Here is a 57,085-nt window from a genome sequence, read left to right as displayed (position 1 = left end):
TCGGTTGTTTCCACAGCCGCGTCTTCAAAAGCGACGTCCTCCAAGACGTCTACGGCTGCCGGAACCTCCAAGATCGGTTCCAACCCGGATTATCCGAATCTGCCCCAGGCGATCACAATCGTCCAGGAAATGCATTTCGGCGATTCCACGGAAAACCTGGAGCAAAAGAAGCTTTGGGAAGAAACTCTGAGCGCCAGATACGGCGTCAAGATCCATGAGGACTGCATCACCAAGACCGAGGTCGGAACCGTTTATTCGGCTCGTCTGGCCGCAGGCGAACTGACCGGCGTTGTTTACAACTACGGTTGGTCCTATATGTTCGCATGGTACAACGAAAACGCTGTCTATCCGCTGGACGAATACCTCAAGAACAATAAAACCTGGAACATGCTGCCGAAAGCGGCCCGCGAAGTTTATAAGATCGGCAACCAGATCTGGGCAGTCCCGAACGGCTGGAACGCAGGTCTGACAGGCACATCGATGGGCATGTGGACCCAGGCCATCCGCGCTGACTGGGTGAAGAAACTCGGTCTTGCGGATATCGGCTATACCCTTGACGTCAGCACCTTCAAAGACATTATCACCGCATTCGGCAAGAGAAGCTCCGAACTGGGCGTCACCGGCATCATTCCGATCCTCTTCGGCGGCGACTTATATTCCACCTGGAATGTATTCACTGCGTTTGACGCATTCATCTTCGATCCGAACTCCTCGGCGGGCTATACCTATAACCCCGACACGAACTGCATGGAAGACGCTCTTCTGAGAGCCGGCGCCAGACAGGCAATCGAATATGTCCGTTACTTCTATGCAAACGGATATACCCCGAAATCCACATTTGACAGCGGCTTCTCGGATATGCGCAACCAGCTCGCGTCAGCCAAGGTCGGCTCCTTCTGCCTGTATCAGGGCAGATTCGCACAGGGCGGTTACACAATCAACACTCTTGCTACTGCCAAATACGGCACAACAAACTTTGATTTGATCGGCGACGGTTACACCGAGTGGCTTAACCTTTGGGAAAGCACATGGATTGATACCCAGCTGGTCGGCAACAAGACCAAAGGTCTGTATGCCAACACCGCAGGCGCAGGCGGCTACTGCCTGATGGTCGGCACTCCGCAGCCGGCTGAAACCATCAACTTCTTCGTCGACCTGATGTATTCCTCCGAGAATGCCTGGCTCGAAGCGAGATTCAACCTGCTTGACAAAGCGATCGTCAGAGAAGCTGACGGCACTTTCACCCGTAAATACTTTGACGAAGCCAAAAAGGTGTTCTACCTCGACTCCAACCTCGTCGGCGTTGTCGAGACCGAACTCTATCCGGCTTCCAAGTATCTCGTCTATAACCAGGGCGCAAACAAAGAAGTCGCTCTGAAGAGAACAAAGGCCATCATCGCTTACAACTCCGCAATGACCCAGGCCGCCATCGCAGCGGGCCGTGTCATCATTCTGCCCGAAGGCTACAAGGCCGCTCAGAACTACTCTCCGACCTATGCCAAGCACTCCGGCGAAATTATTTCCTACCAGAACTCCTTCGTCTATGACGGATTCATGAAGACCAGCATCACGGTTGACAAGCTCTTCGCAACCTATAAGAAGAACATGGCAGCCGTCGGCGGCGACAAAGTCCTGAAAGAAGCCAACCAGGCTTGGGGCTGGGTCAACGATTATCAGTCCTACACCTGATAGCCGAAAACCAACCGCTTAATCCAGATGTCTTTGAGAGAGCCCGGTGTTTTACCGGGCTCTCTTTTTTATTTATATAATGAATTTATAAAAGGCACAGAAAGGGGAAAATATTCAAAAATAAGGCACAAAGTGTAACTTAATCCGTCATACGGAATCATAAAAGGAGAAAGATGGATTAATAAATTTGAAATCATATTGTCCAATATGCACAAATATAGTATAGATAACATGTTGTTTTAACTAATTGATATTGGATATTAAAAAGATAAAATAGGACTTTGCTAAGTTATTAAAGGCATCTCTTTCATTAATTAACAAATTATGTTACAATCGTGTCAATCTGGGGCGTATCGCCTCAAATTTTGAAAGGAGATTTTACGCATGAAGAAAAAGGTACTCGTCGTCCTGCTTGCGCTCGTCATGACAATCACGATGTTCGCGGCTTGCACGACAACCAGCAGCGAGACCTCGTCGGTGGCAGCATCATCTGTCGCAGCGTCGGTCGAATCTTCCGTCGCCGCACAGTCTTCCGTCGCGTCATCGGTCGTTTCCTCCGTCCCGTCGGCCGCATCCTCCGTGCCGGCAAGTTCCGTCGCGACATCCGTGACCTCGACTACGTCGACAGCCACCACATCGTCGAAAGCGACCTCCTCCAAGGCTTCCACCGGAGCGACCAAGATCGGTTCCAACCCGAACTACGGTCTCCCCCAGGCTCTTACAATCGTTGAAGAGATGCACTTCGGTGATTCAACGGAAAACCTGGAGCAGAAAAAACTTTGGGATGAAACTCTGAGCGCCAGATACGGCGTCAAGATTCATGAGGACTGCATCACCAAGACCGAAGTCGGAACCGTTTATCAGGCTCGTCTGGCTGCAGGCGAACTGACCGGCGTTGTTCAGCACTACGGTTGGTCCTACTTATTCGCTTGGTACAATGAAGGCGCTATTTATCCGTTGGATGAATACCTCAAGGGCAACGCGACCTGGAACAAACTGCCGCAGGCGATGCGCGATCTTTATAAGATCGGCAATCAGCTTTGGGCGGTTCCGTCCGGATGGAACGCGGGTCTGAGCGGCACGTCAATGGGCATGTGGACACAGGGCATCCGCAACGACTGGCTGCACAAGCTGGGCTTTGCAGATGTCGGATATACCCTTGACGTCAGCACTTTCAAAGACATCATCACCGCATTCGGCAAGAGAAGCTCCGAACTGGGCGTGACCGGCGTCGTTCCGATCATCTTCGGCGGCGACTTCTATTCCACCTGGAATATCTTCACTGCGTTTGATGCATTCATCTTCGACCCGAACTCCTCAATGGGCTATACCTATAACCCCGATACAAACTGCTTCGAAGACGCTCTTCTGAGAGAAGGCGCCAGACAGGCAATCGAATTTGTCCGTTACTTCTATGCGAACGGCTATTGCCCGAAATCCACGTTTGACAGCGGTTTCTCGGATATGCGCAACCAGCTTGCGACCGCCAAAATCGGTTCCTTCTGCCTGTATCAGGCGAGATTCCGTGATCAGGGCCAGTATACGGTCAACAAACTGTTGATTGACAAATACGGCACAAGCAACGCTGATTTGATCGGTGACGGCTTCACCGAATGGATCAAGATGAACGAAGATACCTGGGTTGATACTCAGCTCGTCGGCAAAAAGACCAAAGGCCTGTATGCCAACACCGCAGGTGCGAACGGCTACTGCCTGATGGTCGGAACTCCGCAGCCGGCGGAAACCATCAACTTCTTCGTCGATCTTTGCTTCTCTTCCGAAGACGCCTGGTTTGAGCAGTGGCAGAACCTGCTCGGCAAAGCATTCGTAAAAGAATCCGACGGCTCCTACACCCGCAAATACTTTGATGAAGCCAAGAAAACTTATTATCTGAACGCCAACATCACGACCTTTGTTGAGACAGACCTCTACCCGGCCAAGAACTATATCATCTTCAACGAAGGCGCAAACAAGACAGCTGCTCTTGCAAGACAAAAAGCTGTTATTGCTTATAACTCCTCGATGACGCAAGCCGCCATCGCTGCGGGCCGTACCATCCTCCTGCAGGAAGGCTACAAAGCCGCTCAGAACTACTCTCCGACCTATGTCAAGCATTCCGGCGAGATTATTTCCTACCAGACCTCCTTCATCTTTGACGGATTTATGAAGACCACCATTACGGTTGACAAACTCTTCGCGACCTATAAGAAGAGCATGTCTGCCGTCGGCGGCGACAAAGTCCTGAAAGAAGTCAACCAGGTTTGGGGCTGGGTCAACGATTATCAGTCCTACACCTGATAACCCTGCAGCCCATCACTGAATTAAATGGCATCAAGAGAGCCCGGTTTTTTCCGGGCTCTCTTATTTTTGAATGAATTAAAATCATAAAAAGATCGAAAAGGAAAAAAGTTCAGCGTGGTCTGTATACCCGACATAAAAACATCATATGCCGGCGGTATAAATAAAAGGAATGCCGCGAAGGATACGGCATCCGGTACGGTTTGCATTTTTATGAAAGATCAAGTATAATCATAGAGGAAAAATGACATTACAGAACGGGGAGATCGCATGTATTTGCTCGGAATTGACATAGGGACTTCCGCCACGAAAACCGTTTTATTTACCCATGACGGAAAACCCGCTGCATCGGCAAGCGCCGAATACCCGCTTTATCAGCCGAAAAACGGATGGGCGGAGCAGGATCCCGCCGACTGGTGGAATGCTGTCGGTGAAACCGTAAAAAAAGCGACAGCCGGCATAGATACGAAAGAAATCGACGGAGTCGGTCTTTCGGGACAGATGCACGGTTTGGTGCTGCTTGACAAAGAGGACAGGGTTATGCGCCGCAGCATCATCTGGTGCGACCAGAGAACCGGCGCGCAGGCCGAAGAGCTGAATGAGCTGCTCGGTGAAAAAGCGTTGATTGAAATCACCGCAAATCCGGCGTTGACCGGTTTTACTGCGGCGAAAATCCTTTGGGTCAAAGAAAACGAGCCACAGGTTTGGGCGAAAGTTTCTAAAATCATGCTGCCCAAAGATTATATCCGATATATGCTGACCGGCGAATTCGCAACAGAAGTCAGTGACGCGGGCGGGATGCAGCTGCTCGATGTTCCGAAGCGCAGATGGAGCGAAAGACTGCTGAAAGCGCTTGAGATAGACGAAAAAATGCTCCCGAAAGTATTCGAATCAATCGTGATCAGCGGAAAAGTCAACAAGAAAGCTGCCGAACGGACCGGACTTGAGATCGGAACGCCGGTAGCGGGGGGAGGAGGCGATCAAGCCGCCGGAGCGATCGGAAGCGGCATTGTAAAAAGCGGTGCGGCCAGCTGTGCGTTGGGGTCTTCGGGCGTGGTTTTCGCGGTTGCGGATAAGCCGCTCGTCGATCCGAAAGGGCGCATTCATACGCTCTGCCATGCGATTCCCGACACCTGGCACGTGATGGGCGTTGCGCAGGCCTCAGGGCTTTCGTTGAAATGGCTGCGCGATAATTTTTTCACAGACGTTATTTCAACCGCGGGCTCGATGAAGGTTGACCCGTATTATTTAATGGACAAAATGGCGGAAAAAGTGCCGGCAGGGGCGGATGGATTGATTTATCTGCCTTATCTGATGGGGGAGCGCACTCCGCACCGCAACCCCGATTGCCGGGGTGTTTTCTTTGGGCTTTCGGCTGCGCACGGAAGAGCGGAGATGATTCGCTCGGTACTTGAAGGCGTTGCGTTTTCACTGTGCGATTCGCTGTCGATTATCCGTGACCTCGGTATCAAGACGGACTTTGTACGGGTGGCGGGCGGAGGGGCAAAAAGCGCGCTCTGGAAACAGATTATCGCAGATTGTTTTGACTGCGAGCTTCGGACATTAGTCACGGATGAAGGCCCCGCGTTGGGCGTTGCTCTGCTTGCGGGCGTCGGAAGCGGGATTTACAAATCGATTCCGGAGGCTTGTGAGGCAGCGGTGCATGATTGCGCCTCGATTTTGCCGAATCCGGGAAACACCGCGAAGTACAGTTCGTTTTACGGATTATACCAACGTATTTATCGGTCTCTTGAAAAAAATTATAAAGAACTGGCTGAGATAGAAAAACGCTGAAGAGGCGCATGCAATAAAGGCAGAAAAGGGAAAAAGAACAGTGTTCGGAGCAATCCGGACACGGTGTTTCGCAGATGAAAAGGACCGCGGAGCAACATAAAGAAGGGGTGATCAACTATGAAAAAAACACTGATAATTCTGCTTGCATTGCTGATACCGGCCGCTGCGGCGGGCTGCGGCAAAAAAGCGAGCACGTCCGTGACGTCGGCAGTGTCTTCCTCATCGCAGTTATCGCTGTCGTCGCAGCCCGCTTCTGCAATCGGAGACGATTTTGCGGCAATAACATTTGAACTGAATGCAAAATCAACCGCAGACTGGGTAAAATTCAAATCATTAAGCGATCCGATCGCAGTCCGGTATTCGCTTTGGATGCCGCCGGAGTGGACCGCAGCGGAAGACAGCGTTACTTTTACGGATAATTCCGGGCGCATCGTCTGCGAGGTATTGGCGCCGGTCATGCTCTCGGACACACAGGAACTGCCGGATGTCCCGGGTGATAAAGATACGTCCAACGGGAAAATTTCTTCGACCGCGGATATCGGCCTTTCCAATATGCGCGGCAAATGCGTCGTTCGTCAATTATCGGAGAACAGTTCGACAGTGTATCTGTATCAATACTATATGCTCGACGATGACATTGTCTATCGTGTGACCTTCCGTTCCTATACCGGAGACGAAGGCGACAAAGAACTGTTCAACACGGTTATGGACCGCCTTGTTAACGGAAAATAAAATCGTAAAAGAAATGTAGTGAACTTATGAAAAAAACCGTCTCCCTTTCACTGAGCATTCTGCTTTTGTGCGCGGGGCTCGTGCTCTCCGGCTGCGCCGTAAAGGGTCCCGAACCCGATCGGCTGAAAAAAGACCTTAAAACTGCCGGATATTACGAAAACATGATGCCCGATTCGATCAAAGCCATCGAAAAGGACATGTATGCGCAAATGCTCTCCTTGACTGCCGTCAAGACCGAAAAAGCGGCGAAAGACAAGCAGGGCCAAACCGTGTATACCTGCAGACTGACCTTTGAAAACGAGATTCTCCACATCGAGGAGAATTATGCGATCACTTATCAAGACGAGAAAATTACCGCGCTCAACCGGTTGAACGACGGTCGGTTTGTACGGTTGACCGTACCTTCAATGATCGAGGAAGTCGAAACTTATGCTTATCAAAACAACACCGACATCAACGAGCTCGTAGTCGAGGACGGCGTGACGGGGATCGGCGAATATGCCTTCACCGGCTGCACCGCATTGAAAAAAGTCACGGTCGGCGGCGATGTGGTTGCGATGTCTACCGGGTCTTTCAAGGATTGCACAGCACTGGAGAGCGTGACTTTTTCAGGAGGTTACCCGCTTGCAATTCTGAAGGATTGTTTTTCCGGCTGTACGTCGTTGAAAAGCATTACATTCTCTTCGGAGCTTGAGTTTATCGGATCTTATGCCTTCGCAGGCTGTGCAGCCGAGAATCTTGAATTTCCGGAAAATGTCTATCAATACAGCGCCGGAAGCTTCTCTGACTGTAAACACCTGAAGAGTATCAATGTGACTAAATCAATCAATTCGATCGATCCGACCGCGTTCGAAGGCTGTGAGAAACTCTCAAAAATCACCGTAAGCCCCGATAATACTTATTATAAAATGGACGGCAAAAATCTCGTCGAAATTGCAAGCGGCAAGGTGATTTGCACGCTGCACTGATTTTCATCAAGTCATAAACCTCCCGTGTTTCGGAAATAATACCGAAAACACGGGAGGTTTGTTTATTTATGAAAGCGGTTATCATGGCGGGCGGCGAGGGCAGGCGGCTGAGGCCGCTGACAGCGGATATGCCCAAACCGATGCTCAAGCTCTGCGGAAAGCCGGTACTGGAATATATCCTCAAACTGCTCGAAAAACACGGGGTAAATGAGGCCTGGCTGACGCTCGGGTATCAGTCCGAGAAGATCATCGAACACTTTAAAAACGGAACCTTTGCAGGAATAAAATTGAACTTTATTGTCGAGAAGACCCCGCTCGGCACGGCCGGTGGGGTCAGGAGCGCGGTCGGCGATATCGATGAAGAATTCATCGTCATCAGCGGCGACGCGCTTTGCGATATCGATTTGACAACAGCAATTGCTTATCACCGGGAAAAAGGAGCGGATGCCACAATCATCACGCGCAGAGTCAGCGACCCGCGCGAATACGGTCTTGCCGATATCGGCACGGACGGGCAGGTGCGCGGATTTTTGGAGAAACCGGGGTGGAGCGATGCCTTCACCGATATGGCCAACACCGGTATTTATATTTTGTCCGGATTATGCTGTAAAAGCATTAAAGCGGGCATTTTTTCTGATTTTTCCCGGGATGTATTTCCTTCGTTAGTCACGAAAAACTCGTTGTATGCGTATCGGAGTGACGGTTATTGGCGCGATATCGGAGATATTACGTCTTTCGTCGAAGCGCAGCGTGATTTGATAAACGGTAAAGTTGAGTGCGAAGTCGAGGGGGAGCGTATCGCCGGATGTATTTATTCGGAGGGTAAACCGAAGGGTAATTTTTCAATTGACGCGCCTTGCTATATCGGCAGAGGGGCCCGAATCGGTGACGGCGCTGTGATCGGCGAAAACTCGATCATCGGTGATAACGTGATCATCGGCGCACATGCGCGCACGTCCGGCTGTGTGATGATGGATGGAGCCGTAATCGGAGAAAATTCACTGTCGCGCGGCTGCGTAGTCTGTGACGGAGGCGGTATCGGAAGGAATGCGACGGCAGCGAACGGTTCGGTAATCGGGCCGCGGTCGCTGCTCGGGGACGATGCGGTCCTCGGAGAAGGCGTAGTTTTGCAGGAATTTGAAGTTGTGCCGGACGAGACTATCATGGTCGAAACGCCCGAGAAAACCGCACCGCAATTACCGGAGATCGGGGATAACGTGATTGCAGGTCGTCTCGGAACCGTAATTACGCCTCAATTTTGCCTGCGGCTCGGGCAGGCGCTTGTCACTGCCTGCGGCGACCGCCCCGTCTGTGTCGCAGATGATGGCTTAAACGCCTCTTATATCCACAAGCAAGCGCTGACCGCCGGAATTTTGGCTGAGGGCGGGCAGGTCTACGACACCGGTGTGATGTTCGCCGGGCAATTGTCCTTTGCGGTCACCGAAAGCGGGGCTGCAATGGGCATTTTGGTCGGCGGGTATGGCCAGGGGATCAAATTCGTCGGTGCAACGATTCCGAATTCGCTTCAAAAACAAATCGAGCCGCTGATATCACGAAATGCGGCGCCGACCAAAGGCGGTATCGTGCGGCTTCCGGAGATCATGTCCGGGGTTTCGGCTTTGTGGGAGAATCGGTTGATCTCGTCTCTGCCGAATCGGGTGATTGATTTTTCGGGCAGCTTTTTTTGCAAAAATTCCGTCGTTGCCGAAACGGCAGCCAAGATTTTTATGCAGCTGGGCGGCAAAAGCGGCGGAGACACATCTTTCAATTTCACTGCGGATGGTACCGAATCCAATATCAGCCGCGCGGTGAAATTATTTTGAAAAATGAACAGATTGTTGCCGTCTGCGCCGCATATGATTTTCAAAACGGCGCAGACGTCGTGGTAACGCATTCGGCGCCGAGGGTGCTTGAAAAAATCGGCGAGCGGTTCGGAAAGCGGGTCTACCGCCAGATCGCCTGCAGAGAGACCTGCATATGGTCATGCGACGGCATCAGCGCATTGATTTATGCGCTTTCCTGCACCGGAAACAGCGGTGAACTGATGCGGGCTGCTGAATCTCTGCCCGAGGTCGCCGTCTATTCGGAGGACACCGTCATCGAGGGCGGAAGCGCCCATATCCTCGGAAAATTGCTCGCCAGAGACGGCGGTGTGCGTACAGAGCGCGGCGTTGCGATGCCGACCGGCGCGGGCTGGATCACCGTACGCCCTTCAGCCGACGGCAAAACCATTAAAATCATCACGGAGGCTGCAAGCACCGAAGTGGCAAGAGAACTGTGCGGGGATTTCCAGAAATGGCTGGACCTTTGACCTCTGACGGACAGCGCGAACCGCGCAGTATCCCTCATAATTCAAGAATATCTAAAGATAAAATATCAAAAACAGAGAAAAAAGAAGATAAAGTCAGAAACGGGACCGTTGTTCTGCGCGGATACGAGCCATCGTGTTCGCGCAGAACACACTGACCTTATTTGACCTTGAAAATTAAAGGTCAGGGAAGGTATAATAGCACCATAAAGGTCAAGGTAAGTCAAAGGCAAACCTTGATATGAGAGGATGACGAAACGATGACACTGTCCGACAGGATCGCCAAACAAATATTCGATCTTCTCGAGAAATCCGACGGTGAGACCGAAATCCAACGCAATAATTTGGCGGCTTTGATCGGCTGCGTGCCGAGTCAGATCAACTATGTCATCGCCTCCCGGTTTACACCCGAAAACGGATATGTGGTGCTCAGCAGACGAGGCGGCGGCGGTTATATTCGGATCACGCGGGTGAGTTCCGAAAAAAACCTGATGCTGATGCATATCGTCAATTCGCTGGCGGATGCCGTAGATATGCAGAGCTTATGCGCCATTTTACAATCGCTCGGTTTCAACGGACTGTTGACGGTACAGGAAGCCGAATTGATATTGGCAGCCTGCAGCGACAACGCGTTAAAACCCGCGGATCCGCAGATGCGTGATGTCCTGCGGGCATCCATCGCAAAACAATTATTCATCAAGATCGGCAGTAAGGAGTGATCATTTCTATGCTTTGCGAGAACTGCAAGAAAAACGAGGCCAATACGACCCTCACAAGAAACATCAACGGCCACGTGACTGTACAGCATTTATGCGCCGAATGCGCAGCTAAAAAGGGACTCGGCACGATGGGCAGCGTCTTCGGCAGCATGCTCGGCGGCATCTTTTCCGATTTTGTCGGAACAAATCCCGCAGCCAAATGCAAGGTTTGCGGCAGTACATTCGCCGATTTTACTCGCACCGGAAAAGCCGGCTGCCCGAATTGCTACGAGGAGTTTTACCCGCAGCTGCTCCCGACGCTTCAAAAAATCCACGGCAAAACCGGACACGTCGGAAAAGCCGGTACGGTCAGAGAGAATGCGGCGAAGACCGATGAACCCTCCGAGACGGAGAAAAAAGCGGATGAAAAACCTTCGTCTGCGCGTGTTCCGACCAAAGAAGATAAAATCGAAGATCTCAAGGCGCGTCTTGCCAAGGCGGTCGTTGCGCAGGAATATGAACAGGCGGCGGCTTTACGCGACGAGATCAAAGCGTTGGAAAAAAATGAATCTGTTTGACAGAATTTGATTCCCTTCGAAAGGAATGATTTGATATGAAAGAGAAATGGTATAACGAGGCCGGCGCAAACGAGCCCGTCGTAATTTCGACCCGCATCCGGCTTGCGCGAAATCTGTGCGATATTCCGTTCCCGCAGCTGCTCGACGTCAAACATAAAACCGAGGCGGCCGAAAAAGTCATCGCCGGGTTCAAAGGGGCATTCGGTGAACGAGCCGAGGAATTTGATATCATCGATATGGGAAAACTCAACGGTGAGGCGGCTTTTTCTTTGGCGGAAAGGCGCCTTGTCAGCCCCGAATTCGCGGAAGCGGGCGCAGGCGGATTTTTGATTTTATCCAAAGATCATTCGATCTCGATTATGATCAACGAGGAAGACCACGTCCGCATTCAGGCGCTTGCGTCCGGTTTACAGCTTGAAAACGCGTATGCAATTGCCGACGAGATCGACGATATGCTCGATAAACAGCTTGGATTCGCCTATGACAAGCGGCTCGGCTATTTGACCGAATGTCCGACAAATTTGGGTACCGGCCTGCGTGCTTCGGTGATGCTCCATTTACCTGCGATGCTGGCGTTCGGCACGGTCGGGCGGTTGGCGGAGACGGTTTCGCGCCTCGGCTTCACGGTACGCGGGGCCTACGGCGAAGGCTCGGACATCAAAGGCGGATTCTTCCAAATTTCGAACCAAATCACATTGGGCATTTCCGAAAAGAATGCAATCGATAACCTCTCGACGGTGGTCAGACAGATCATCGCCACCGAGGAGGAAGAACGCAAACGCCTGATCGTTCAACCGGAGGTACTGGATAAAATTTGGCGCTCGCTGGGCATTTTGCGCACGGCGCGCATGCTTTCAGGCGACGAGGCGATCGAAATGGCTTCGTATCTTCGGCTCGGTGTTGCCTGCAGCGTCTATAAAGGAGAGAAAATCGATCTCGGCGCGCCCGGCAAGCTGATTGCGCTGACCGGTCCCGCGACCCTGGCAGCGAAGAGCGGAAAAAAACTCACAGTTGCCGAAAGGGATTCACTGCGGGCTGAGACGGTTCGAAACATAATGAATGAAAAACAAACGTAAAAGTAACTGTAAGGAGATTTAAAATGTACGTCTTCGGCGGATTTAACAATAAAGCGAACGAGGTTATGAGCGCCGCGATCGACCTGGCTATGCAGATGGGGCACACTTATGTGGGCAGCGAGCATCTGCTGGCGGCGCTGGCGAGCCCCGAGAGCGGATATGCGGGGCAGCTGCTCGGCGAAAACGGCATCACGGCCGAAAAAGTGGGTGAGATCATCGGATCCGCCGTCGGAAGAGGCATGCCGACCAATCTCAGCCCGGCTGATCTGACCCCGCGCAGCAAATATATCGTCGAGGCCGCGATGACCATCGCCCGAAACTCGGGCGGAAATTATGTAGTGCCCGAATATCTGCTGTTGGCTTTATGTGCGGAGCGCGACAACATGGCAATTTCGATTTTGAAAAAACTCGGCATCGACCCGCAGACCATTGTCGGCGCACTCGCGCAGAACGGCGGCACTCCCGAACAGGAGCCCTACTCCGGCGAGGAACCTCCCGCCGGAAGCAACGAACATCCCTCGGGGAAACCCACCGGCAACACCCCGATGCTGGCACAGTTCGGACGCGATCTGACCGCGGCGGCAAAAGAGGGGAAACTCGACCCGGTCATCGGGCGTGAGCAGGAAGTCCAGCGGATTATTCAGATTTTATCCCGCCGCACCAAAAACAATCCCTGCCTCGTAGGTGAACCGGGTGTCGGCAAAACCGCGGTAATTGAGGGGCTTGCCCAAAAAATCATTGAGGGTGTTTTGCCCGATCAATTGAAAAACAAGCGGATTTTTTCGCTGGATATGGGCGCAATGGTCGCAGGGACTCGGTATCGCGGCGACTTTGAGGAACGCCTGAAGAAGGCGATGGAAGAGATCAAAAAAGAGGGCAACATCATTCTCTTTATTGACGAATTGCATACCATTATCGGCGCGGGCGCGGCGGAGGGCTCGGTGGACGCCGCCAACATCCTGAAACCCGCTCTGTCAAGAGGCGAAATGCAGGTGATCGGCGCGACGACTCTGTCCGAATACCGAAAGCACATTGAAAAGGACGCGGCGCTCGAACGCCGCTTCCAGCCCGTAACTGTCGGCGAGCCCTCGCAGGAAGATTCGATTGAAATATTAAAGGGCCTTCGCAACCGCTATGAAGCCCATCATAAAGTCAAAATCACCGATGGGGCGCTGGAAGCCGCGGTTAAACTCTCGACGCGCTATGTCGCCGACCGGTTTTTACCCGACAAGGCCATCGACCTGATCGACGAAGCCGCCTCAAAAGTGCGGCTTGCGGGACTTTCCGAACCGCCCGAACTCAAGCAGATTCAACAACAGCTCGAGATGATCGAAGAGGAAAAAAAGAACGCGGTCAAACAGCAAAACTTCGAAAGTGCTGCCGCTCTGCGCGATGACGAGAAGAGACTGCATGCCGAGATGGATAAAAAGCGCGGCGACTGGGAACGCGAACGCGCCGAGACCAGACTCTCGGTCGACCGGGAAGATATCGCGGCGATCGTTTCCAGCTGGACCGGTGTGCCGGTTTCCGAACTGACCAAAGAAGAAGGGCAGCGGCTCATCAATCTCGAAGGCCGTCTGCATGAGCGCATCATCGGGCAGGAAGCCGCGGTTACCGCGGTTGCCAAGGCCATTCGAAGAGGCAGAAGCGGACTCAAAGACCCCAACCGTCCCATTGGCTCCTTCATCTTCCTCGGTCCGACCGGCGTTGGCAAAACCGAACTCTGCAAAGCGCTTGCGCAGTCGTTATTCGGCGACGAGCGTGCGATGATCCGGCTGGATATGTCCGAATATATGGAGAAGCATACGGTCTCCAAGATGATCGGTTCGCCGCCCGGCTATGTCGGATATGAAGAAGGCGGGCAGCTGACCGAAAAAATTCGCCGGAAACCCTACAGCGTGGTTTTGTTCGATGAAATTGAAAAAGCCCATCCTGATGTTTTCAATATACTGCTTCAAGTACTCGAAGACGGTTTCCTGACCGACTCGCAGGGGCGCAAAGTCGACTTTCGAAACACAGTTATCATCATGACTTCCAATGTCGGCGCGTCGCGATTGGTTGAAAAACAGCGCTCACTCGGATTCACCCAAGTTGACGAACGGGTCGATCTCAAACAGGCGGTCATGGAGGAGCTGAAACGCGCGTTCCGGCCTGAGTTCTTGAACCGTGTCGACGATATTATCGTCTTTGACCGGCTGACCGAACCGCAAATCTGCGATATTGCCCGTCTGATGCTCAAAAACCTTTGCTCCAGAACCGAGCAGAACGGTATTTCACTCGACTTTTCCGACGGAGCGATTGAAAATATTGCGAAAGCCGGATTTGATCCGATTTACGGCGCAAGACCCATTCGGCGGGTGATTCAAAACGAAGTCGAAGACCGGGTAGCGGAGGGCATTTTGTCCGGCGAATTTAAACCCGGTGACATTGTAAAATGCAGTTCGGAAGATGGGAAGCTGGTGTTCGGAGCGGAAGTAAAAAGTATCTTGTGATACGGGTAAACACGGTTCACTCCTGCATTGAAATACTTGACAATCGCAAACAGCAGTGGTAAATTAAATGGGACTTAGCACTCCCGAGAAATAAGTGCTAACAAAGGGCGGTGAAGACAGATGGACAGAAAACTTGCGATCCTGATGACGGTGGTCGAGGAATATATCAATACCGGCGAGCCGGTCGGCTCAAAGGCAATTGCGGAGGCATTCGGCAACACCATCTCCTCCGCCACAATCCGAAATGAAATGGCTGCATTGTGCGATATGGGTTTTCTCGAACAGCCGCATACCTCTGCGGGCCGCGTCCCGACCGTCAAAGCTTACCGGATTTACGTCGACGGCATTACGGGGAAACGCTCTGCGCCGGTACGCAAAAAGCTGATCGACGAAGCCGTCAAAGAGCTCGCCGCCGACAGTAATCCCGGCAAGAATGCAGGGAAAGCGTTATCGGAACTGGTCGGATTTCCGACCTTATCAGCCAGAGAACGAGCTGCCGACAAGATCGCCTGTGTGCGTGTGATTCCGATCTCGGATCAAATCTTTACGGTGATTACGGTCACCGAGAGCGGCAGAGTCGCCAACTGCCCGGTGCGGTGCAGAAGACGTCCGTCCGAAGCCGCGCTAGAGCGTTTTTCACAAGCTGCATCGGTGACTTTTGCGGGAATTGCCGCCGGAGACCTGAACGCCGCTTTGATCCAGACACTCGGAATGCGCGAGGGCGAATACCTGTTTGAACTGACCGAATTCACCGATGCATTGGCCGAGACCATCTCGGTGCTCGGTGCGCCCGAGATCAATCTCGCAGGTGAGCAAAATCTGTTCGCACTGCCCGATTACGACACGGTTCAACTGCGCGAGCTGCTGCATATGTTGGCCAATCACCGGATTTTAGCCGATTTACTCAAAAACCGAAACCCGGGCATCGGGGTAGCGATCGGCCCCGAAATTCCCCTGCCGCAGCTGTTCGGCTCAGCGTTACTTACTTCCCAATACGGCGACCCGGAGTCGCCCGCAAAACTCGGTATCATCGCTCCGATAAGGATCGATTACAAAAATATGATTGCGGAGCTGGAATATTTCACGCGCAGCGTTGAGAAGCTCCTGCGAGACCAAGAGAACGGAGGAGACACAACCGATGGATGAAGAAAAAGTCACACCTGAGGAAAAAGCGGAGGAGGACACTCATAAACATTTAAAAAAATCCTCGAAACAAGCCGAGATTGACAAACTCACCGCAGAACTGGCCGAAGCCAAAGATATGCTCTTAAGAACGGCGGCGGAATTTGATAATTACAAGAAACGCACAACCCGCGAAAAAGAAGCGATTTATTCCGAAGTGACCGCGATGACGGTCGGAAAGATGATCCCGGTGCTCGATAATCTTGAGCGGGCATCATCTGCGGGCGGTGACGCCGCACAGATTCAAAAGGGCGTCGAGATGACGCTGAAACAATTCTGCGATGCATTGAATTCTCTCGGCGTCGGCGAGATCGAGACCAAAATCGGCGATCCGCTCGACCCGAACTTCCACAACGCCGTGATGCAGACGCAAAATCCCGAGCTGCCCGAGGGCTGCGTGGGCTGCGTACTGGCAAAGGGCTATAAAATCGGCGACCGTGTGATCCGTCACGCCCAAGTCGCTGTCACCAATCAATAATTTATAAACAACTCAAAATTACATGGGAGGCAACATTTATGTCAAAAGTTATCGGTATTGACCTTGGTACAACCAATTCCTGCGTGGCGGTCATGGAAGGCGGAGAGCCCGTCGTCATCGCCAACGCCGAAGGTGCGCGCACGACACCGTCGGTCGTCGCTTTCTCCAAAACCGGCGAGCGCATGGTCGGCCAAGTCGCAAAGCGGCAGGCTATTTCGAACCCTGACCGCACAATCAGCTCGATCAAACGTAAAATGGGCAGCGATTATACCGTCGACATCGACGGCAAAAAATATACCCCGCAAGAGATCTCCGCAATGATTCTGACAAAGCTCAAAACCGATGCGGAAGCCTATCTCGGCGGCAAGGTGACCGAAGCGGTCATCACCGTTCCGGCCTACTTCACCGACGCACAGCGCCAGGCCACCAAAGATGCGGGCAGAATCGCCGGCCTTGAGGTCAAGCGCATCATCAACGAACCGACAGCCGCGGCACTTGCCTACGGCATCGATAAAGAAAACGACCAAAAAGTCATGGTCTATGACCTCGGCGGCGGCACCTTCGATGTCTCAATCATCGAGATGGGCGACGGTGTTCAGGAAGTTTTGGCCACTGCGGGCAACAACCGTCTCGGCGGCGACGACTTCGACGAACGCGTGATGAACTGGATGGTAGCAGAATTCAAACGTGAGAGCGGAATTGATCTGTCGGGTGATAAGATGGCAATGCAGCGGCTCAAAGAAGCCGCCGAAAAGGCCAAGATCGAACTTTCAGGCCTGACCACATCCAACATCAATCTGCCGTTTATCACGGCGGATGCGACCGGCCCGAAACACCTCGATCTGACTTTGACCAGAGCCAAGTTCAACGAACTGAACAGCGATCTGTTTGACAAGACCATGGGTCCGATGAAGCAAGCGCTGTCCGATGCGAGCTTAAAACCCTCCGATATCCATAAGGTACTGATGGTCGGCGGTTCCACCCGTATCCCGGCAGTCATCGATCTGGTCAAATCCTTTATGGGCACCGAGCCATTCAAAGGCATCAACCCCGACGAGTGCGTCGCGGTCGGCGCATCCATTCAAGCCGGCGTTCTGACCGGCGACGTCAAGGGTATGGTTTTGCTCGACGTCACTCCGCTGACCCTCGGCATTGAGACCATGGGCGGCGTCTGCACTCCGCTCATCGAACGCAACACGACGATTCCGGTCAAGCGCAGCCAGATCTTCTCGACGGCGGCAGACGGCCAGACTTCGGTTGAAGTCAACGTCCTGCAGGGTGAGCGCCCGATGGCGGCCGACAACAAGAGCATGGGCAGATTCCATCTCGACGGCATCGCACCGGCTCCGAGAGGTGTACCGCAGATCGAGGTCACGTTCGACATCGACGCAAACGGTATTGTCAACGTCTCGGCAAAAGATTTAGGCACCGGCAAACAGCAGCAGGTGACGATTACGTCCTCGACCAATATGTCTAAGTCCGACATCGAAAAAGCCGTTAAAGAGGCCGAGATGTTCGCCGAACAGGACAAGAAGCGCCGCGAGGCAATCGATATCAAAAACGCCGGCGAACAAGCTGTTTATCAGACCGAAAATACCATCAAGGAACTCGGCGACAAGCTGACCGAAGATGAAAAGAAAGCACTGAACGAAAAACTTGATGCGTTGAAAGAAACACTGAAAGGCGAGGACAACGACAAGATCAAGGCAGCGACCGAGGAACTGCAGAAAAAGTTCTATGAGGTCTCAACCCGCATCTATCAGGAAGCCGCAAAGACACAGCAGAACCAACAGGGCACTGCCGATCAGGGACCGCAGGGCGGTAACCCATACGGCGATGCCTCGCACGCCGGAAATCCGCACGGCGGGGACGGGACTGTCGACGATGCCAATTATAAAGATGTCACCGACGACAGTAAAAAATAAGCATTCATCATAAAATAAATTATGCCGCAGACCGGAAGGTCTGCGGCATATATGAGTAACGGAGCGTAACATGGCTGACAAACGGGATTTCTATGAAGTTCTCGGCGTGCAGAAAGGCGCGTCCGATGAGGACATAAAAAAGGCTTATCGGCAGGCCGCCAAAAAATATCACCCCGACCTGAACCCCGGAGACAAGACCGCTGAGTCGAAGTTCAAGGAGATCAACGAGGCTTATGAGATCTTGTCCGACAAGGACAAACGCGCGCGTTATGACCAATACGGGCATGCGGGCGTTGATCCGAACTACGGCGCCGGACAGGGTGGGTATAACCCGTTTGCCGGCGGCGCGGGCAGTTTTAACGGCGACCTCGGCGACATCTTCGAGAGCTTTTTCGGCGGATTCGGCGGGTTCGGCGGAGGCGGAAACCGGAGGACGCAGAGCGGCCCGATGCGCGGGAACGACATCGAGGCCCATGTGATGCTCTCCTTTGAGGAGGCGGCTTCCGGCAGCAATAAAACTGTTGAGTTCAGCAAAGTCGAGGCCTGCGACCAGTGCGCAGGTACCGGCGCTGCGCCGGGGACATCTCCGAAAACTTGTGCACAGTGCGGCGGAAGAGGCCAGGTGCGCATCACCCAGCAGACTCCGTTCGGGGTGGTACAAACCGCAAAAGCCTGCCCTTCGTGTAACGGCACCGGAAAGACCATCGAAAAACCCTGTTCCAAGTGTAACGGTCAGGGCAGAATCCGGCGCACTCATAAAATCTCGGTGGATATCCCCGCCGGAGTTGACAACGGCTCTGTTGTAACGGTTCGGGGGCAGGGAAATTCAGGCGCAAACGGCGGTCCGGCGGGCGATCTTTTGATTGTCGTGTCTGTCAGACCGCATCCGATTTTCGAACGTGACGGAAATGACCTCTGGGAGGAGCTGACCATCACGTTTGCGCAAGCGGCGCTCGGCGCGGAGGTCATGGTTCCGACGCTTGACGGGAAAATCTCGCTCAAAATTCCCGCAGGGACCCAATTCGGGCACACCTTCCGTGTAAAAGACAAGGGTATTCCAGATGTTCACGGACGCGGGAAGGGTTCGCTCTACATCAAGCTCAACATCGAAGTGCCGACCAGGCTGACCACGCAGCAGCAGGAACTGCTGCGGCAATTCGACAGCGGCGTCACGCAGGCGGATAAAGACAAGAAGAAAAAGTGGAAATAAGAGTGTCATTGAAGCAGTGAGTCCGGAACCTCTCCACCGCCTACGGTGGTCCCTCTCCCGGTAACATCATACCGTTAACGGCATTACGGGAGGTTAGACGAACTCCTCGCCGCTCAGTATGTCATACTCTATTCGAAAGGATTAATTAAATGCAGCTTTTTGAAATCACCGTGACCGTGGCGCAAAAAGACCTTGAGACCGCACAGGATATCGCCGTTGCGGTCGCCGACAGCGGGATTTATGTCGAAGACTATTCCGACCTCGAGCAGGGGTGCTTTCAAATCACCGGTATGAAGCTGATTGACGAAGAGCTCTTGAAAAAAGACCGCAAACATGCTGTGATTCATTTATACTTTAATACCGATGCAAACATTGAAGAGAAGAAGGAGCAGTTGAAAACGCTCCTCTCCGATGCGGGCGTCGGCTTTGCTTTCGGTGAGCGCGAGATTGTCGAGGATGACTGGAGCGAGGCGTGGAAAAAGTATTACCACGCGGTAACGGCGGGCAAATTTAAAGTCGTGCCCTGCTGGGAGGAATATGAGAAAAAAGACGGCGAGATCATATTAACCCTCGATCCGGGCATGGCGTTCGGCACCGGAACCCACGAAAGTACGCGGCTGTGCCTTGAAATGGTCGGCGAAAGCGTCAAAGGCGGTGAACGGTTTCTCGATATCGGCACCGGAAGCGGGATTTTGGCCATCGGCGCGCTGCTTGCGGGGGCAAAAGAAGCCCGCGCTTTTGACATCGACCCCGCTGCGGTGAAAATGAGCCGCTATAATGCAGAACTGAACGGGTTAGGAAACCGTTTCGAAGCAAAGCAAGGCGGGGCGGATGAATCATACGGAAATGGATTTGACATTGTCGCTGCCAACATCGTGGCCGATGTGATCATCGCGATTCTACCGACTGTAAAGAAACTAATTAAAAAGGGCGGAATTTTTATCACCAGCGGAATCATTAATCGATATGCAGACGGAGTATCCAAAGCCGCTGAAGCACAAGGGTTTATCATCGAGACCAGCCGCTCGGATAACGGGTGGACCGGGATGAGAATGATTTGGAGATAATTATTATACCCGTGGGATAAAATTAGAACATATTACGTATCGTAAATATTACGATACGAACTTCCGTCAATAACGATAACACGTATTGAATCGATCTGACATATTGTATAGCGGACTGCATGTGCCTGTTATGAAAGGTGCGGCAGCCGCTTCCCTTGCAAAAATAACAAAGAAGGGTCATCAATATGTGTCCGACTGAATTGTGCCAAAACTATCGGGGTCAACTCGAAGAGTCTATTCTGGACGAAATTTGCGATGCGGGCTTTTATGCGCAAATCGCAAATGAAGCGCCTACCCCGATCCTGAAAGAACTCATCACCAGCATCGTCGGTGATGAGTACGGTCATGCCCGCATACAGGCCTCCCTGTTGGGAATTTGTCCGCCGCCGGTTGCAACCCCGCCGAATTGCCCGTCAGCAACCGGAAATTTTGCGGCTGACGTGAGGACCGCAATTGACGGTGAACTGGGTGCCATCACCCGCTACGCCGGCCTCGCCATCTGCGCGCCGAATGATGAAATCAGGTATCTTCTGACCTCGATTCTGGGCGACGAGTACGCCCACGCGAGAATCTGGATGGCTATGCTGCTCGCTCCGACGCTGAATCCGGATAGATTTAATAAACCGGACAGCCGCTAGACAGAAAATGATCGGGGCATAGATTCCGGGTTGTGCCAATGTTCATATCAGGCCGGCAGGAATCAGTATAGCATAAAAATCCATGAAATTGAAAAATCAACGGGCGGTTTATCCGCCCGTTTTTTTACGGAATGTAATCCGATGCACTACGGCACAGTAATCTTTAGAAATGGAGTAAGAAGTGAAAGATCGTTTATTTCAATTTATTTAGGGTGTTCTGAATTGTCTCAACCGCTTCTTCGACGGGCGGGGTGACGCGTTGGGATTTGTCGCGGGTGACCAGCTCGACGCAGTTGTTTTGCAGATTGCGCGGGCTGACGATGACGCGCAGCGGAACTCCTAGCAGATCGGCATCGGCGAACATCGCTCCGGCGCTGACCGGGCGGTCGTCGTAAATCACTTCGATGGCTGCGTTTTGCAAGGCTTGATAAAGATCGTCTGCGGTTTTGCGAACTGCTGGATCGTCAGGGCGGACGGCGCAGAGATGCACCTGCCACGGGGCGACCGAAAGCGGCCAGATCGGGCCGTAATCGTCATGGTGAGCCTCACAGATCGAGGCGGCAAGCCGCCCGACACCGATACCGTAACAGCCCATGACCGGGGTTTTTGTCTCGCCGTTTTGATCGAGGTAAGTCATGCCCATGGTCTCGGTGTATTTGTCGCCGAGTTGAAAGATGTTTCCGACCTCGATACCGCGGGACAGTTTGAGCGTCTTTCGACCGCACTTGGGGCAGATGCCGCCTTCAATCGCTTTGGCGAAATCATGATATTCCGGTGTGCCGAGGTCGCGGGCGAGGTCGAGGCCGATATAGTGGTATTCGGGCTTGTTTGCGCCGCAGCAGAGGTTGTTTGTGTTCATCAGAGAGCGGTCGAACAGCACCGTGCAATCACCTGCTAAGCCGTAAGGACCGATGTATCCGGCGGCGAGAGCGTTGTTTTCATCGAGCGCGGCGGGGCGGATTTCGCAGCCGAGAAAATTGCTCAGCTTGGTCTCGTTGACTTCGATATCGCCGCGCAAAAACAGCACGACGAGCGAGCCGTCCTCACACTGATAAACGACTGCCTTACAGCTCTTTTCTTTCGGCAGGTTCAAAAAAGCGCAGACATCTTCGATGGTTTTCGCACCGGGAGTGTGGATGGGTTTCAGTTTCTCCGAAACCGGGTCGGGGGCGTTTTGAATGATGCATTCCGCCGCCTCGCGGTTGGCGCTGTAATCGCAGTTGTCACAGAGCACGATGCTGTCTTCGCCGATGGGGGTCAAAAACATAAACTCGTGTGAGATACTGCCGCCCATCATGCCGGAGTCCGCAGCGACGGAGATGACCGGCAGCCCGACACGGCGGTAGATGTTTTCATACGCCTTATGGCAGGCGGCGTAAAATTCTTCAAGGTCGGCTTGTGATGTATGAAAGGAGTAGGCGTCTTTCATCGTGAACTCACGCACGCGGATTAAGCCGCCGCGTGGGCGCGCTTCGTCTCGGAATTTGGTTTGAATCTGATAGATCATGAACGGATATTTGGTATAACTGTTGGCGTATTCGCGCACCAGTTGGACGGCGGTCTCTTCATGGGTCATGCCGAGCACCAGCCCCGCGCCGCTGCGGTCGCAAAAACGCCCCATCTCCGCACCGATGCTGTCGTACCGGCCCGACTCCTGCCAAAGCGAGGCGGGCATCACGACCGGGAAAGTGACCTCCTGACCGCCGATAACGTCCATCTCCTCGCGGATGATGGTCTCAATTTTGCGGGTGATTCTGCGTAACGGCGGATATGCCGAATAGATACCGCTTGCGACGGCTTTCATATAACCGCCGCGCAGCATGAGTGCGTGGCTTTCGGCGGTGCAGCCGTTGGGCCGCTCCTTGTATCGGTCTCCGACCAGTTTTTCGAGTTTCATGGCGTTTCCTCCTTCATATAAACAAAAACGCCCCAAGTCAATGCTTAGGGCGAACAATGTCGCGGTACCACCTAATTCGTGACCGCATATAGGGCGGTCACCTCTTTTCTCTGTGACGGGAGAACCCGGCAGCGCTTGTTTCGCGCAGCGGCTCCGAGACGGGTTCGGCAGTTGTTCATGAAGGGCTCTCACCGGCCGCCTTCTCTCTGAATACGAACAAAACTTGCTTACTGGTTCTCTTCAACGCCTTTATCATTCAATTTGTCTTAGTTTAGCATGAATTGGGGGAACTTTCAAGTGCGGAATGAAAACGGACACCGGTTGTTATACGGCGCTCGGTTTTCATAATTAAAAGTTAAAGGTGAGATGATTCGCCGTTCAGATTGGCAATGGCAGCGCTGTTGGGAATGATCTCTTTTTGTCCCTTTTCGCTGCCGAGCAGTTCGGCAAGCGCTTTGGCCTCGGCGTTGGCTGAGTCGAAAATCGCATAGTAGGTGATGGAATAGGCATAAGTATCGTTAATGATATTGTCGATGTCCGGTGTGATTCCGTCGATTGAAGCGATTACGCCGTTTAGACCGGCAGGGCCTCGGGTTCCGCGGATATAATAGGCCGGCCAAATCAAGACAACGCTATCATCTCCAACGTCGACGGTCGCTGGGTTATCCAATTCGCCGAAATCGCTGATGACGGTGTCGGGGAAGGTCTCATAATGGATATCAAGCAATTCCGGGATTTCGGTTTGAGAATATCCGCCCACAGGCACAAGCCGTCTTTGGACGCCCTCGTCGTTGACATAGACCGTCTTACCTTCGAAGAATAGAGCATGAATCTGTTCGCTCGTCAGGTTGAATTGTGGTTGTTCTTTGGGTTCCTTGGTCCGGGTTACGAAGATCACTGCGTCCTTAGCAACGGGCACCTTACCTAAGGTAAAATCGCCAGTCTCAAAGGATTTGGCCAATTCGTCTGACCAAGGTGCAAAAGCGAGATCGTAAGGACGCTCATAAGAGCGAGTGCGATTAAATTTATCGGCGGCGGCAATGGCGGCATAACAAGCCGAAATACTGCGAAAATTGGTCATAAAATCCGCTGGCGGGTGGCCTTCTGAGTAGTAATAATAATACAAACCAATCGGAATCGAATGTGTATTAAAACCGGTAACCGCGAACTTCAATAACAGTTCCGGAGGGAGGGGTTCCGAAACAGCGGAGGGTATGGATGAAGTCTTTCCCCACGAGACGGGTGGAAACGAAAAAGCATGAGAAGTTATGAAATATGATGAAGAGGTCTGGCTGATTCGGGAAGAATTGCTTTCCGGCAAATCGGAACAACCAAAGAGAAGGCAAAAAGCCAATCCCGAGATCAAGACGAGGAAGGAGAAATTAATCCTTTTGTTCATGTCATCCCTGCTTTCAACGATCATCCATATATTTACACAATAACATGATCTGTGTTGAAATGCAAGAAAATATGCCTTTTTTCTTTACAGGTCTTATAAATATTGGTAAGTGAGACTTAAACCTTCGGAAAAAGAGACCTTGGGCTGCCAATCGAGGATTTGTTTTGCTTTGCGGCAATCCAGCGCACTCTTTCGGACATCGCCGAGGCGAGGACCTTTTGTAATTAGTTTGTTGGTTGATCCGGTAATAGCTTTGATCTCTTCGAAAATCTCGCGCATGGAGAGTTGTACACCGGTGCCGATGTTGAAAATGTCGTTATCTCCCTGGTCAAGACACTTTAAGACCGCGGCGCAGACGTCGCCGACATAGACATAATCCCGATAGGTGCCGTCCGGCATATCCGGATAAGTCAGCAGGGCGGCGTCCTCGTTTTTTAAGCATTTATCGAAAAAGATCGGAACCACGCCGCACTCGCCTTTCGGTATTTGGCGTGGGCCGTAGACATTGGCGAGGCGCAGGACCGTATAATTGAACGAATAGAGTTTATGAAAAACGGCGAGGTAATTCTCAGAGGTTTTTTTGGTTAGTGCATACGGGGAGACGGCATCGGGCAGATAGGTCTCGGCGGTGGGAACTTGGTCGGCATCGCCGTAAATCGCCCCGCCGGTGGAGATAAAGATAAATTTTTTCAACCCGGTTTGGAGGCCGGAGAGAATCAGGTTCAATATGCCTTTCAGATTGATGTCTTCGTCCAACATCGGGTCTTTGACCGAATCAATGACCGAGGCCTGCGCGGCAAAATGGACGACGATCTCTGGGCGCTCGAGCTCGAACAGCTTTTTAATTTCAGGGTTGCGGATATCCTGAAGATAAAACTTGGTGAACGGAAGAATTGTTTTAAGGTTTTCGATTTTGCCCGTCGAAAGGTTATCGATGACGACCACTTCGTGGCCGTTCTGCTCTAAAACGTTGACCATATTTGAGCCGATAAAACCGGCTCCGCCTGTGACAAGGATTTTCATGTAGCTACTCCTGTATGAAAGAATTGGTTTCAGCCAATAATCAGACCAAGTACAATATTTACCATCTTAGCATAAAATACATGAAAGGTAAATTAAAAAAACATAATAAATATTTAAAAATTTTCTTGACATGGGTTGCAAACAATAGTATAATACTCTAACGCTTATCATGGGACGGTATGCCGCTAAAAGCGGATAGGACTTCCCGGTGCAGCTCGGACAAGTGTCGGAAAGCGGCAAAAGTTCGTAAAAACAAGTTCCGGATTCACCAAACGGGAAAAATTTAACCTCTTTACTTTGACAACTCAGGTCGCCGGATTCGGTGGCGGCCGATTTTATAAAAACGGAGTGATACATCAGTGGTCAACGTGAAACCTGTGATGCTCGGAAAAACCGAGCGCAAGAGTTTCTCACGCATCAACGAGGTGGCCGAGATGCCCAACCTCATCGAAGTTCAGCGCGACTCCTACGAGTGGTTCATGCGCGAAGGGCTGAAAGAAGTCCTGCGCGACGCCTCTCAAATCTCGGATTATAACAATAATCTGACGCTGGATTACATCGACTTCCGCACCGACAAGGAACCCAAATATTCCGTCGCCGAGTGCAAAGAACGCGACGTCAGCTACACCACCCGTCTGTTCGTCAAAACCCGCCTGCACAACAAGACCACCGGCGAGATCAACGAGCACGACATCTTTATCTGCGATCTCCCGCTGATGACCGAAAGCGGAACTTTCATCATCAACGGCGCGGAGCGCGTGATCATCTCGCAGCTCGTCCGCTCGCCGGGCGTGTACTTCGACATGGCTTACGACAAGAGCGGCAAACCGCTCTATTCGGCTACCATCATACCGAACCGCGGCGCCTGGGTCGAATATGAGACCGATACCTCGGACACGTTCTATGTCCGCATCGACAAAAACCGCAAACTTCCGATGACTTGTCTCGTTCGCGCACTCGGCATTCCCGAGACCGATGCCATCAAGGGCTTGTTCGGCGAGGATGACCGCATCGAATCCACCCTGCAAAAAGACGGAACTCGCAATACCGAAGAAGCGCTGCTCGAGGTCTACCGCAAACTGCGCCCGGGCGAGCCGCCGACGGTCGATTCGGCTTATTCGCTTGTCAACGGCCAATTTTTTGACCCCCGCAAATATGACACTGCCCGCTTCGGACGATTCAAATATAATAAAAAGCTTGCGCTTTGCGACCGCATTGTCGGTAAAATCCTTGCCGAACCGGCCGCCGATCCGATGACCGGCGAGATCCTCGCCGAAGCCGGCGAGACCCTGACCCGCGAGCGCGCCAAGTTTTTGGAAGACCGCGGTATCGACCGCGTACTGCTCTCTGTCGAGGACAAAAAAGTCGTCGTCTTCACCAATAAGATGGTGGACATCCGCGGCTTTGTCGATCTGACCGAAGATGAGATCAGGGAAATCGGCATCTACGAAAAGGTCTATTTTCCGCTGCTTCGCGAGATTTTGGACAAGGAGCTCGACCGTGATGCGCTGAAACAGGAACTATATGAGCGCCTGAACGATCTGATCCCCAGACACATGATGTTTGAGGATATTTTAGCGTCCATCAACTACCTCAACGGTCTTGCAAGCGGCGTCGGCATTATTGACGACATCGATCATCTCGGCAACCGCCGCATCCGTTCGGTCGGCGAACTGCTGCAAAACCAGTTCCGTATCGGCTTTGCCCGCATGGAGCGCATCATTAAAGAGCGCATGACCCTGCAGCTGGCCGACAGCGAGACCGTCACACCCCAGAGCCTGCTCTCGATCCGACCCGTATCTGCCGCGATTAAGGAGTTTTTCGGCTCTTCGCCTCTTTCGCAATTCATGGATCAGGCTAACCCGCTTGCGGAATTAAAACACAAACGCCGCCTCTCGGCACTCGGACCGGGCGGTCTTTCTCGTGACCGCGCCTCTTTTGAAGTCCGTGACGTCCACTATTCGCATTATGGCAGAATGTGCCCGATCGAGACCCCAGAAGGCAGCAACATCGGTCTGATCTCCTATCTGGCGACTTTTGCGAAAATCAACGAATACGGTTTCATCGAAGCACCTTATCTGAAAGTCGACAAAGCCACGAAAAAAGTCACTGAAACCGTCGAATACATGTCCGCAGATACCGAAAACAATTACATTGTAGCGCAGGCCAACGAGCCGCTGGATGAGGAAAGACGCTTCGTCAATCCCCGTGTCAACGCCCGTTACCGCGATCAGATCCTCGAGATCGAACGCGATAAGATCGACTATATGGATGTCTCGCCGAAGATGGTCGTCTCCGTCGCGACCGCGATGATCCCTTTCCTTGAAAACGACGACGCCAACCGCGCCCTGATGGGCTCGAACATGCAGGGTCAGGCCGTCCCGCTGCTCGTCACCGAACAGCCGATCGTCGCGACCGGCATCGAATACAAAGCCGCATATGACTCCGGCGTCGTGCTTAAAGCGCGAAACGCCGGTATCTGCACATCCGTCACTGCTGACAAGATCGTGATTAAATCCGACAACGGCGGCGAAGAGAGCTATCATTTAATCAAATTCATGCGCTCCAACCAGGGCACCTGCATCAACCAGCGCCCGATTGTCGAAGTCGGCGAAAAAGTCGAGGCGGGGCAAGTCATTGCAGACGGCCCGGCCACCTGCCAGGGCGAGATTTCGCTCGGCAAGAACGTGTTGATCGGCTTTATGACCTGGGAGGGCTACAACTACGAAGACGCGGTCCTCATTAATGAGAAGATCGTGCGCGACGATGTGTTCACCTCGATTCATATCGAAGAACACGAACTCGAATGCCGCGACACCAAACTCGGACCCGAAGAAGTGACCCGTGATATCCCGAACGTCGGCGAAGAAGCTTTAAAAGACCTTGATGAGCAGGGCATCATCCGCATCGGCGCGGAAGTGCGTGCCGGAGACATCCTCGTCGGTAAGGTCACCCCGAAAGGCGAGACCGAGCTGACTGCAGAGGAACGGCTGCTGCGCGCCATCTTCGGAGACAAGGCCCGCGAAGTCCGCGATACCTCGCTGCGCGTTCCGCACGGCGAATACGGTATTGTGGTCGACCGCAAGATTTTCACTGCAGAAAACTGCGACGAGATGGCGCCGGGCAACAATATGGTCGTCCGGGTTTATATCGCGCAGAAGCGCAAGATCTCGGTCGGAGACAAGATGGCGGGCCGCCACGGAAACAAAGGCGTAGTGTCCCGCATCCTGCCGCAGGAAGATATGCCTTTCCTGCCTGACGGAAGGCCTTTGGATATCGTTTTAAATCCGCTTGGCGTTCCGTCCCGTATGAATATCGGTCAGGTTTTGGAAGTCCATCTCGGCTACGCCGCGAGAGCGCTCGGCTGGAAAGTCATGACCCCGGTCTTCGACGGCGCGAACGAAGAGGATATCCGCGAATGCCTTGCGAAAGCCGGCCTTTCCGAAGACGGAAAATCCGTGCTGTACGATGGTCGAACGGGAGAACCGTTTGACAACCGCATCACGGTTGGATATATGTACTTCCTGAAACTCCACCATCTGGTTGACGATAAGATCCATGCCCGTTCAACAGGTCCTTATTCGCTGGTCACGCAGCAGCCGCTGGGCGGCAAAGCCCAGTTCGGCGGCCAGCGTTTCGGCGAGATGGAAGTCTGGGCCCTTGAGGCCTACGGCGCCGCCTACACATTGCAGGAAATTCTGACCGTCAAATCAGACGACTGCAACGGCCGTGTAAAAACCTATGAATCCATCGTAAAAGGGCAGAGCATCCCGACACCGGGTATCCCGGAGTCGTTCAAGGTGCTGATCAAAGAACTCCAATCGCTTGCGCTCGACGTCAAGGTGCTCGACGAAAAAGGCGATATCATCTCACTGAAACAGAATTTCGACGATGATGATATCCTTACCCCGAATCAGGAACATGAGGAACCTGTCTTTGAAGCCGAATATGTCGACGATTCCGATTTACCCGACGGCGACGAAGAAGGTGAAGAGGGCGAAGGCGAGGATGCCGAATTTACAGCGAACGGCGAATTCGAGGATGATGCTTCGGACGATACCGTCAGCGACGGCGACGACGAATAAAGAGAGGGGCATACAGGTATGGAATTTAATGTTTTTGACAGTATAAGAATCGGGCTTGCCTCACCCGACGAGATCCGGTCCTGGTCTTACGGCGAGGTCAAGAAGCCCGAGACCATCAACTACAGAACTTTAAAACCCGAGCGCGACGGACTTTTCTGCGAGCGCATTTTCGGACCGACCAAGGACTGGGAATGCCACTGCGGAAAATACAAGCGCATTCGCTATAAGGGCAAGGTCTGCGATAAATGCGGCGTTTTGGTCACGAGAAGCAAGGTGCGCCGGGAGCGCATGGGCCACATCGAACTGGCTGCGCCGGTGTCGCACATCTGGTATTTCCGCGGGATTCCGTCCCGCATGGCGCTGATCATGGATATTCCCGCAAAGAGCATCGAAAAAGTGCTGTATTTCGCGGCTTATATCGTCACCGATCAGGGCGATACCCCGCTTGAAGTAGGCACCTTGCTGTCCGAGAAAGATTACAAGGACATGCGTGAAAAGTATGAAAATGAGTTCGAGGCCGGCATCGGCGCAGAAGCCATCCGCAAGCTGCTCGAACGCATCGATCTCGACGGATTGTCCGAACAGCTGCACTCCGAGCTGGAGAATGCCTCCGGCCAGAAAAAACTCCGTATTTTAAAACGGCTCGAGGTCTGTGAGGCCTTCAGAAATTCCGGCAACCGCCCCGAATGGATGATCCTGACGGTGCTGCCGGTCATTCCGCCGGATATCCGCCCGATGGTCCAACTCGATGGCGGCAGATTTGCCGCAAGCGATCTCAACGATTTATACCGCAGAGTCATCAACCGCAACAACCGTCTGCGCAAACTGATGGAGCTCTCGGCTCCGGACATCATCATCCGGAATGAGAAGCGCATGCTGCAGGAAGCGGTCGACGCCCTCATCGACAACGGCAGACGCGGCAGAACCGTCACCGGTCCGTCCAGCCGTCCTCTAAAGTCCCTTTCCGATATGCTGCGCGGCAAGCAGGGCCGGTTCCGTCAGAACCTGCTCGGCAAACGCGTCGACTACTCCGGCCGTTCGGTCATCGTCGTCGGCCCGGAACTGAAAATGCACCAGTGCGGTCTCCCGAAGGAGATGGCGCTTGAATTATTCAAGCCGTTTGTGATGAAGCGCCTCGTCGAAACAGGCGCCGCAAACAATATTAAGTCAGCCCGAAAGATGGTCGACCGCGCGGGTGCCCCGGTTTGGGACGCGCTCGAACTGATCATCCAGGATCATCCGGTTATGCTGAACCGCGCGCCGACGCTGCACCGCCTGGGTATTCAGGCCTTTGAGCCCGTGCTGGTCGAAGGCCGCGCCTTAAAGCTCCATCCGCTCGTTTGTACGGCTTTTAACGCCGACTTCGACGGTGACCAGATGGCCGTACACGTCCCGCTTTCAGCGGAGGCACAGGCAGAAGCGCGTTTCCTGATGCTGGCGTCCAATAACCTGTTAAAGCTGTCCGACGGTATGCCGATCACAGTTCCGACACAAGATATGGTGCTCGGTTCTTACTATCTGACGCTTCAAAAAGAGGGCGAACCCGGCGAGGGCAAAGCTTTCCGCGACCAGAGCGAAGCGGTTTTGGCTTATAACAACGGCGACATCACTCTTCACTCCCGGATCAAAGTCCGTGTCACCAAGACTATCAACGGAATCCAGAAGAGCCGCGTGATTGAGACCACCATCGGCATTTTGATCTTTAACGAGCCGATTCCGCAGGACCTCGGCTTCATCGACCGCAGTATTGAAGAAAATATCTTTTTACCTGAGGTCTCGTTCCTCGTGACCAGAAAAGCCCTCGGCAGCATCATCAGCAAGTGCATCGCGGTCCACGGCAGCGCCGTCACCGCCGAGATGCTCGATAAAATCAAGGCGCAGGGCTTCAAATACTCCACTAAGAGCGGCCTGACCATCTCGGTCTCCGATGTTAAAATTCCGCCGCAGAAAAAAGAGATCCTCGCGGCGGCAGATCAGAAAATTCTCGACATCAACAAGAGATTCGAACGCGGTTTCCTGTCCAAGGCCGACCGTACTTCAGCGATCCTGAAGACCTGGAACGACACCACCAACGAAGTCACCAAAGCACTGAACGACTACCTCGACCGTTATAATCCGATCAATATGATGGCCGACTCCGGCGCGCGCGGTTCCAAAGATCAAATCCGCCAGCTGGCAGGTATGCGCGGATTGATTGCGAATACCAGCCGTCAGACCATCGAAATCCCGATCAAATCCAACTACCGCGAGGGCTTGAATATTCTGGAATACTTCATCTCCTCCCGCGGCGCGCGCAAAGGCCTTGCCGACACCGCGCTGCGTACCGCCGACTCGGGTTATCTGACACGCCGTCTGGTCGATGTTTCGCAGGATGTCATCATCCGCGAAATCGATTGCGGTACCAAGGAAGGACTGCTCGTCCACGAACTCAGCGACGGTGACGAGAAGATCGAAGGGCTGCGAGAGCGTTTGATCGGCCGTTATGCGGTCAACCCGGTCACCGACCCGAAAACAGGGAAAGTGATTGTCGGAATCGATAAGATGATTGACGCAAATGACGCGGAAGCCATTTTGGACGCGGGCGTCACCGACGTCCTTCTGCGTTCGACGCTCGGCTGCAAAGCGAAACACGGCGTCTGCGCAAAATGTTACGGTGCGAACCTTGCGAACGGAAAGCCGGTTCAGATCGGTGAAGCGGTCGGCATTATCGCCGCCCAGTCCATCGGCGAACCCGGCACCCAGCTGACGATGCGTACCTTCCACACCGGAGGAGTCGTCTCGGCTGAAGACATCACACAGGGTCTTCCGAGAGTCGAAGAACTGTTTGAAGCCCGCAGGCCGAAAAACAATGCCATCGTCACCGAGATCAGCGGCGTGGTTGAGATTCAGGACGTCATCCGAAACCGTCACATCGTGGTCACAAATGAGCTGACCGGTGAGTCCAAATCCTATTTGATTCCGTATGACGCCCGTATTAGAGTTCATAACGGCGACTATCTCACGGTCGGCGACTCGCTGACCGAAGGCGCGCTCAACCCCGCAGACGTCCTTGCGACCAAGGGCGCGGAAGCCGTTCAGGATTATCTGATTACTGAGGTGCAGCGCACCTACCGCCAGCAGGGTGTTGAAATCAACGACAAGCACATCGAAGTCATCATCCGGCAGATGATGCGCAAAGTCAAGGTCGACAATCCCGGCACCACAGACATGCTGCCCGGCTCCACGGTCGATAAAATCGCTTTTGACACCAAAAACGACGAGATCCGCAAGCACATTGAAACGGGAGAAAACGGCTTTGCTATTGCAACCTGCCATCCGGTCATCATGGGGATCACCAAGTCGTCGTTAGCGACCGAGTCGTTCCTTTCGGCGGCCTCCTTCCAGGAGACCACCCGCGTCTTGACCGACGCCGCCATCAAGGGCAAGAGCGACCCGCTGCTCGGACTCAAGGAGAATGTCATCATCGGAAAACTGATCCCCGCCGGTACGGGAATGGAATGTTACAGCGATATCGAACTCGAGGAAAACCTGTCGAGGTAAAAGCGAAAGAGTTTGACAAAATCGGTATTGTTGTGATATACTACCAAGGTTGCCGTTTCGTCGGCGGCCTTGTGCCGGTAAAACGGCAGAAGATTTTATAAGCAGGAGGTGAAACAATGCCAACCTTTAACCAACTGGTGCGCAAGGGCAGAGAGACGTCAGTCAAGAAGGCAAAAGCACCCGCTTTGCTGCACGGTCTGAACACCAAGAAGCAGATTCCGATCGAGCAGAACAGCCCCCAGAAACGCGGTGTGTGCGTCGCCGTCAAAACCATGACCCCGAAAAAACCGAATTCCGCCATCCGCAAAATTGCGAGAACGCGTCTCACAAACGGAATGGAAGTGACTTCTTACATCCCGGGAATCGGCCACAATCTGCAGGAGCACAGTGTGGTGCTGATCCGCGGCGGTCGTGTCAAGGACTTGCCGGGCGTCCGTTACCACATCATCCGCGGCACATTGGACACGCAGGGCGTCGCGAACCGCAATCAGGCGCGTTCGAAGTACGGCGCGAAACGTCCCAAAGCCGCAAAGAAGACAACGGCGAAAAAATAACCGTTTGTTTTCAAAAATTCAGTCAATGACGAGAAGCGTATTCGCATAACGATATATCGCCTCGGCATTGGCCCGCGGAACAAAGTTGAAAAATAAAATTTTTAACTCAGGAGTTTGATTTATAAAATCAAACATCCCCCAGAAAGTAATTTATGGGATGAAAATGTTCCGAGTACCGTTGAGCTCATTATTAATGAAGGAGGGAAGAGAAGTGCCAAGAAGAGGTGCGGTGGCAGGACGTGACGTTCTGCCGGATCCTATTTACAATTCCAAGACGGTTACCCGCCTGATCAACAACATCATGCTGGAGGGCAAAAAGGGTGTCGCTCAGAAAATTGTATACGGCGCTTTCGAGATCGTAAAAACCAAGGCGGATAAAGATCCCCTTGAGGTCTTTGAAAAAGCGCTTGAAAACATTATGCCGTCTCTTGAGGTAAAGGCCCGCCGTGTCGGCGGCGCCACTTACCAGGTACCGCTCGAAGTCAGACCCGCGCGCAGACAGACACTCGGCATGCGCTGGCTGGTCAGCTACTCGCGCAACCGTTCGGAACGTACCATGGGCGAGCGGCTTGCAGGCGAGATTTTCGATGCCTACAACAACACCGGCAACGCTGTCAAAAAGCGTGAAGACACGCATAAGATGGCCGAAGCCAACCAGGCGTTCGCACACTTCCGCTGGTAGCGGGTGAGAACCCGCGGTCAAACGCGGGGAAGCATCTGCTGGCGTAAGCATCGTAGCGCGCGCTGCCAACCTCGGTGCAATTCAGGTTTTTAAATTTTGAATTTTTGCATTGCGGTTGCAAATACCAAGCAATATTTTGTTTTTTATTTCAGGTAATTTATTCGGAGGATTTTTTTCAATGCCAAGACAGGTCTCTTTGGAGAAAACAAGAAATATTGGCATCATGGCCCACATCGACGCCGGCAAAACCACGACCACCGAGCGCATTCTTTTCTATACCGGAAAGACGCACAGGATGGGAGAGGTGCATGACGGCGCCGCCACCATGGACTGGATGGAGCAGGAGCAGGAGCGCGGAATCACGATCACATCCGCCGCAACGACCTGCTATTGGAAGGAACACCGCATCAACATCATTGATACGCCGGGGCATGTCGACTTCACCGTTGAAGTCGAGCGTTCCTTACGCGTACTCGACGGGTCGGTGACGGTCTTCTGTGCCAAGGGCGGCGTTGAGCCTCAGTCCGAGACCGTTTGGCGTCAGGCGGACAAGTATAAGGTTCCGCGCCTTGCGTATGTCAACAAAATGGACATCACCGGCGCCGACTTTTTCCGCGTCATCAGTATGATGAAGGACCGTCTGAAATGCAATGCGATTCCGATTCAGCTCCCGATCGGCAAGGAAGAGAATTTTGCGGGTTTGGTCGATCTGCTCGAGATGCAGGCGTATGTCTACACCAACGAGCGCGGCACCGATATTCTGAACGAACCGATTCCCGGCGATATGAAGGAGCTTTGCGAGGAATACCGCGCCACGCTCATCGAAGCCGTCGCCGTCACCGACGACAACCTGATGGAAAAATTCCTCTGCGGCGAACCCCTTGAGATCGATGAGATGAAAGCCGCGATCCGCAAGGCAACAATCGACAACACGATGGTTCCGGTGGTTTGCGGGACGTCCTATAAAAACAAAGGCGTTCAGAAACTGCTCGACGCCGTCGTAGATTATCTCCCCGCGCCGACCGACATCGAATCCGTCAAGGGCATCAATCCCAAGAACGACGAAGAAGAATACAGGCATTCCTCCGATACGGAGCCGTTTTCCGCGCTCGCTTTCAAGATCGCGACCGATCCTTTTGTCGGAAAGCTCTGTTTCTTCCGGGTCTATTCAGGCACACTCGACGCCGGAAGTGGCGTCTATAACAGCACCAAGGACAACAATGAGCGCATCGGACGCATTTTGATGATGCACGCCAACGACCGCACCGATGTCGAGACCTGTTACGCAGGCGATATCGCGGCAGCCGTGGGGCTGCGCAACACCACGACCGGCGACACGCTCTGTGATCCGAAAAAACCGATCATTCTCGAGTCGATGGAATTCCCCGAGCCGGTCATCCGGGTCGCAATCGAACCCAGAACCAAAGCCGGTCAGGAGAAGATGGGCATCGCCCTCGCCAAACTCGCGGAGGAAGATCCCACTTTCAAGACTTATACCGATGAGGAAACAGGCCAGACGATCATCGCAGGCATGGGCGAACTTCATCTTGAGATCATTGTCGACCGGATGCTGCGCGAATTCAAGGTCGAGGCCAACGTCGGCAAACCGCAGGTCGCCTATCGCGAAACCGTGCGCAAGCTGTCGCAGGCCGACACCAAATACGCGCGCCAATCGGGCGGACACGGCCAGTACGGCCACGTCAAGATCAAGCTGGAGCCGAACGAAGCCGGAAAAGGTTTCGAATTCGTCAACGCCATCACCGGCGGCGTGATCCCGAAAGAATTCATCGAACCGGCCCGTCAGGGCATTGTCGGCGCGATGCAGGCGGGCGTTTTGGCCGGATATCCGGTCGTCGACGTCAAAGTCACGCTCTATGACGGTTCTTTCCATGAAGTCGACTCGTCTGAACTCGCCTTCAAAATCGCCGGTTCAATGGCTTTCAAAGACGCGATGTCAAAAGCCGATCCGGTTCTTTTGGAGCCGATTATGAAAGTTTCGGTCATCGTCCCGGAGGATTATCTCGGCGATATCCTCGGCGACCTGCAAAGCCGCCGCGGTCAGATTCAAAGCATCGACGATATGGCGGGCGCAAAACAGGTGAACGCGCTCGTACCGCTTTCCGAGATGTTCGGATATGCGACCGATATGCGTTCCAAGACCCAGGGCCGCGGGCACTATACGATGGAGCCCTGTCATTATTCGGAGATCCCGAAAAACGTCTCAGAGAACATCCTGAACGTGCGCGGATCACGCTCCAACGCCTGACGGCGGACTGTTTGGTCGGTTTTGGATAAAACCCTTGCAAAAGCGAAAAAATATGTTAAAATATCAAACGTAACCAATTTAGGAGGAGAGTACAATGGCAAAAGCAAAATTTGAACGCACCAAGCCCCATGTAAACATCGGTACCATCGGCCATATTGACCATGGCAAGACCACTTTGACCGCAGCGATCACAAAGGTCCTGGCGATGGCAGGCGGCGCGCAGTTCATGGCATATGATCAGATCGACAACGCCCCGGAAGAGAAAGCCCGCGGCATTACAATCAACACCCGTCACGTCGAATATCAGACGGATGCCCGCCACTATGCACACGTCGACTGCCCGGGGCACGCCGACTATATCAAAAACATGATCACCGGCGCGGCCCAGATGGACGGCGCGATTCTGGTTATCGCAGCCACCGACGGTCCGATGACACAGACCAAAGAGCATTTGCTGCTCGCGCGTCAGGTCGGTGTTCCCTCAATCGTCGTCTTCCTGAACAAAACCGACATGGTTGACGATCCCGAGTTGATCGAACTCGTCGAGATGGAAGTTCGTGAGACTCTGAGCTACTACGAATTCCCGGGCGACGAGATCCCGATTGTCAAGGGTTCCGCAAGAAACGCTCTCGAGAGCAAATCCACCGACCCGAACGCCCCCGAATACGTCTGCATCCATGAACTGATGAAGGCCGTTGACGAATACATCCCGACTCCCCAGAGAAAGGCCGATCTGCCCTATCTGATGCCGGTTGAAGACGTCTTCACCATCACCGGACGCGGCACAGTCGCAACGGGCAGAGTCGAGCGCGGCACCGTTAAAATCGGCGACACCGTTGAGATCGTCGGTCTGACCGAAGAAACCAAGACCACCGTCGTCACCGGTCTTGAAATGTTCCGCAAGACCCTTGATTTCGCCGCGGCCGGCGAAAACGTCGGCGCTCTGCTGCGCGGCGTTCAGCGGTCCGAGATCGAGCGCGGGCAGGTTCTTTGCAAACCCGGCTCCATCAAGCCGCACACCAAGTTCAAGGCTCAGGTTTACGTCCTGACCAAGGAAGAGGGCGGCCGTCATACCGCGTTCTTCAACAACTATCGTCCGCAGTTCTATTTCAGAACGACCGACGTTACCGGCGTCATCAATCTGCCCGAGGGTGTTGAGATGTGCATGCCGGGCGACCACATCGAGATGAACGTCGAACTGATCACCCCGATCGCCATCGAAAAAGGTCTGCGCTTCGCCATCCGCGAAGGCGGCAGAACCGTCGGCTCGGGCTCCGTCATCGACATCAACGAATAATTCCGGTTTTAAACGGCATCAACAGAGGCACTTTTGTGCCTCTGTTTTTTTATAAATATTTTTATGATTTTTGCAAGCCAATCAGATTTTATTCGTATTTTTTCTATTACAAAAAATATCTCTAGTAAGTAACTTGTTTACAAATTAATTAAATGCTTACCACGTGCCCGTCTGACAGGCGGATAATCCGGTCGCAGAGATTGCCCACCTTTTCATCGTGGGTCACGATCACAATAGTCTTGCCGAGCTCGGTGTTGATCTTGCGAAATAGAGCCATAATGTTGTCCTCGGTGGCTTCGTCAACCGATCCGGTCGGTTCGTCGGCAAGCAATACTTCCGCTTTTTTAACCAGTGCCCGCGCGATTGAAACACGCTGCTGCTGCCCGCCCGAGAGCTGCCCCGGATAATTTTTGGCTTTGTCGGCAATCTCGAGCATTTCTAAAACCTTCATAACCCGTTTCTGGATTTTTTTGCGGCCCAAGCCCTTGTACTTCAACGGCAATGCGACGTTGTAAAACACCGTCTGATCCTCGATCAAGGCAAAGTTCTGCACGACTAACCCGATATTGTCCTTGCGAAACCGCGACAGGGCGTTCGGATTTTTGAGATTAACCGGCTTGTCTTGAAATCGATAATCCCCCTTGTCCACCTTGTTCAGCCCGGCCATGACATAGAGCAGCGTTGATTTTCCAGAACCGGACTTACCCATCACAGCGCACATCTCGCCCTCTTTGATATCAAGCGTCGCGCCATTCAGGGCTTTGACCAGTCCGTCTCCCTTTCCGTAATACTTGTGGACGTCTTTCAATTCAATAATGTTTTCCATAATCTCTCCCCCAATCATTATTCTCTTCTCAGCGCGTCACCCGGCTCGACCCGCATGGTCTGCACAAACGGCACGACTGCAATCAGGATATTAAACACCAATGCACCCAAATATGCCACCAGCATTTCCGGGCTGAAAAACGATTTCAAATTAAGATATCCGACTTTTGCAATAATGAAATATACACCGTAACTGAGTAAAAACCCCAAGTGGAATAAAATCATCAATCGTCCGAACATCCGCCACAGGGTAAACGAAGTCGAAAACCCAAGCATCCGTTGAACCGCCACCCGCTTTCTGCGCCGCTCGGCCCAAAACAGCGTCAGCGGTACCGTCGAGAGCACCACGCAGAAACAAGCAAAGATCAACATGATCAGGTTCAACAGCTCCATATTGAAAAAACCGGACACTGTAAACGCTGAACTTGGAACTTCCAACTCAACAACTGTGGCACCGGTCGAAGTAATAATTGCGCTCAATTCTGCCTTTAACTCTTCTTTACGGTTCTCGCCGACGTAGTCCACAATAAAAGGATTCAATTGACTCACATATGCCCCGTAGGCATCCATGTTGAACATTCTGATCATATTTACATCGCTTACTACCGGATATCCGACAGCTCCGATTGCTTCCCACTTCTGCCCGGTGGTCTTGTCGATATAGTAATCAACACCGTCCTCACGTACGACGGACGACATATAAACGCTCTTTCCGAAAACGCTATAGTGTTTTCCAATCCCGAAATCAAATTCATCGAAATATCTGCCGTATGTCACTCGAATTGATGCCGGAATTTGACCGCTGAAAGCGACCGCGTAATCACGCAGCGGTGCGCGCTGATAAATAATCACATCGCCCTCAGTTTTAACAAAACTCATCACCTGCTGCGTGATGTCGATTTTTCCGGTCACATCTCGCATAGCCATAACGAATACATTCTGGCTAAATAAACCTTGCTCGGCTTGATTCATTTCATATTTCTCAACCGCATAACTGCCGAAAAATATGGTGCCCACACCAATCGCCGCAAAGATGATTACAAGCGCGAACTCTTCGATTTTTATCCGCAATTTCGCATGTTTTTTACGCGTTTTTTTAAAAACCGTATCTCTTTCCATATATCCACTTATTCCTTTCCCCGCAGCAGCGTGTCGTATTCCACAACGGAAATTTTAATCAGCGGGAAAGCAAGCGCAATCAGTGAAACGACCAAGCTCACGCCAACGGCGCATGCGGCGGAGAACGGGCTGATTTCCGAGACGTGAACCCCGAAAATGCCCATTTGGCTATATGTAAACACCCCGCCGCCGAAAAACAGCGCGCATAAAAACGCCCCGATATTCGAGATAAACATGATCACCAACACTTCGAACACCATGAACCACTTGATGTGCGCCACCGTCCCGCCCGAGATCAAATGAATGGTATAGGTTTTGAATGAAGCCATCAGTTTGTTAGCTAAATTTAACGACAAGCACAAAGTAGAACTGGCGAGAATCAATACCGAAGCCAGCAATAATAAGTCGAAATAATCATTGGCACTCTGTTTGAAGCTGTCACTGATCATCATCACGCGACGCGGCGAAAGCGTGGAGAATCCGTTTTGCTTGACATATTGATCGATTGGATATGATACATCTTTTGTGAAAATGATTCCCTCGCATAAATTTCCTAATTGCATGATATATGATACTCTTCCGTATTTTTCGTAATATGATAATGTCGAATATGCAGGATCATTCCTATCCGGCTCTGTCGGCATTTTCATGAGGGTGTAATCCAGATAGGGAATCAATATATAAGTATCTAATGATACAATCGTTTCAAAGTCCTGTGCATCCGGCGGTAAAATCGAAGTTCCGGGTTCGAGAAAACCTACAATCTGATAATCTTGCGGAAATCCGTTATATAAATACGATGCACCTTGCAAAATATCGCCAACCTTATAATATTCGTGCCATGCCCAGCCGCAGACGATTGGAATCAACTTGGCGTTATAATCGGTGTGATCGAAATTTCGAAAGTCGATTCCGACCGCTGTCTTTAGATTAAATCGTTCGAAAACACGGGCGTCGATCGAATACGCTGCCGCATTCGACAGATATTTACCGGTACTCTCTATAAAAATTCTTTCGCGCGCCGCATCGAAATCCTGATAACCGACCAGACAATTATCCCCAACCTTTAAATCATATAAAGAAAGAGCGCTATCCGTAAAATGTAAAAATTCGAACTCCGGTGCGGCGTTGATCTGTCGGAAGTAATTGCGCAATCCTTCGACCTGCCCGTCGGTATAGTCAAATGTATTTTCACCCATATTCATTGGTTGCTGGATGAAAAACCGATACTCATCCACCGGATATGCCGAATAAAAGTCGTTCACGCGTTCTTCGTTGTGCTCGGCATATCCCATCGCGCCGATAATCAGAAACAAGCCGACCACCATCATCACAATGATCAACGCGGAGAGGAGCTTTCGGCGCGTCAAGCTGTGAAACGCCTGCTCCAAGATAATTTTCATTAAATTTCACCTTCTTTATTCGGCTTTAGTCAGCACAATATCCTCGCCGTCCCTTGTTAGTATCAGTGTTTTCCCATCCTCGCTCAGTAAATAGCTGTATTCCTTGTTTTCTATATCTAGATATAATCCGCTCATGATTAACTTACCGTCTTTAATCAGGTATTCACCTTCGTTTTTATTATCATTACTTCCTCCACCCACTGAAGCTATTGACACAATATACGACATTGTACCGTCTTTTTTAAAGATGTAAGTAATTTTTGCCAGCGATTCCTGATATCTCCATTCCCCAATAAACGCTTTTTTCGATGAACATCCTGCCAATAAAATTATCGTGATCGTTAATACGGTTGCTACCAGTGCCATATATTTGCGTGTTTTCATGAATCATGTCCCCTTTCAAATCTAAGTTCGTAAAGTGGATATCTCATTTTTAAAACGTATGAATCACTCAGTTTTGGTCATTAATATAATGCGCCGCCTCATATTGCGAGACATCCACACCTGATTGCGCAGCAATATAATCCAGAGCGGTCTGAAAATATGTATCAACTGTGAACTCAATCGGTATAGGAATAATATAGTGCTTTTCAAATAACAGATCATTCCAACTGCTTTGGAAGTCCCAATCATCTTCCTCATCCACCACAAGATAATCCAGTCCCCAATACATGATTCTGCCGTCTAACATCTCAACGAATTGCAGGTAATCCTGACAGCCGACATACCGCTTGACCCCGTCGAGAATTTTTATCGGCTCGAAAAACTCGGCTTTATATTCTATCAGTAATTCGCTCAAAGCCGCAGGTCCGTAATTTTCAACCTTTGGCAGCGTCCCATTTCCGAGTTCTCCATAAGCGTTTGTCCCCCATGCCCATAAAGAATTATCTTTTTTGATTATCAGGCAAGCTGTATTGAAGTTTCCGCTGTAAATCACTTCTTTCACACCACTCATAATTAAAACAGGTGTAGTAAAGATCGAATGTATACTATCGGAATGCATCGTTTTTTCTCCGCCCTGTAAAAATAAATCGCAATCGTTACAGCCCCATCCATATAGGTCACCGTTTTCGGTTACTGCATATGCCGCCCGCCAACGACTGTAGTACATGTTTTTCACGTTTTCTAGCACCTTGTATGGTTCGGAAACAACGCAATCAATCGTACTAAGGTTCAAATCTCCGTATTCACCGTTACCACATTGCCCGAATTCATTATTGCCAAAACTCCAAAGTGACCCATCTTTTTTTAATAAAAAGACCGTTCCGCTCGCCAAGTATCCTGTGTACATCTGCTTTACACCTTCAGCAACTTTAAATTTATTTTTAAGGTCACCGTAATAGAATGTATAAACCCATACAGATCCATCTTTTTTTAAGCCGATAAATCCGTTGTTATCAATTCCATATGCTACCGATTCTAAATCTACCACGCCAGTATCGATCAATACATCTCCGGTCTCATAATTTTTTTCATTTGAGTGGTCATCAAACATTATATATGAATAAAGGTCACCCGAAGATGTAATATAAAAATTTTCAAAAATATATGAAACATCATCCCGCACCACTTTTGGTGTTGTCGCCTTTTTATCAGACCGGAAACCCCATTCTAACATTTTATAATCCCATGTGACCGCTCTTGTCATATAAAGAGTTTTTATATTCGAATAGATCCGCGTGGGGGAGTTGTTATATAACACATCGCCTTGGCCTAATGAGGAGACATTTGCCAATGAACCAGAGGTACTTTTTGAGCTCTCTCCCCCCAAATAATTGTCAAATCCCCAAGTGTATAATTCACCATTACTATCAACAAAGTTTTTAATCGAGCGAGTATTTCCTGATATAGGAATTTCATATCTTTTTTCAATAGTTATATTTTTATTTTCGCAACTTGTTAAAAATACCATAAGTGTTACTGATAATAAAAGCACTGCCCTCTTTATCATCATAATAAATCCTTTCATATATTTTAGCTAATTATCATATACTAAATTCGGTGAACCGGCGTGGGAGAACCCACGCCGGTTTTATTATTTAATAAAGATAATCTTTATTAATTTCCACCGGGAAGAGACTCAATGACAAAAACAACTATATGTGAAGTTGGTTACATCATGAGCCAAAGCATCTTGATAAGTTAAACCACTAACATAAACTTGGGCGCGTGCCAAGGTACCGCCGGGTTCACCGTAACCCCAACTGGTTCCGGCTGTAGTTGTCAAACAACACGAGAACGGTGAATCAGAATAATATGCCCATCCATTAGCAGCATATACCCAAAAGCCGTCTGGTTGTTGATATTCGTCTTGATCGTAATCACCGTCAATCGAACAAACGGCGCTCATCGGAATGACAGCGAGTGACGCCACCATGAGAACCGCCATCAGGACGATCAGATATTTGCGAATCTTTTTAAACATTTTTATTTCCTCCTTATATATTTTACCATATTCGACACAGTCGGTCAATACCATTGTGCTGCATACTTTTTAATTCACAGGCGGATGATACCGGCTTTCGAAGACCTGTATTCCTCGGAAGCCGGTCAAACAATCTCAATCAGTACTTCCCGTACGGGCCCTGTTGCCCGACACAGTTGACAGGAAACATGCCGTTTGATCCTCTCCGATTTATTATCGGCGAAACCAACTTGATCAGAATCGTTTCCAATGAAAATCAAACGCATCCGAAAGAAAACCGATTTCCATGCTCCCATCGCGTTTTCACCTCCTTCAAATCGTAATTTTATTAAAACGAATTCGCTTAATAAGCCTTCGAATAACGGTTACATATTAATAATTAATATGCATATTATAACTCATATATGTAACTCTAATTTTGCGCTATATCCCTTCTTTTATTGAAATTTCCTCATCTATTTCTTCCTCAATCTCTATCTTCTAGTATATTACACCAAATCCAAATAAATGTCAATACAATTATAACAATTAATAATCGACATTAAATCTTAATTTTCGACATTTAAAAAATGATATATCCGGTATTCGGGATTTAGAACAGGAACTTCGATTGTTTTATGAGTGAAAGGGGCGTTGAGGATGGCCGATGCAAAGTTTGTCGAGCGCGCGTATGACTTATTTTCCGGCACCGTCTATCGCGTCTGCATGATGTATCTCAAAAATCCGGCAGATGCGGAAGACGCCGTGGCGGACATATTCTTAAAGCTCCTTTCTCACCCAAAAGCGTTCAACGGGGACGATCATCTGAAGGCCTGGCTGATCGTCGCCGCGAAGAACAGATGTAAAAACGTCCTTGCCAACTGGTGGAGCAAAACGAGGGTGGAGTTCGACTCCATCCCTGAACCCGCCGCGCCAGCCGAGGATTTGACGGTGCTCGCAGTTGAAGAACTCCCCGAAAAATACCGGGAGGCACTGTATCTTTACTACTACGAGGGATATACCGGCGCGGAGGCGTCCAAGATGCTTGCAATCACCGAATCAGCATTTTGGTCACGCGTGAAGCGCGGGAGAGAATTATTGCACATGGAAATGGAGGAAGAGTGCGATGAGGGAAAAAGAGTTCAAAGCGGTATTTGACGGCGAAAAATACGTCATGCCGCAGGAGTTGAAATACCGGGTTAAAAACAGGATTTCGGAAATAACAGCAACCGCAAAACCGTTTGTCAAGCGGTCGGTTTCGGCGATGGCCAGCATCATCCTTGCTTCGGTTTTGGTGGTCACGGCGGCTGCGGTCGGAGGGATAGCGCTGTTTAAATCGATTTACGGCGAAAACATCGAGCCGATCATGCCGTACAGCGAGATCATCAACACTAAAGCATCGGATGAAAACTACGAATTGACGCTGCATGAGGCGGTTGCCGATGAATACACCACCGCGTATATCTTCTCGGTCAAGCGGCTGACGGTCGGGGTTTCGAAGGCGATTGATAACGGAAGCACGATGATATTTAAGAGCTTTGCTCAGGTGAATTTAAATGCCGATCGTTTTCTCGAATATTATAATTCGCAAGATAACCCGGAATATTTCACGACATTTAACGGGTACAGCACTTTTGAAAATCAAATATTCGCATACCAACAGCTTGTTTTAATTCGCCCCAATGCGGCATTTAAAGAGGAAAATGATGCGAAATATCTGATTCATGCGATCGATAATTTGAAAACAGAGGATACCGATTACTATGCGCTCTATGTTATAAACGGTGAGAATCAGACGTTAAATATCGGCATAGGAACTTGCGGTAGTTGGTACGGCAATTTTTCCGGCGGTCCGGAACTTACATTACCGAAAATGACTCAGAAAGCGCCGTCGGTCACCCGCTCGGTGCAGGAGTATTACAGGCAGTATCTCAAGCAGACGCATCCGACAATGCTGTTTAACGGCACTCGGCTTGCTGATACCGTGACGATCACGCCGCTGGCGGTCTATGTGAAGAGTACCGGTGCGTTAAGCAGTTCGGGAATGCAGAGAGCTGGTTTTATGGATTATATCAACGGTTCATTATATCGCAGCGCCGAACTTGTGTTTGGCGATGGCACAGAAAAGACACTCACCGAGATGTCTCAGGACGAAATGGGCATCAGAATTTCCGCCAATACGGGTATATATCTGTTCAATGAAGTAATGGACACATCGCAAGTCAAGTCATTCATGGTCTATGACACGGTGGAGTTCCCGATGGATGTAAATCTGCCGGTGATTGACCGGGAGACCGGAACCGAGATTGTACCCAAATACGAAGTTTTCGATCTGGTATTTGATCTCGGAAACGAATTGGTCACTTATCTCGATGGGATGTATCCTGAAGAGCGAAAAGAAGGATACAAGTATTGTGGAAGCCCGCGTTACGAGAGCGAGAACTCCTGCACAATTAACGGGCATGATTGCATGATCACCCTGACCGGTTACGAACTAAATGGGGAGACCTTCTCCGCCGCAGCTGACCGGATGCTGCAGGAATACTTCATGAAATACAACTGGGCGGTTTCCAATACGACGATCAAAGATGGAACTTGCTCCTTGGGCAATGTCCGGTATGCCGATATCACAGCTAGTATTCTGGGCGGTGCGATGACTCATACTCACTACTTCTTCTTCGAGACGGGCGGAAAGCTGATTGTTTTGCAGTTGAACGAAAACACGAATGCTTGGCCGTATTATTCGCTCGATGCGCTTTTACAGTTGATTACGTTTAAGTGAGGAATAACCTGATGAAAAGAACGGCGAAAGCCGTTCTTTTTCGCTTACTCGGCTTTTACAGCCGGTAATGAATCCCTCCACCACTAAAGCGCTTAAACGGCGCTTTAGTGGTCCCCCTCCCTTTAACAAGGGAGGTAAGGTTGGCGGCAGAATCCCTATTGACCGACAAAGTTGGAAAGTGGTATAATGGTATGCGGTGAGAATTGTTCTCACGCAGGGATGTTCTCACATAACAAACCAATAAACGAAGGGTATGAATCAGATGTCAGTATTAAAAGGAGCATGTATTATCGGTCAATCGGGCGGTCCGAGTTCCGTGATCAACGCAAGCGCTTACGGCGCAATCAAAACCGCGCTCGAGAGCGAAGCCATCACCAAGGTCTACGGTGCCTGCAACGGCATCAAAGGCGTATTGGACGGAAAGCTCATGGATATGGGCAAAGAGGATCCCAAAGAATTGGAATATATGAAATATACGCCCTCGTCGGCACTCGGCTCCTGCCGCTATAAGCTCAAGGACCCGTCGGTTGACGACAGCGATTATAAACGCATTCTCGAAGTGTTCAAAAAGTACGACGTCCGCTATTTCTTCTATAACGGCGGCAACGACTCGATGGACACCTGCAATAAAATTTCGAAATACTGCCTTGCCAACGGCTACGAATGCCGCGTGATGGGTATTCCGAAGACCATCGACAACGACCTCGACGGCACCGACCACTGTCCCGGTTACGGCTCCGCCGCCAAGTACATCGCCACTTCGGTCATGGAGGTCTACCACGACGCGCATGTCTATGACACGGGAATGGTCACAATCGTCGAAGCTATGGGCCGTAACGCCGGCTGGCTGACCGCGAGCGCCGCGCTTGCCGTCGAAAAGGGCTGCGGGCCCGATCTGATTTATCTGCCCGAAGTGCCGTTCGATCTGGACAGCTTTGTCGCTAAAGTCAAGACCATTTATGAGAAGACAAAAAAATGCCTCGTCGTCGTATCCGAGGGTATTAAAGACAAAGACGGGAAATATATCTCCGAATACGGCGCCGACCTGACCAAGACAAAGGACAGCTTCGGCCATGCGCAGCTCGGAGGCCTCGCTTCCTTCCTCGCGGACACCGTGAAAAATGCCACCGGCGCAAAGGTACGCGGCATCGAGCTTTCGCTTCTGCAGCGCTGCGCGGCGCACTGCGCCTCCCAGACCGACATCGACGAGGCGTTCAAAGCGGGTAAAGCCGCCGTCACAAACGCCGTCAAAGGCGTGACCGACAAGATGGTCGGTTTCGAGCGGGTGTATAAAGACGGCAAATATCAGTGCAAGATCAAATTGTTCGATCTGACCGTCGTCGCCAACGCCGAGAAAAAGATTCCGCTCGACTGGATCAACAAAACCGGCGACGGACTGAACAAAAAATTCATCGACTACGCGCTGCCGCTCGTTCAGGGACAGACCAAACTGCCTTTTGAGAACAGTTTGCCGCGGTTTGTGAAACTGAAGAAAGTGCTTGTCAAATAAAAACCGGAATAACCTTATACGAGAGACCCAAACGGAGGCGATTATTGTGAGCGAAATCAAAACCATCGGCGTATTGACCAGCGGCGGAGACGCTTCGGGCATGAACTGCGCAGTGCGCGCGGTTGTGCGTTCCGCCATCAGCAGCGGCATGGAGGTCTTTGGCATCAACCGCGGTTATGAGGGACTGATTCACGGCGATTTTCAGCAGATGGAGATCCGAAGCGTTTCGGAGATCCTGCACAGAGGCGGGACAATTCTGTATTCCGCCCGCAGCCCCGAATTCCAAACCCCCGAGGGTCTGGAACGCGCCATCCGAAACTGCAAGCAATTCGGTCTCCAGGGCATCGTCGTCATCGGCGGAGACGGGAGTTTCCGCGGCGCGAGCGCGTTGTCCCTAAAGGGCATTCCTTGTGTCGGCATTCCCGGCACCATTGACAACGACATCAGCGCATCCGACTATACCATAGGAGTCGATACGGCGCTGAACACCATCATTGACGCGGTCGACAAAGTGCGTGATACCTCGCACTCGCATGACCGCTGTTCGTTGATTGAGGTCATGGGACGCGACTGCGGATACCTTGCGCTGCACGCGGGCGTCGCAAGCGGCGCAATGGCAATCCTGGTGCCCGAAATTCCGATCGACCTTCAAAAAGACGTCGTCGAACCGATGCAGAAGATGAGCCGGGCGGGTAAAAAACACTTCATCATCATCGCTGCGGAAGGCATCGATTATCCCGGCGGCGTGGCGCAGCTGGTCAAAGACATCGAAAACGCGACCGGGGTCGTGACCCGCGCGACCGTGCTCGGGTATGTCCAGCGCGGCGGTTCGCCGTCGGCAAAAGATCGCGTGATTGCCACGATGATGGGTGTCCATGCAGTCGACCTGCTTGCCAAAGGCATCGGCAACCGCGTGGTTGTGCAAAAAAACGGCCAAATCGTCGACTTTGATATCGCCGAAGCGTTGAAAATGACAAAACCGTTCGACAAAGAACTATATGAGCTCAACAAGCGGATTTCGCTGTGAGTTTTCTGAATTAAATGATTTCGATGTTGTAAAACATACGAATTCGGTGTATCATAGATGGCGGTACGTTTTTCGTGCCGTCATCTGTTTTTCGGAAAGGAATGCTCGATAAAGATGGAAAGAGCAATCGTATATGCCGACAACGCGGCGACGTCCTGTGTGTCGGAATCGGTTTTTGAGGCGATGAAACCGTATTTTTGTGAAAAATACGGCAACGCGTCGTCGATTTACAGCTTGGGGTATGAGAGCGAAAAGGCGCTGACCGCGGCCCGCGAACAGGTTGCAAAGGCGATTCACGCCGATCCGAGTGAGATTTATTTCACCGGCGGCGGCTCCGAGAGTGACAACTGGGCGATCAAGGGCGCGGCGTTTCAAAAGGCCAAGACAGGCAAGAAACACATCGTCTCGACCGAATACGAGCATCACGCGGTGTTGAATACACTCGAGGCGCTTAAAGCGCAGGGATTTGAACCGACGCTCATCAAGCCGACAAGCGAGGGCATTATCACGCCCGAAGCGATTGCGGCGGCGATTCGTGAGGACACCGCGCTGGTCACCGTGATGGCAGTCAACAATGAAATCGGAACGATCAATCCGATCTCGGAAATTGCCGCTGTATGCGCTCAAAAAGGCGTATTATTTCATACCGATGCGGTACAGGCGGTCGGGCATATCCCGGTTGACGTCAAGGCACTCGGCGCGGACATGCTGTCATTGTCGGCACATAAGTTTCACGGCCCGAAAGGCGTCGGCGCATTGTATATCAAAAAAGGCGTTCGGATCATGTCGCTCATCAGCGGAGGGCAGCAGGAGAACGGTAAACGCGCCGGAACCGAGAATATCCCGGGTATCGTAGGACTCGGCGCGGCGATCACCGAAGCGGTTGAACATCTGCCCGAGGAAAGCATACGGATTGCCAAACTTCGGGACGAGCTGATCGATGGGCTGCTTGCGCTGCCGGCAACAAGGTTAAACGGCAGCCGGACGCAGCGGGCGCCGGGCAACGCCAATATTTCGTTTGAGGGCGTCGAAGGCGAATCGCTGCTGCTTTGGATGGATATGAACGGTATCTGCGCCTCGTCGGGGTCGGCCTGCACCAGCCGGTCGCTCGACCCGAGCCATGTATTGTTGTCGATCGGATTGCCGCATGAGATCGCACACGGTTCACTGCGGCTGTCACTCGGACGGTACAATACCGAAGCGGACGTGGATTATATCCTGAAAACCGTGCCGCCGATTGTGCAGAAACTGCGCGCAATGAGCCCGATTTGGGCCGGACGTATTTAGGAGGTTTATATGTATACCCAAAAAGTGATGGATCATTTTATGAATCCGCGCAATGTCGGCGAGATTGAAAATGCCGACGGTGTCGGTGAAGTCGGAAATGCCCGCTGCGGCGACATCATGAAGATGTTTTTAAAAATCGACAACGGCATCATCACCGACGTCAAATTCAAGACATTCGGCTGCGGCGCGGCGATTGCGACGAGTTCGATGGCGACAGAGTTGATCAAAGGAAAATCCATCGATGACGCGCTCAAGCTGACCAATAAAGCGGTCGTAGAAGCGCTGGAGGGATTGCCGCCTGCGAAGATTCACTGCTCGGTACTGGCTGAGCAGGCCATCAAGACGGCGCTTGCCGATTATTACCGAAAGAAAGGCATCGATCCGGAACCGATTGTCGGCAGGATCATCGACTGCGAAGGGTGCCATGAATAGCATTTTGGTCGCCTTATCCGGCGGCGTCGATTCCGGCGTCTGTGCTTTGATGCTGAAAAATAAGGGGTACAGAGTCGGCGGGATCTATATGATCATGTCGAAACAGCACGAAAATGGCATTGAGAAAGCCGAAAAAGCCGCGAAACAACTCGGAATTCCGTTATACACCGTTGACGCGCGAAAAGAATTCGGAGAGACCATCATATCGTATTTTATCAATGAATATGCAGAGGGGCGTACGCCGAATCCCTGCGTGCGCTGCAACCCGGCAATCAAATTCAGGCAGCTGCTCGCATGTGCCGATCAAAACGGATATCAATACATCGCAACCGGACATTACGCACGAACCCAAGACGGATTGATTCGAAAAGCCGTCTGCGAGAAACGTGACCAGAGCTATATGCTTTACCGGCTTGAAGACGATGCCGTAAACCGCCTGTTGATGCCGCTCGGAGACGTTCATGATAAGGGCGAAGTGCGGAAAATCGCCAAAGAGAACGGGCTGGACTGCCACGACGCGCCCGACAGCAGCGAGAATTGTTTTCTGCCCGATGCCGATTACGCCGCATTTTTGCGTGAAAAGCTCGGGATATTACCGGGAGATTTGGTCTCACCGGACGGCCATGTATGCGGCAGGCACGAGGGGATTTACAATTTTACGATCGGCCAGCGCAAGGGCGTCGGCGCGTTCGGAAAACCGGTGTTTGTGAAAAGAATCGAACACGAAACCCGCCGGGTCTTTTTGGCGTGGGGCGGGGATGAATATTCGGATACCGCTGTTTTATCGGATTGCATTTGGCACAGAATTCCGGAAGGCGAAAAAGTATATGGTGTAAAGATCCGTTCGGCGGCGAGAGCGGTCGGAGCGAAGATTGAAGGGGACAGGGTATTATTCGAGCAGCCCGCCAGAGCCGTTGCGCCGGGGCAGAGCGCGGTGGTATATGAGGGCGAACTGGTCATCGGCGGAGGGGTTATTTTGAAGTAAGAAGTAATAGTGAAGAGTGAAGAGGTAAGGTACCGCTGCGGCGAGAAGATTTTAATAAACAGGAAAAAGCAATGTTAAGGTAAAGCGCTCTGCTTGTGCAAAACGCTTTTATTTTTTACCATAATACATTTGACAGAGGTATATACAGATGGTATCATGTAAAAGATCGGGTTTAAAAATATTTGCGACCGAAATCTAATAACATTTATCGCCTTTGCGAAAGGATGGAATTGTAATGACGGAACTGACAGGGAAAGAACGCATTTCACGTATTTTAAATCACCAGCCGGTGGATCGGATCGGGCTTTTTGAGCATTTTTGGGGCGACACTCAAAAAGAATGGATGGAAAATCAGGGCTGCGGGTCTGATATGAACAAGGAATTCAACTTCGATTTGTTGGAATGCTGGCCGTTTAAAATGGTCGCCCGTGTCGATTTTGAACCGGTCGTTGTAAAAGAAGACGAGGATACCGTAACCAAGCTCGACGGCAACTGGGCCGTGCTGCGCCGCCATAAAAAACACGACTCCACCCCGGAGCATGTGCGCTACGAAATCGACAGCCGGGAAAAATGGGAGGAAAAGATTAAACCGCTTCTGCTTGACCGGTCGCTGTTTGAAAAGCGCATTAACTTTGAAGCCTACCATAAGGATAAGCAATATGCCGCGGAACACAATAAGTTTTTGGTATGGTCGGGCGTCAACGTCTTTGAGTGCATGCACCCGGTCGCGGGGCACGAAGAGATGCTTGCCGCGATGATCTACGACCCCGAATGGATTATGGATATGAGCAAGACCTTTGCGTGGCTGACGGTGGAACTGCAAAAAATGCTTTTTGAACGCGAGGGAAAACCCGACGGCATCTGGTATTACGAAGATATGGGCTACAAGGGTGCGCCGTTTATGTCTCCGGCGATGTACGATCAATTCATTTATCCGTCTCATGTGTATACGTTTGACTATGCGCACTCCATCGGACTGCCGGTGATGGTGCATTCCTGCGGATTTGTCGAACCGCTGATTCCGGGTATGATTAAAGCGGGGATGAATTTATTGCAGGCGATGGAAGTCAAAGCCGGTATGGATTTACTGCGCATTTATCAAAACTACGGCGACAAGATCGCATTGATGGGCGGCATCGACGCCCGGGCACTCTGCTCTAACGACCGCGCCCAGATTGACGCGGAACTTGAAAAGAAAATCCCGATTGTCAAGGGCAAATACGGCTATGTGCTGCACACCGACCATTCGGTACCGAAAACCGTCGATATGGAGAACTATAAATATTTTATAAAAAAGGGAATTGAACTCGGAACATATTAAAATTCAGTATTAAGAGTTTAGAATTAGAAAGTGCAACCGCCGGTTGCGGTATTTAAAAGCTGTGTTGATAGCGTGCTACCCAATTATTTGGTATTCTTTTAACACGGTGCGTGACGCCGGAAGTTCATAATTAGGAATTCAAACCGAAACATCAGGCATCTTGAAAGACGGGCGACCACATGGGGTCGTCCCTACAATGGGGGGCGTAATATTGGAAAAGATTATCGAAGTTAAGGGGTTACATAAGTCATACGGAGAGGTGCATGCGGTCAAAGGGATCGATTTTTATGTGGAAAAGGGCAAATTGTTTGCTTTTCTCGGCCCGAACGGCGCAGGAAAATCTACCACCATCGACGTTATCTGCACGTTTTTAAAACAGGACGAGGGCGCGGTGACCGTCGACGGCCGCACAGTCGGCAAAGACGACCGAACCATCAGAAACGAGATCGGTGCGGTGTTTCAGGACGGCCTGCTCGACCAGCTGCTGACGATTGAAGAGAATTTGAAATGCCGCGGCAGCTTATACGGGCTCAAAGGCAAGGCGCTTTCTGCCGCGGTCAAACGCACGGCCGAGATCACCGGGGTCACAGAACTGCTTAAACGGCCTTATGGCAAGCTCTCGGGTGGGCAGCGCAGGCGCTGCGACATCGCGCGGGCATTGATCAACACGCCGAAAATTCTGTTTCTGGATGAACCGACCACGGGGCTTGACCCGCAGACCCGCAAAAGCGTCTGGGAGACGGTCACGAAGATACAAAAAGAGAGCGGCATGACCGTTTTTATGACCACACATTACATGGAGGAAGCCGCCGGAGCCGATTATGTGATCATCATCGACAACGGCGAAATCTCGGCAAAGGGAACCCCTGCCGAGCTGAAAGAAAAATATTCGAAAGACCGGCTCGTTTTGACCTGTAAGGACACGCAGGCGGTCGCCGAAAAGCTCAAAGAGATGGGTGTTTCTTATAAAATTTCCGCTGACACCGTCCAGGCAGAACTCCCGGCTACGATGGACGCGCTGCCGATTCTCGAATCCTGCCGGTACATGATCTCGGGATTTGAAGTTTTGAAGGGCACGATGGACGACGCGTTTATCGCCGTCACGGGAAAGGAGATCAGGCAATGAGCGGATTTACCGTCAGAAATCTTAAAGTGTTTTTCAAAGACAGGGCTTCGGTGTTTTTTTCTCTGCTCGCCGTGTTCATCATCATCGGGCTGTATGCGCTGTTTTTGGGCGACGTCTGGGTCAAAAGTATGGATAACGCCCCGGGTGCGGAATTTTTAATGAATTCCTGGATCATGGCAGGCCTGCTCGCGGTTACCTCGGTCACAACGACGATGGGCGCGTTCGGCACAATGGTTGATGATAAATCGAAAAAAATTATCAAAGATTTCACAGTCTCGCCGATTAAAAGCAGCAAGATTGTCGGCGGATATATTTTCAGTTCCATCGTCATCGGCATCATCATGAGCCTGGTCACCGTAGTGCTGGCTGAGGTATACATCATCCTGAGCGGCGGCGAATTCATGGGGTTTACGGCGCTTTTTAAAGTGCTCGGGCTGGTGGTGCTTTCCACGACGACCAATGCGTCAATGGTGCTGCTGCTCGTCTCGTTTTTTAAGAGCAATAACGCTTTCGGCACCGCAAGCACCGTGATCGGAACCATGATCGGCTTTTTGACAGGCATTTATCTGCCGATCGGACAGTTGCCAGAAGGCGTTCAGTGGGTGATCAAATGCTTCCCACCTTCGCATGCGGCCGCGTTATTCCGGCAGGCGATGATGGAAGCGCCGTTGGCTGCCACATTTGACGGTGCGCCTGCGGAGACGATCGAAGGATTTAAACAGATGATGGGCGTGACATTCAAGTTCGGCGACGCTGCGGTTTCGGTGACGACAAGCATTCTGATTTTAATCGGAAGCGCTGTCTTGTTTTACGGTTTGGCACTTTGGAATATCTCAAGAAAGAAAAGATAGTTGCGCATATAAAAAAGGCTCCGAAAAGGGGCCTTTTGTTTATTATGGGGCGGGACGTCCTGAGAGAACGCCCTCATTATTCCGCCGTGCGTCAAATTTAATTCCATAGAAGAATTAAATTATATAAACGAATTACAATATTGTCTTCATATGCGGCGGGATGTGGGCATCTCCCCCTTCGTTATTTAAGCCATAAGCTCTTTTAAAATGCGCTTTGCGGCTTCGGTTTCGAGGGAATCGTCGTAGGGCGGGAGCGGCTCACCTGCGATCAGATTCAACAGTTCGCGCAGAAGGTCGGGGTTGCGAACGAGCACCGGGCCGAGCAGCTCGGTGGCGAAAAGGTTCTTTTTGCGCGCGCCGTCCGTGGTTTTATCATACGGTTGCTTCCCGCTGCCTGTGATACGGACGAACGGGGTTTCATATTCGCCATGGCGGGTGTCGGTACTGTTTAAAAAGCCCGTGATTTGGAGTCCGCTTTCAGTGATGCCTACCAGGTCACGGATTGTGATCTTTTTGCCGAAGGCATGCTTGACCGGGAACAGGCCGCAGCCCTTGACTTTTTCGCCGTCGTCCAATATAAATTCTTCGGAAAACAACGCGGGGGCGTTGCCGGTCGCTAAAAACACCACGCCTTTTTCGATGGCGTCAAACAGGTTTTCGCTGCGCGGCACCAGATCGGCAGCGGCGACGGCGAGGTTTTTTGGCAGACCGGGGGAGATGTAGACAAAGTCGTATTGCGTCAGGTCGAAAGGTTCACCGACCGTGCGGCATTCCGCAGTCAGCTCATATCCGGCTGCTTCAAGCCGTTTTTTAATCACAGTGAAGTTGCCGCCGTCGCCGTAGAGGTCGAGCAGGTCGTCGTAAAGCCGAAGCAGTTTCATCTTCCGGTCGCCTCCATAATGGTTTTTGCGTCGTACAGTTCGGTCAAAATGCAGAGCGTCCCTTTAGTTTTGGACACGGCTGCTTTGATGCCGGAGTTGTCCGGTTCGATCAGCACAGTGTCCATGTCAAAGCCCGCATATTTGAGCCGAACCGCGAGGTCATACGCCCTCGGGCCTGCGCAGATCACGTTTCTGACATTGCCCGCAAGACGTTCAACCGCGATGTCCCACAGCCAGGTGGTGTCGCGGTGATTGGTATGGTTGATGTTGTTGATGTAGGCGACGACGGTCTTTTCGCCCGGGATGCGAAGCACTTCGGAAATCGATAAATCGAACGAGACGGGGTTTTGATTCTTTGACAAGATCATAACGCCTTCGCGTTCACCGATTTTAAAACGGTCGATTCGGGTTTTATTGGTCTTAATTTGATTGAGCGCCGCAACGACCGACCAAAACGGCAGACCGGCTTCGGTGCAGACGGCGGCTGCGGCGGCCAGGTTCATAAATCCGTAAGCGGTCGGGGCTTCGAGTTTGATATCCAGACCGTTGATTTTGGCGGTGCCTCTGCCGAGGTCGGCATCGGTCAACAAATAACTCGGACACGGTGCGGTGAATTCGCAATTATCGCACCGGTATTTTCCGATATGGTTGTTGAGGTAAAATTTGTAGGAGAGCCGATGTTTGCAGATCGGGCAGACCTTGCAGTCGTGGGTGATCGAAATGGGTTTCGGGTGTGTGAGTTCGCCCTCGTCGCAGCCGAAATAGACCTTGCGGCAATCTTTGCCGAGTCGGACGCTGATCGGGTCCATGGCGTTCAAAATCAGGGTCATCTCGGGGGTGATGACATCATTTAATATGTTAAAAATAAAGTCGACGTTGTTATTGCGGGTGATTTGGTCGCGAAACAGGTTTGTGACCAGCATGTAATCGGGTTTGAAGTCGGCAAAAATCAACCGCGACCAGCGCTCATCGGTTTCAAGCACCAAAAAATCGCAGTTGATATGGCCGCGTAAGTCAGACGCTTTGAGCATGACAGTCGCGACGCCGCCGGTCATATTCGAGCCGATCGGGTTGGTCTTGACGGTCTTGCCGCAGGCAGCAAGCGCCTGTGCGATCATGCCGGCGGTGGTGGTTTTGCCGTTGCTTCCGGTAACCGCGATGATTTTGGCTTTACGCTTAAATCTGCCGAGCAATTTCGGGCAAAGTTTTAAAGCGACCCTGCCGGGAAGGTCGCTTCCGCGTCCGATTAAACCCAA

The 57,085-nt window shown here is 51.6% G+C and carries 45 protein-coding genes and 1 other annotated feature (1 of these 46 running past the window's edge); of the genes, 34 read left to right on the top strand and 11 right to left on the bottom strand.

Annotated features, from left to right (window positions below):
• The 17 genes from PKH29_01155 to PKH29_01075 all read left to right on the top strand — a co-directional run.
• A partial coding sequence (locus PKH29_01155) for an ABC transporter substrate-binding protein (GenBank protein HNX13444.1) occupies positions 1-1,689 on the top strand: 1,689 nt, incomplete at its 5' end.
• A gap of 384 nt (positions 1,690-2,073) precedes the next feature.
• A complete protein-coding gene (locus PKH29_01150) occupies positions 2,074-3,987 on the top strand; it encodes a hypothetical protein (GenBank protein ID HNX13443.1) in 1,914 nt (637 codons plus the stop codon).
• A gap of 270 nt (positions 3,988-4,257) precedes the next feature.
• Complete coding sequence (gene xylB, locus PKH29_01145) at positions 4,258-5,781, top strand: xylulokinase (GenBank protein HNX13442.1); 1,524 nt, start codon at positions 4,258-4,260, stop codon at positions 5,779-5,781.
• A gap of 117 nt (positions 5,782-5,898) precedes the next feature.
• Positions 5,899-6,513, top strand: coding sequence for a hypothetical protein (locus PKH29_01140; GenBank protein ID HNX13441.1), 615 nt, complete (start codon positions 5,899-5,901; stop codon positions 6,511-6,513).
• 26 nt (positions 6,514-6,539) lie between these two features.
• On the top strand, positions 6,540-7,481 hold the full coding sequence (locus tag PKH29_01135; protein HNX13440.1) for a leucine-rich repeat domain-containing protein: 942 nt from the start codon (positions 6,540-6,542) through the stop codon (positions 7,479-7,481).
• 68 nt (positions 7,482-7,549) lie between these two features.
• Complete coding sequence (locus PKH29_01130) at positions 7,550-9,304, top strand: sugar phosphate nucleotidyltransferase (GenBank protein ID HNX13439.1); 1,755 nt, start codon at positions 7,550-7,552, stop codon at positions 9,302-9,304.
• On the top strand, positions 9,301-9,792 hold the full coding sequence (locus PKH29_01125) for a hypothetical protein (protein ID HNX13438.1): 492 nt from the start codon (positions 9,301-9,303) through the stop codon (positions 9,790-9,792). The genes PKH29_01130 and PKH29_01125 overlap by 4 nt, the downstream gene beginning before the upstream one ends.
• Positions 9,793-10,049: 257 nt before the next feature.
• Complete coding sequence (locus tag PKH29_01120; protein ID HNX13437.1) at positions 10,050-10,508, top strand: CtsR family transcriptional regulator; 459 nt, start codon at positions 10,050-10,052, stop codon at positions 10,506-10,508.
• 8 nt (positions 10,509-10,516) lie between these two features.
• Entirely contained in the window at positions 10,517-11,065 is a 549-nt protein-coding gene (locus PKH29_01115; protein ID HNX13436.1) for a UvrB/UvrC motif-containing protein, read from the top strand.
• Between the two features lie 35 nt (positions 11,066-11,100).
• Positions 11,101-12,141, top strand: coding sequence for a protein arginine kinase (locus PKH29_01110; protein HNX13435.1), 1,041 nt, complete (start codon positions 11,101-11,103; stop codon positions 12,139-12,141).
• Positions 12,142-12,164: 23 nt separating this feature from the next.
• The gene (locus tag PKH29_01105) at positions 12,165-14,633 is read left to right on the top strand and encodes an ATP-dependent Clp protease ATP-binding subunit (protein ID HNX13434.1); all 2,469 of its coding nucleotides are present in this window, start codon (positions 12,165-12,167) and stop codon (positions 14,631-14,633) included.
• Between the two features lie 120 nt (positions 14,634-14,753).
• Complete coding sequence (gene hrcA / locus PKH29_01100) at positions 14,754-15,779, top strand: heat-inducible transcriptional repressor HrcA (protein HNX13433.1); 1,026 nt, start codon at positions 14,754-14,756, stop codon at positions 15,777-15,779.
• Positions 15,772-16,293, top strand: a complete 522-nt coding sequence (grpE, locus tag PKH29_01095) for a nucleotide exchange factor GrpE (GenBank protein ID HNX13432.1) — start codon at positions 15,772-15,774, stop codon at positions 16,291-16,293. The genes hrcA and grpE overlap by 8 nt, the downstream gene beginning before the upstream one ends.
• 38 nt (positions 16,294-16,331) lie before the next feature.
• Positions 16,332-18,218 (top strand): molecular chaperone DnaK, encoded by a 1,887-nt coding sequence (gene dnaK, locus PKH29_01090; protein HNX13431.1) that lies wholly within the window; start codon positions 16,332-16,334, stop codon positions 18,216-18,218.
• A gap of 70 nt (positions 18,219-18,288) precedes the next feature.
• Positions 18,289-19,428, top strand: coding sequence for a molecular chaperone DnaJ (dnaJ, locus tag PKH29_01085; protein ID HNX13430.1), 1,140 nt, complete (start codon positions 18,289-18,291; stop codon positions 19,426-19,428).
• Positions 19,429-19,577: 149 nt separating this feature from the next.
• Positions 19,578-20,495: a 50S ribosomal protein L11 methyltransferase gene (prmA, locus tag PKH29_01080; protein ID HNX13429.1), complete on the top strand. Its 918-nt coding sequence runs from the start codon at positions 19,578-19,580 to the stop codon at positions 20,493-20,495.
• Between the two features lie 185 nt (positions 20,496-20,680).
• Positions 20,681-21,133 carry a ferritin-like domain-containing protein gene (locus PKH29_01075; GenBank protein HNX13428.1) on the top strand — a complete coding sequence of 151 codons (453 nt, stop codon included), beginning with the start codon at positions 20,681-20,683 and terminating at the stop codon, positions 21,131-21,133.
• A gap of 193 nt (positions 21,134-21,326) precedes the next feature.
• On the opposite strand, the gene PKH29_01070 is transcribed toward PKH29_01075, so the two are convergent.
• The gene (locus PKH29_01070; GenBank protein HNX13427.1) at positions 21,327-23,030 is read right to left on the bottom strand and encodes a proline--tRNA ligase; all 1,704 of its coding nucleotides are present in this window, start codon (positions 23,028-23,030) and stop codon (positions 21,327-21,329) included.
• Positions 23,031-23,072: 42 nt separating this feature from the next.
• Positions 23,073-23,283, bottom strand: a binding site (T-box leader).
• Between the two features lie 102 nt (positions 23,284-23,385).
• Complete coding sequence (locus PKH29_01065) at positions 23,386-24,111, bottom strand: hypothetical protein (protein HNX13426.1); 726 nt, start codon at positions 24,109-24,111, stop codon at positions 23,386-23,388.
• A gap of 187 nt (positions 24,112-24,298) precedes the next feature.
• Between PKH29_01065 and PKH29_01060 the strand changes: the two genes are divergently transcribed.
• Complete coding sequence (locus tag PKH29_01060) at positions 24,299-24,472, top strand: hypothetical protein (protein HNX13425.1); 174 nt, start codon at positions 24,299-24,301, stop codon at positions 24,470-24,472.
• A 50-nt stretch (positions 24,473-24,522) separates the two neighbouring features.
• Here PKH29_01060 and PKH29_01055 read toward each other — a convergent pair whose 3' ends face one another.
• Entirely contained in the window at positions 24,523-25,452 is a 930-nt protein-coding gene (locus tag PKH29_01055) for a GDP-mannose 4,6-dehydratase (GenBank protein HNX13424.1), read from the bottom strand.
• A gap of 380 nt (positions 25,453-25,832) precedes the next feature.
• Between PKH29_01055 and rpoB the strand changes: the two genes are divergently transcribed.
• The 6 genes from rpoB (at position 25,833) to tuf (ending at position 37,876) form a co-directional block, all read left to right on the top strand.
• Positions 25,833-29,537 (top strand): DNA-directed RNA polymerase subunit beta, encoded by a 3,705-nt coding sequence (rpoB, locus tag PKH29_01050; GenBank protein HNX13423.1) that lies wholly within the window; start codon positions 25,833-25,835, stop codon positions 29,535-29,537.
• An 18-nt stretch (positions 29,538-29,555) separates the two neighbouring features.
• Positions 29,556-33,077, top strand: coding sequence for a DNA-directed RNA polymerase subunit beta' (rpoC, locus tag PKH29_01045; protein ID HNX13422.1), 3,522 nt, complete (start codon positions 29,556-29,558; stop codon positions 33,075-33,077).
• Positions 33,078-33,193: 116 nt separating this feature from the next.
• The gene (gene rpsL / locus PKH29_01040; GenBank protein ID HNX13421.1) at positions 33,194-33,631 is read left to right on the top strand and encodes a 30S ribosomal protein S12; all 438 of its coding nucleotides are present in this window, start codon (positions 33,194-33,196) and stop codon (positions 33,629-33,631) included.
• Positions 33,632-33,842: 211 nt separating this feature from the next.
• The gene (gene rpsG, locus PKH29_01035; GenBank protein HNX13420.1) at positions 33,843-34,313 is read left to right on the top strand and encodes a 30S ribosomal protein S7; all 471 of its coding nucleotides are present in this window, start codon (positions 33,843-33,845) and stop codon (positions 34,311-34,313) included.
• A 178-nt stretch (positions 34,314-34,491) separates the two neighbouring features.
• Positions 34,492-36,579, top strand: coding sequence for an elongation factor G (gene fusA / locus PKH29_01030; GenBank protein HNX13419.1), 2,088 nt, complete (start codon positions 34,492-34,494; stop codon positions 36,577-36,579).
• A 94-nt stretch (positions 36,580-36,673) separates the two neighbouring features.
• Entirely contained in the window at positions 36,674-37,876 is a 1,203-nt protein-coding gene (gene tuf / locus PKH29_01025) for an elongation factor Tu (protein HNX13418.1), read from the top strand.
• A 148-nt stretch (positions 37,877-38,024) separates the two neighbouring features.
• Here the strand turns inward: tuf and PKH29_01020 are convergent, their stop codons facing one another.
• The 6 genes from PKH29_01020 to PKH29_00995 form a co-directional block, all read right to left on the bottom strand.
• Positions 38,025-38,702, bottom strand: coding sequence for an ABC transporter ATP-binding protein (locus tag PKH29_01020; protein HNX13417.1), 678 nt, complete (start codon positions 38,700-38,702; stop codon positions 38,025-38,027).
• A 17-nt stretch (positions 38,703-38,719) separates the two neighbouring features.
• Positions 38,720-39,820 carry a hypothetical protein gene (locus PKH29_01015; GenBank protein ID HNX13416.1) on the bottom strand — a complete coding sequence of 367 codons (1,101 nt, stop codon included), beginning with the start codon at positions 39,818-39,820 and terminating at the stop codon, positions 38,720-38,722.
• Between the two features lie 8 nt (positions 39,821-39,828).
• Entirely contained in the window at positions 39,829-41,223 is a 1,395-nt protein-coding gene (locus PKH29_01010) for a hypothetical protein (protein ID HNX13415.1), read from the bottom strand.
• Between the two features lie 15 nt (positions 41,224-41,238).
• Positions 41,239-41,607, bottom strand: coding sequence for a hypothetical protein (locus tag PKH29_01005; GenBank protein HNX13414.1), 369 nt, complete (start codon positions 41,605-41,607; stop codon positions 41,239-41,241).
• A 67-nt stretch (positions 41,608-41,674) separates the two neighbouring features.
• Complete coding sequence (locus PKH29_01000) at positions 41,675-43,177, bottom strand: hypothetical protein (protein ID HNX13413.1); 1,503 nt, start codon at positions 43,175-43,177, stop codon at positions 41,675-41,677.
• A gap of 126 nt (positions 43,178-43,303) precedes the next feature.
• Complete coding sequence (locus PKH29_00995) at positions 43,304-43,648, bottom strand: hypothetical protein (protein ID HNX13412.1); 345 nt, start codon at positions 43,646-43,648, stop codon at positions 43,304-43,306.
• A gap of 639 nt (positions 43,649-44,287) precedes the next feature.
• Between PKH29_00995 and PKH29_00990 the strand changes: the two genes are divergently transcribed.
• The 10 genes from PKH29_00990 to PKH29_00945 all read left to right on the top strand — a co-directional run bounded on the left by PKH29_00990 (position 44,288) and on the right by PKH29_00945 (position 54,948).
• Entirely contained in the window at positions 44,288-44,785 is a 498-nt protein-coding gene (locus PKH29_00990) for an RNA polymerase sigma factor (GenBank protein ID HNX13411.1), read from the top strand.
• A complete protein-coding gene (locus PKH29_00985) occupies positions 44,754-46,409 on the top strand; it encodes a DUF4179 domain-containing protein (protein ID HNX13410.1) in 1,656 nt (551 codons plus the stop codon). Before PKH29_00990 ends, PKH29_00985 begins: the two co-directional genes overlap by 32 nt.
• Positions 46,410-46,671: 262 nt before the next feature.
• Positions 46,672-47,919, top strand: coding sequence for a 6-phosphofructokinase (locus PKH29_00980; GenBank protein ID HNX13409.1), 1,248 nt, complete (start codon positions 46,672-46,674; stop codon positions 47,917-47,919).
• A gap of 43 nt (positions 47,920-47,962) precedes the next feature.
• Positions 47,963-48,946 (top strand): 6-phosphofructokinase, encoded by a 984-nt coding sequence (gene pfkA / locus PKH29_00975; protein HNX13408.1) that lies wholly within the window; start codon positions 47,963-47,965, stop codon positions 48,944-48,946.
• A gap of 114 nt (positions 48,947-49,060) precedes the next feature.
• A complete protein-coding gene (gene nifS / locus PKH29_00970; GenBank protein HNX13407.1) occupies positions 49,061-50,233 on the top strand; it encodes a cysteine desulfurase NifS in 1,173 nt (390 codons plus the stop codon).
• Between the two features lie 9 nt (positions 50,234-50,242).
• The gene (gene nifU, locus PKH29_00965; protein HNX13406.1) at positions 50,243-50,665 is read left to right on the top strand and encodes a Fe-S cluster assembly scaffold protein NifU; all 423 of its coding nucleotides are present in this window, start codon (positions 50,243-50,245) and stop codon (positions 50,663-50,665) included.
• Positions 50,658-51,650, top strand: a complete 993-nt coding sequence (gene mnmA / locus PKH29_00960; GenBank protein ID HNX13405.1) for a tRNA 2-thiouridine(34) synthase MnmA — start codon at positions 50,658-50,660, stop codon at positions 51,648-51,650. Before nifU ends, mnmA begins: the two co-directional genes overlap by 8 nt.
• A gap of 235 nt (positions 51,651-51,885) precedes the next feature.
• Positions 51,886-52,971 (top strand): uroporphyrinogen decarboxylase family protein, encoded by a 1,086-nt coding sequence (locus tag PKH29_00955; protein ID HNX13404.1) that lies wholly within the window; start codon positions 51,886-51,888, stop codon positions 52,969-52,971.
• A gap of 211 nt (positions 52,972-53,182) precedes the next feature.
• Positions 53,183-54,097 carry an ABC transporter ATP-binding protein gene (locus PKH29_00950; GenBank protein ID HNX13403.1) on the top strand — a complete coding sequence of 305 codons (915 nt, stop codon included), beginning with the start codon at positions 53,183-53,185 and terminating at the stop codon, positions 54,095-54,097.
• On the top strand, positions 54,094-54,948 hold the full coding sequence (locus tag PKH29_00945; protein ID HNX13402.1) for an ABC transporter permease: 855 nt from the start codon (positions 54,094-54,096) through the stop codon (positions 54,946-54,948). The genes PKH29_00950 and PKH29_00945 overlap by 4 nt, the downstream gene beginning before the upstream one ends.
• Positions 54,949-55,133: 185 nt before the next feature.
• On the opposite strand, the gene PKH29_00940 is transcribed toward PKH29_00945, so the two are convergent.
• On the bottom strand, positions 55,134-55,829 hold the full coding sequence (locus tag PKH29_00940) for a hypothetical protein (GenBank protein ID HNX13401.1): 696 nt from the start codon (positions 55,827-55,829) through the stop codon (positions 55,134-55,136).
• A protein-coding gene (locus PKH29_00935) for a MurT ligase domain-containing protein (protein HNX13400.1) crosses the window boundary here: on the bottom strand, positions 55,826-57,085 show its 3' portion. The gene runs 45 nt beyond the window's last position; 1,260 of the gene's 1,305 nt are visible here — the last part of the coding sequence; its start codon lies beyond the right edge, outside the window; the stop codon is at positions 55,826-55,828. Before PKH29_00935 ends, PKH29_00940 begins: the two co-directional genes overlap by 4 nt.

It is taken from the genome of Oscillospiraceae bacterium, from assembly GCA_035353335.1.
Taxonomy (GTDB): domain Bacteria; phylum Bacillota; class Clostridia; order Oscillospirales; family JAKOTC01; genus DAOPZJ01.
The sequence above is the reverse complement of the archived record's forward strand: the minus strand, read 5'-3'. Positions and strand labels throughout refer to the sequence as shown.

Excerpts from the sequence above, each read along its gene's own strand:
- PKH29_01110 (HNX13435.1), top strand. The coding sequence starts at position 11,101 with ATGAAAGAGAAATGGTATAACGAGGCCGGCGCAAACGAGCCCGTCGTA.
- nifS (HNX13407.1), top strand. The coding sequence starts at position 49,061 with ATGGAAAGAGCAATCGTATATGCCGACAACGCGGCGACGTCCTGTGTG.
- PKH29_01105 (HNX13434.1), top strand. The coding sequence starts at position 12,165 with ATGTACGTCTTCGGCGGATTTAACAATAAAGCGAACGAGGTTATGAGC.
- nifU (HNX13406.1), top strand. The coding sequence starts at position 50,243 with ATGTATACCCAAAAAGTGATGGATCATTTTATGAATCCGCGCAATGTC.
- PKH29_01010 (HNX13415.1), bottom strand. The coding sequence starts at position 41,223 with ATGAAAATTATCTTGGAGCAGGCGTTTCACAGCTTGACGCGCCGAAAG.
- PKH29_01020 (HNX13417.1), bottom strand. The coding sequence starts at position 38,702 with ATGGAAAACATTATTGAATTGAAAGACGTCCACAAGTATTACGGAAAG.
- PKH29_00995 (HNX13412.1), bottom strand. The coding sequence starts at position 43,648 with ATGTTTAAAAAGATTCGCAAATATCTGATCGTCCTGATGGCGGTTCTC.
- rpoC (HNX13422.1), top strand. The coding sequence starts at position 29,556 with ATGGAATTTAATGTTTTTGACAGTATAAGAATCGGGCTTGCCTCACCC.
- rpsL (HNX13421.1), top strand. The coding sequence starts at position 33,194 with ATGCCAACCTTTAACCAACTGGTGCGCAAGGGCAGAGAGACGTCAGTC.
- PKH29_01135 (HNX13440.1), top strand. The coding sequence starts at position 6,540 with ATGAAAAAAACCGTCTCCCTTTCACTGAGCATTCTGCTTTTGTGCGCG.
- PKH29_01070 (HNX13427.1), bottom strand. The coding sequence starts at position 23,030 with ATGAAACTCGAAAAACTGGTCGGAGACCGATACAAGGAGCGGCCCAAC.
- xylB (HNX13442.1), top strand. The coding sequence starts at position 4,258 with ATGTATTTGCTCGGAATTGACATAGGGACTTCCGCCACGAAAACCGTT.
- PKH29_00980 (HNX13409.1), top strand. The coding sequence starts at position 46,672 with ATGTCAGTATTAAAAGGAGCATGTATTATCGGTCAATCGGGCGGTCCG.
- PKH29_01075 (HNX13428.1), top strand. The coding sequence starts at position 20,681 with ATGTGTCCGACTGAATTGTGCCAAAACTATCGGGGTCAACTCGAAGAG.
- PKH29_01130 (HNX13439.1), top strand. The coding sequence starts at position 7,550 with ATGAAAGCGGTTATCATGGCGGGCGGCGAGGGCAGGCGGCTGAGGCCG.
- PKH29_01150 (HNX13443.1), top strand. The coding sequence starts at position 2,074 with ATGAAGAAAAAGGTACTCGTCGTCCTGCTTGCGCTCGTCATGACAATC.
- rpoB (HNX13423.1), top strand. The coding sequence starts at position 25,833 with ATGCTCGGAAAAACCGAGCGCAAGAGTTTCTCACGCATCAACGAGGTG.
- fusA (HNX13419.1), top strand. The coding sequence starts at position 34,492 with ATGCCAAGACAGGTCTCTTTGGAGAAAACAAGAAATATTGGCATCATG.
- prmA (HNX13429.1), top strand. The coding sequence starts at position 19,578 with ATGCAGCTTTTTGAAATCACCGTGACCGTGGCGCAAAAAGACCTTGAG.
- PKH29_00940 (HNX13401.1), bottom strand. The coding sequence starts at position 55,829 with ATGAAACTGCTTCGGCTTTACGACGACCTGCTCGACCTCTACGGCGAC.
- PKH29_00955 (HNX13404.1), top strand. The coding sequence starts at position 51,886 with ATGACGGAACTGACAGGGAAAGAACGCATTTCACGTATTTTAAATCAC.
- grpE (HNX13432.1), top strand. The coding sequence starts at position 15,772 with ATGGATGAAGAAAAAGTCACACCTGAGGAAAAAGCGGAGGAGGACACT.
- PKH29_01060 (HNX13425.1), top strand. The coding sequence starts at position 24,299 with ATGAAATATGATGAAGAGGTCTGGCTGATTCGGGAAGAATTGCTTTCC.
- PKH29_01140 (HNX13441.1), top strand. The coding sequence starts at position 5,899 with ATGAAAAAAACACTGATAATTCTGCTTGCATTGCTGATACCGGCCGCT.
- dnaJ (HNX13430.1), top strand. The coding sequence starts at position 18,289 with ATGGCTGACAAACGGGATTTCTATGAAGTTCTCGGCGTGCAGAAAGGC.
- PKH29_01120 (HNX13437.1), top strand. The coding sequence starts at position 10,050 with ATGACACTGTCCGACAGGATCGCCAAACAAATATTCGATCTTCTCGAG.
- PKH29_01115 (HNX13436.1), top strand. The coding sequence starts at position 10,517 with ATGCTTTGCGAGAACTGCAAGAAAAACGAGGCCAATACGACCCTCACA.
- PKH29_01005 (HNX13414.1), bottom strand. The coding sequence starts at position 41,607 with ATGAAAACACGCAAATATATGGCACTGGTAGCAACCGTATTAACGATC.
- PKH29_01015 (HNX13416.1), bottom strand. The coding sequence starts at position 39,820 with ATGGAAAGAGATACGGTTTTTAAAAAAACGCGTAAAAAACATGCGAAA.
- PKH29_00945 (HNX13402.1), top strand. The coding sequence starts at position 54,094 with ATGAGCGGATTTACCGTCAGAAATCTTAAAGTGTTTTTCAAAGACAGG.
- PKH29_01000 (HNX13413.1), bottom strand. The coding sequence starts at position 43,177 with ATGATGATAAAGAGGGCAGTGCTTTTATTATCAGTAACACTTATGGTA.
- PKH29_01065 (HNX13426.1), bottom strand. The coding sequence starts at position 24,111 with ATGACCAATTTTCGCAGTATTTCGGCTTGTTATGCCGCCATTGCCGCC.
- PKH29_01055 (HNX13424.1), bottom strand. The coding sequence starts at position 25,452 with ATGAAAATCCTTGTCACAGGCGGAGCCGGTTTTATCGGCTCAAATATG.
- dnaK (HNX13431.1), top strand. The coding sequence starts at position 16,332 with ATGTCAAAAGTTATCGGTATTGACCTTGGTACAACCAATTCCTGCGTG.
- hrcA (HNX13433.1), top strand. The coding sequence starts at position 14,754 with ATGGACAGAAAACTTGCGATCCTGATGACGGTGGTCGAGGAATATATC.
- mnmA (HNX13405.1), top strand. The coding sequence starts at position 50,658 with ATGAATAGCATTTTGGTCGCCTTATCCGGCGGCGTCGATTCCGGCGTC.
- tuf (HNX13418.1), top strand. The coding sequence starts at position 36,674 with ATGGCAAAAGCAAAATTTGAACGCACCAAGCCCCATGTAAACATCGGT.
- PKH29_00990 (HNX13411.1), top strand. The coding sequence starts at position 44,288 with ATGGCCGATGCAAAGTTTGTCGAGCGCGCGTATGACTTATTTTCCGGC.
- PKH29_00985 (HNX13410.1), top strand. The coding sequence starts at position 44,754 with ATGAGGGAAAAAGAGTTCAAAGCGGTATTTGACGGCGAAAAATACGTC.